The 57,671-nt window shown below is 44.9% G+C and carries 53 protein-coding genes, 1 other RNA gene and 2 pseudogenes (1 of these 56 running past the window's edge); 22 read left to right on the top strand and 34 right to left on the bottom strand.

Translation table 11 applies throughout. The features are described 5' to 3' along the window. Positions 1 to 187: the 5' end (the start) of an MBL fold metallo-hydrolase gene (locus tag QUB24_RS08055; RefSeq protein WP_333152247.1), read on the bottom strand. 593 nt of this gene lie to the left of the window's left edge; 187 of the gene's 780 nt are visible here — the first part of the coding sequence; it begins with the start codon at positions 185 to 187; its stop codon lies beyond the left edge, outside the window. 242 nt (positions 188 to 429) lie between these two features. Between QUB24_RS08055 and thiD the strand changes: the two genes are divergently transcribed. Next, the gene (gene thiD / locus QUB24_RS08050) at positions 430 to 1,239 is read left to right on the top strand and encodes a bifunctional hydroxymethylpyrimidine kinase/phosphomethylpyrimidine kinase (RefSeq protein ID WP_333152244.1); all 810 of its coding nucleotides are present in this window, start codon (positions 430 to 432) and stop codon (positions 1,237 to 1,239) included. Positions 1,240 to 1,344: 105 nt separating this feature from the next. Here the strand turns inward: thiD and dndE are convergent, their stop codons facing one another. Both dndE and dndD read right to left on the bottom strand, forming a co-directional pair. Then, positions 1,345 to 1,746, bottom strand: a complete 402-nt coding sequence (dndE, locus tag QUB24_RS08045) for a DNA sulfur modification protein DndE (RefSeq protein ID WP_015179042.1) — start codon at positions 1,744 to 1,746, stop codon at positions 1,345 to 1,347. A 264-nt stretch (positions 1,747 to 2,010) separates the two neighbouring features. Continuing rightward, positions 2,011 to 4,008: a DNA sulfur modification protein DndD gene (dndD, locus tag QUB24_RS08040; RefSeq protein ID WP_333152241.1), complete on the bottom strand. Its 1,998-nt coding sequence runs from the start codon at positions 4,006 to 4,008 to the stop codon at positions 2,011 to 2,013. An 11-nt stretch (positions 4,009 to 4,019) separates the two neighbouring features. Between dndD and QUB24_RS08035 the strand changes: the two genes are divergently transcribed. Beyond that, a complete protein-coding gene (locus QUB24_RS08035; protein WP_333152239.1) occupies positions 4,020 to 4,181 on the top strand; it encodes a hypothetical protein in 162 nt (53 codons plus the stop codon). Positions 4,182 to 4,241: 60 nt separating this feature from the next. On the opposite strand, the gene QUB24_RS08030 is transcribed toward QUB24_RS08035, so the two are convergent. The 4 genes from QUB24_RS08030 to dndB all read right to left on the bottom strand — a co-directional run bounded on the left by QUB24_RS08030 (position 4,242) and on the right by dndB (position 8,923). Beyond that, positions 4,242 to 4,805, bottom strand: coding sequence for a GxxExxY protein (locus tag QUB24_RS08030; protein WP_333152237.1), 564 nt, complete (start codon positions 4,803 to 4,805; stop codon positions 4,242 to 4,244). A 130-nt stretch (positions 4,806 to 4,935) separates the two neighbouring features. Next, the gene (dndC, locus tag QUB24_RS08025; RefSeq protein WP_333152234.1) at positions 4,936 to 6,654 is read right to left on the bottom strand and encodes a DNA phosphorothioation system sulfurtransferase DndC; all 1,719 of its coding nucleotides are present in this window, start codon (positions 6,652 to 6,654) and stop codon (positions 4,936 to 4,938) included. 22 nt (positions 6,655 to 6,676) lie between these two features. After that, the gene (locus QUB24_RS08020) at positions 6,677 to 7,645 is read right to left on the bottom strand and encodes an HNH endonuclease (protein WP_333152232.1); all 969 of its coding nucleotides are present in this window, start codon (positions 7,643 to 7,645) and stop codon (positions 6,677 to 6,679) included. Between the two features lie 165 nt (positions 7,646 to 7,810). Beyond that, positions 7,811 to 8,923, bottom strand: a complete 1,113-nt coding sequence (gene dndB, locus QUB24_RS08015; protein ID WP_333152230.1) for a DNA sulfur modification protein DndB — start codon at positions 8,921 to 8,923, stop codon at positions 7,811 to 7,813. Positions 8,924 to 9,413: 490 nt separating this feature from the next. On the opposite strand from dndB, the gene QUB24_RS08010 reads away from it, so the two are divergent. Further along, positions 9,414 to 11,006 (top strand): DGQHR domain-containing protein, encoded by a 1,593-nt coding sequence (locus tag QUB24_RS08010; RefSeq protein WP_333152228.1) that lies wholly within the window; start codon positions 9,414 to 9,416, stop codon positions 11,004 to 11,006. 62 nt (positions 11,007 to 11,068) lie between these two features. On the opposite strand, the gene QUB24_RS08005 is transcribed toward QUB24_RS08010, so the two are convergent. From QUB24_RS08005 to QUB24_RS07935, 15 genes are all read right to left on the bottom strand, one after another. After that, positions 11,069 to 11,260 (bottom strand): DUF6887 family protein, encoded by a 192-nt coding sequence (locus tag QUB24_RS08005; RefSeq protein WP_333152226.1) that lies wholly within the window; start codon positions 11,258 to 11,260, stop codon positions 11,069 to 11,071. 10 nt (positions 11,261 to 11,270) lie between these two features. Next, on the bottom strand, positions 11,271 to 11,459 hold the full coding sequence (locus QUB24_RS08000; protein WP_333077086.1) for a DUF6888 family protein: 189 nt from the start codon (positions 11,457 to 11,459) through the stop codon (positions 11,271 to 11,273). A gap of 185 nt (positions 11,460 to 11,644) precedes the next feature. Then, on the bottom strand, positions 11,645 to 11,881 hold the full coding sequence (locus tag QUB24_RS07995) for a hypothetical protein (protein ID WP_333152224.1): 237 nt from the start codon (positions 11,879 to 11,881) through the stop codon (positions 11,645 to 11,647). Between the two features lie 44 nt (positions 11,882 to 11,925). After that, positions 11,926 to 12,978 carry an endonuclease/exonuclease/phosphatase family protein gene (locus QUB24_RS07990; protein ID WP_333152222.1) on the bottom strand — a complete coding sequence of 351 codons (1,053 nt, stop codon included), beginning with the start codon at positions 12,976 to 12,978 and terminating at the stop codon, positions 11,926 to 11,928. Positions 12,979 to 12,988: 10 nt separating this feature from the next. After that, a complete protein-coding gene (locus QUB24_RS07985) occupies positions 12,989 to 13,459 on the bottom strand; it encodes a DNA phosphorothioation-associated protein 4 (RefSeq protein WP_333105229.1) in 471 nt (156 codons plus the stop codon). A 67-nt stretch (positions 13,460 to 13,526) separates the two neighbouring features. After that, positions 13,527 to 13,847: a nucleoside triphosphate pyrophosphohydrolase gene (locus tag QUB24_RS07980; RefSeq protein WP_333152220.1), complete on the bottom strand. Its 321-nt coding sequence runs from the start codon at positions 13,845 to 13,847 to the stop codon at positions 13,527 to 13,529. Positions 13,848 to 13,859: 12 nt separating this feature from the next. Beyond that, positions 13,860 to 14,516 carry a Uma2 family endonuclease gene (locus tag QUB24_RS07975; protein WP_333152218.1) on the bottom strand — a complete coding sequence of 219 codons (657 nt, stop codon included), beginning with the start codon at positions 14,514 to 14,516 and terminating at the stop codon, positions 13,860 to 13,862. Then, positions 14,506 to 16,572 carry an AAA family ATPase gene (locus tag QUB24_RS07970; protein WP_333152216.1) on the bottom strand — a complete coding sequence of 689 codons (2,067 nt, stop codon included), beginning with the start codon at positions 16,570 to 16,572 and terminating at the stop codon, positions 14,506 to 14,508. Before QUB24_RS07970 ends, QUB24_RS07975 begins: the two co-directional genes overlap by 11 nt. Next, the gene (locus tag QUB24_RS07965) at positions 16,569 to 16,844 is read right to left on the bottom strand and encodes a hypothetical protein (RefSeq protein ID WP_333152214.1); all 276 of its coding nucleotides are present in this window, start codon (positions 16,842 to 16,844) and stop codon (positions 16,569 to 16,571) included. The genes QUB24_RS07970 and QUB24_RS07965 overlap by 4 nt, the downstream gene beginning before the upstream one ends. Before the next feature lie 87 nt (positions 16,845 to 16,931). Next, entirely contained in the window at positions 16,932 to 18,278 is a 1,347-nt protein-coding gene (locus QUB24_RS07960) for a DNA phosphorothioation system restriction enzyme (RefSeq protein ID WP_333152382.1), read from the bottom strand. Between the two features lie 96 nt (positions 18,279 to 18,374). Continuing rightward, a complete protein-coding gene (locus QUB24_RS07955) occupies positions 18,375 to 18,944 on the bottom strand; it encodes a Uma2 family endonuclease (protein WP_333152212.1) in 570 nt (189 codons plus the stop codon). 24 nt (positions 18,945 to 18,968) lie between these two features. Beyond that, complete coding sequence (locus QUB24_RS07950; RefSeq protein WP_333152210.1) at positions 18,969 to 19,412, bottom strand: hypothetical protein; 444 nt, start codon at positions 19,410 to 19,412, stop codon at positions 18,969 to 18,971. A gap of 198 nt (positions 19,413 to 19,610) precedes the next feature. Beyond that, positions 19,611 to 19,991 (bottom strand): phasin-related domain-containing protein, encoded by a 381-nt coding sequence (locus QUB24_RS07945; RefSeq protein ID WP_333056143.1) that lies wholly within the window; start codon positions 19,989 to 19,991, stop codon positions 19,611 to 19,613. Positions 19,992 to 20,014: 23 nt separating this feature from the next. After that, positions 20,015 to 20,111: signal recognition particle sRNA small type (gene ffs, locus QUB24_RS07940), an RNA gene on the bottom strand. A 23-nt stretch (positions 20,112 to 20,134) separates the two neighbouring features. Continuing rightward, the gene (locus QUB24_RS07935; RefSeq protein WP_006632991.1) at positions 20,135 to 20,401 is read right to left on the bottom strand and encodes a YciI family protein; all 267 of its coding nucleotides are present in this window, start codon (positions 20,399 to 20,401) and stop codon (positions 20,135 to 20,137) included. Between the two features lie 120 nt (positions 20,402 to 20,521). Here QUB24_RS07935 and QUB24_RS07930 point away from each other — a divergent pair, with 120 nt between their 5' ends. Beyond that, positions 20,522 to 21,076: a 2'-5' RNA ligase family protein gene (locus tag QUB24_RS07930; RefSeq protein ID WP_333152208.1), complete on the top strand. Its 555-nt coding sequence runs from the start codon at positions 20,522 to 20,524 to the stop codon at positions 21,074 to 21,076. Between the two features lie 462 nt (positions 21,077 to 21,538). Here the strand turns inward: QUB24_RS07930 and QUB24_RS07925 are convergent, their stop codons facing one another. Then, complete coding sequence (locus QUB24_RS07925) at positions 21,539 to 22,243, bottom strand: ComF family protein (protein WP_333152206.1); 705 nt, start codon at positions 22,241 to 22,243, stop codon at positions 21,539 to 21,541. A gap of 72 nt (positions 22,244 to 22,315) precedes the next feature. Here QUB24_RS07925 and QUB24_RS07920 point away from each other — a divergent pair, with 72 nt between their 5' ends. The 3 genes from QUB24_RS07920 to QUB24_RS07910 all read left to right on the top strand — a co-directional run bounded on the left by QUB24_RS07920 (position 22,316) and on the right by QUB24_RS07910 (position 25,983). After that, positions 22,316 to 24,802, top strand: coding sequence for a putative PEP-binding protein (locus QUB24_RS07920; protein WP_333152204.1), 2,487 nt, complete (start codon positions 22,316 to 22,318; stop codon positions 24,800 to 24,802). Positions 24,803 to 25,264: 462 nt separating this feature from the next. Next, entirely contained in the window at positions 25,265 to 25,711 is a 447-nt protein-coding gene (locus tag QUB24_RS07915) for a hypothetical protein (protein WP_333152203.1), read from the top strand. Between the two features lie 116 nt (positions 25,712 to 25,827). Then, a complete protein-coding gene (locus tag QUB24_RS07910) occupies positions 25,828 to 25,983 on the top strand; it encodes a hypothetical protein (RefSeq protein WP_333152202.1) in 156 nt (51 codons plus the stop codon). On the opposite strand, the gene QUB24_RS07905 is transcribed toward QUB24_RS07910, so the two are convergent. The 3 genes from QUB24_RS07905 to QUB24_RS07895 form a co-directional block, all read right to left on the bottom strand. Continuing rightward, the gene (locus QUB24_RS07905) at positions 25,980 to 26,267 is read right to left on the bottom strand and encodes an RNA recognition motif domain-containing protein (RefSeq protein WP_015179076.1); all 288 of its coding nucleotides are present in this window, start codon (positions 26,265 to 26,267) and stop codon (positions 25,980 to 25,982) included. The two genes, QUB24_RS07910 and QUB24_RS07905, sit on opposite strands and share 4 nt — an antisense overlap. Positions 26,268 to 26,908: 641 nt before the next feature. After that, a complete protein-coding gene (locus QUB24_RS07900) occupies positions 26,909 to 28,474 on the bottom strand; it encodes a methyl-accepting chemotaxis protein (RefSeq protein WP_333152200.1) in 1,566 nt (521 codons plus the stop codon). Positions 28,475 to 29,759: 1,285 nt separating this feature from the next. Then, positions 29,760 to 29,978 carry a hypothetical protein gene (locus QUB24_RS07895; protein ID WP_333152197.1) on the bottom strand — a complete coding sequence of 73 codons (219 nt, stop codon included), beginning with the start codon at positions 29,976 to 29,978 and terminating at the stop codon, positions 29,760 to 29,762. 161 nt (positions 29,979 to 30,139) lie between these two features. Here QUB24_RS07895 and egtC point away from each other — a divergent pair, with 161 nt between their 5' ends. The 3 genes from egtC to egtD all read left to right on the top strand — a co-directional run bounded on the left by egtC (position 30,140) and on the right by egtD (position 33,634). Next, entirely contained in the window at positions 30,140 to 30,928 is a 789-nt protein-coding gene (gene egtC / locus QUB24_RS07890) for an ergothioneine biosynthesis protein EgtC (protein WP_333152194.1), read from the top strand. Then, positions 30,900 to 32,171 carry an ergothioneine biosynthesis protein EgtB gene (locus QUB24_RS07885; protein WP_333152192.1) on the top strand — a complete coding sequence of 424 codons (1,272 nt, stop codon included), beginning with the start codon at positions 30,900 to 30,902 and terminating at the stop codon, positions 32,169 to 32,171. Before egtC ends, QUB24_RS07885 begins: the two co-directional genes overlap by 29 nt. 407 nt (positions 32,172 to 32,578) lie before the next feature. Continuing rightward, positions 32,579 to 33,634, top strand: coding sequence for an L-histidine N(alpha)-methyltransferase (gene egtD, locus QUB24_RS07880; protein WP_333152190.1), 1,056 nt, complete (start codon positions 32,579 to 32,581; stop codon positions 33,632 to 33,634). A 288-nt stretch (positions 33,635 to 33,922) separates the two neighbouring features. Here egtD and QUB24_RS07875 read toward each other — a convergent pair whose 3' ends face one another. Together QUB24_RS07875 and QUB24_RS07870 are read right to left on the bottom strand one after the other, a co-directional pair. Further along, complete coding sequence (locus QUB24_RS07875) at positions 33,923 to 34,534, bottom strand: hypothetical protein (RefSeq protein ID WP_172191765.1); 612 nt, start codon at positions 34,532 to 34,534, stop codon at positions 33,923 to 33,925. 409 nt (positions 34,535 to 34,943) lie between these two features. Further along, a complete protein-coding gene (locus tag QUB24_RS07870; protein WP_333152188.1) occupies positions 34,944 to 35,264 on the bottom strand; it encodes an RNA-binding protein in 321 nt (106 codons plus the stop codon). Positions 35,265 to 35,373: 109 nt separating this feature from the next. Between QUB24_RS07870 and QUB24_RS07865 the strand changes: the two genes are divergently transcribed. Beyond that, positions 35,374 to 35,526, top strand: a complete 153-nt coding sequence (locus QUB24_RS07865) for a hypothetical protein (RefSeq protein ID WP_333152186.1) — start codon at positions 35,374 to 35,376, stop codon at positions 35,524 to 35,526. 322 nt (positions 35,527 to 35,848) lie between these two features. Here QUB24_RS07865 and QUB24_RS07860 read toward each other — a convergent pair whose 3' ends face one another. Both QUB24_RS07860 and QUB24_RS07855 read right to left on the bottom strand, forming a co-directional pair. Further along, the gene (locus QUB24_RS07860; RefSeq protein ID WP_333152184.1) at positions 35,849 to 37,201 is read right to left on the bottom strand and encodes a DUF4339 domain-containing protein; all 1,353 of its coding nucleotides are present in this window, start codon (positions 37,199 to 37,201) and stop codon (positions 35,849 to 35,851) included. Positions 37,202 to 37,340: 139 nt separating this feature from the next. Further along, positions 37,341 to 37,762, bottom strand: a pseudogene (locus tag QUB24_RS07855) (DNA-methyltransferase). A 326-nt stretch (positions 37,763 to 38,088) separates the two neighbouring features. Here QUB24_RS07855 and ribBA point away from each other — a divergent pair. The 10 genes and pseudogenes from ribBA (at position 38,089) to QUB24_RS07805 (ending at position 53,047) form a co-directional block, all read left to right on the top strand. Further along, positions 38,089 to 39,804 (top strand): bifunctional 3,4-dihydroxy-2-butanone-4-phosphate synthase/GTP cyclohydrolase II, encoded by a 1,716-nt coding sequence (gene ribBA, locus QUB24_RS07850; RefSeq protein WP_333152182.1) that lies wholly within the window; start codon positions 38,089 to 38,091, stop codon positions 39,802 to 39,804. A 28-nt stretch (positions 39,805 to 39,832) separates the two neighbouring features. Continuing rightward, on the top strand, positions 39,833 to 41,272 hold the full coding sequence (locus QUB24_RS07845) for a pentapeptide repeat-containing protein (protein ID WP_333152180.1): 1,440 nt from the start codon (positions 39,833 to 39,835) through the stop codon (positions 41,270 to 41,272). Positions 41,273 to 41,506: 234 nt separating this feature from the next. Then, positions 41,507 to 43,240 carry an ATP-binding protein gene (locus tag QUB24_RS07840; protein WP_333152178.1) on the top strand — a complete coding sequence of 578 codons (1,734 nt, stop codon included), beginning with the start codon at positions 41,507 to 41,509 and terminating at the stop codon, positions 43,238 to 43,240. An 878-nt stretch (positions 43,241 to 44,118) separates the two neighbouring features. After that, positions 44,119 to 45,123 (top strand): RNA polymerase sigma factor, RpoD/SigA family, encoded by a 1,005-nt coding sequence (locus tag QUB24_RS07835; RefSeq protein ID WP_333035894.1) that lies wholly within the window; start codon positions 44,119 to 44,121, stop codon positions 45,121 to 45,123. A 534-nt stretch (positions 45,124 to 45,657) separates the two neighbouring features. Further along, positions 45,658 to 46,155: a hypothetical protein gene (locus tag QUB24_RS07830; protein ID WP_333152176.1), complete on the top strand. Its 498-nt coding sequence runs from the start codon at positions 45,658 to 45,660 to the stop codon at positions 46,153 to 46,155. A 209-nt stretch (positions 46,156 to 46,364) separates the two neighbouring features. Further along, positions 46,365 to 46,622 (top strand): hypothetical protein, encoded by a 258-nt coding sequence (locus QUB24_RS07825; protein ID WP_333152174.1) that lies wholly within the window; start codon positions 46,365 to 46,367, stop codon positions 46,620 to 46,622. Between the two features lie 142 nt (positions 46,623 to 46,764). Next, positions 46,765 to 46,902, top strand: a pseudogene (locus QUB24_RS07820) (RRXRR domain-containing protein); the annotation flags it as partial. Positions 46,903 to 47,484: 582 nt separating this feature from the next. Beyond that, positions 47,485 to 49,197, top strand: a complete 1,713-nt coding sequence (gene ltrA, locus QUB24_RS07815) for a group II intron reverse transcriptase/maturase (protein ID WP_333152173.1) — start codon at positions 47,485 to 47,487, stop codon at positions 49,195 to 49,197. Then, complete coding sequence (iscB, locus tag QUB24_RS07810; RefSeq protein ID WP_333152171.1) at positions 49,184 to 50,437, top strand: RNA-guided endonuclease IscB; 1,254 nt, start codon at positions 49,184 to 49,186, stop codon at positions 50,435 to 50,437. The genes ltrA and iscB overlap by 14 nt, the downstream gene beginning before the upstream one ends. Before the next feature lie 72 nt (positions 50,438 to 50,509). Continuing rightward, a complete protein-coding gene (locus QUB24_RS07805; RefSeq protein ID WP_333152169.1) occupies positions 50,510 to 53,047 on the top strand; it encodes a CHASE4 domain-containing protein in 2,538 nt (845 codons plus the stop codon). 396 nt (positions 53,048 to 53,443) lie between these two features. On the opposite strand, the gene cobO is transcribed toward QUB24_RS07805, so the two are convergent. The 4 genes from cobO to QUB24_RS07785 form a co-directional block, all read right to left on the bottom strand. Continuing rightward, positions 53,444 to 54,079 (bottom strand): cob(I)yrinic acid a,c-diamide adenosyltransferase, encoded by a 636-nt coding sequence (cobO, locus tag QUB24_RS07800; RefSeq protein WP_333152166.1) that lies wholly within the window; start codon positions 54,077 to 54,079, stop codon positions 53,444 to 53,446. Between the two features lie 59 nt (positions 54,080 to 54,138). After that, a complete protein-coding gene (locus tag QUB24_RS07795) occupies positions 54,139 to 54,717 on the bottom strand; it encodes a Uma2 family endonuclease (protein ID WP_333152164.1) in 579 nt (192 codons plus the stop codon). A 105-nt stretch (positions 54,718 to 54,822) separates the two neighbouring features. Then, a complete protein-coding gene (locus QUB24_RS07790) occupies positions 54,823 to 55,401 on the bottom strand; it encodes a Uma2 family endonuclease (protein ID WP_333152162.1) in 579 nt (192 codons plus the stop codon). A gap of 159 nt (positions 55,402 to 55,560) precedes the next feature. Then, the gene (locus QUB24_RS07785; protein WP_333152160.1) at positions 55,561 to 56,178 is read right to left on the bottom strand and encodes a hypothetical protein; all 618 of its coding nucleotides are present in this window, start codon (positions 56,176 to 56,178) and stop codon (positions 55,561 to 55,563) included. Between the two features lie 117 nt (positions 56,179 to 56,295). On the opposite strand from QUB24_RS07785, the gene QUB24_RS07780 reads away from it, so the two are divergent. Further along, complete coding sequence (locus tag QUB24_RS07780) at positions 56,296 to 57,570, top strand: molybdopterin-binding protein (protein WP_333152158.1); 1,275 nt, start codon at positions 56,296 to 56,298, stop codon at positions 57,568 to 57,570. Positions 57,571 to 57,671 lie beyond the last annotated feature (101 nt).

Here is a 57,671-nt window from a genome sequence, read left to right as displayed (position 1 = left end):
AAATTAGGATGAGGTCGATCGGCGGTAAGCTGCTGGGAGTGAAGGCGACGGGGGTGTTGTGGTAGGCGGTGAACAGCCAGGGTTGACCGTAAAATACGAGGGGATCGATTAGCCAGGGATCGACGAGGATGGTTTGGCCTGCGATGTGGAAGATCCAAGAGTTCAGGTCGATTCGGGTGATTTTCACAGTTGTTTGCAATAATTCTTTACATTTGGTTTAATCATAGCTAATTTTGTTTGGGAATTTTAACCCCTTCGGAAGCACAGGCGGGACGCCCGTGCCACGGGGAAGCACAGGCGGGACGCCCGTGCCACGGGGAAGCACAGGCGGGACGCCCGTGCCACAGTTAACACAGGCGGGACGCCCGTGCCACAGATATGATTGGGATTTGTCTGGTTCAAGTTGGTGTTTATCTGGGGTGAAAGAGGATGATTAAATCTAGGATTCCTGTGGCTTTGACTGTGGCTGGTTCCGATAGTGGCGGTGGGGCTGGGATTCAGGCGGATTTGCGGACTTTTGCGTTTCACTGCGTGCACGGTACAAGTGCTTTGACTTGTGTGACGGCTCAAAATACTTTGGGGGTGACGCGGGTGGATGCTTTGTCTGCGGAGGCTGTGGCGGCTCAAATTGAGGCGGTGGTTGGGGATATTGGGGTGCAGGCTGTGAAAACTGGGATGCTGCTGAATCGGGAAATTATGGTGGCGGTGGCTTCACAGGTGGAAGCTTTGGGAATAGGGAATTTGGTTGTCGATCCGGTGATGGTTTCACGATCGGGTGATCGATTGATTGATGACGGGGCGATCGCATTTTTGCGCGATGTTTTGATTCCAATGGCTGCTGTCGTGACTCCGAATCGGTTTGAGGCGACTATTTTGAGCGGTTTGGAGATTCATTCTGTGGATGATATGCGATCGGCGGCGCAACAGATTTACCGTTTAGGCGCGAAAGCTGTTTTGGTGAAGGGCGGCGGGATGGCGGGAGATTTGCGGGGAATTGATGTTTGGTTTGATGGTGCGCGGTTGGATGTGTTGAAGACTGAAAATGTTGATACTGGGAATACTCACGGGACTGGTTGTACTTTGAGTGCTGCGATCGCCGCTAATTTAGCATTAGGTAAAGATTTATTGACGGCGGTGACATTGGCTAAGGATTATGTTACTACTGCTCTCAAATATGCTTTGGATATTGGGGAAGGTCAAGGGCCAGTAGGTCATTTTTTCCCGCTTTTACTGAAATAAGAAGTCATTGGTTATTGGTTATTTGTTATTTATTTGTTGCTCGCTTGGGTCTGCTAATAACAACTGTCAACTGTCAACTGTCAACTGTCAACTGTCAACTGTCAGTTAATTTCTTAATTTCTCAGGCGAAAGAGCGATCGCCACCAAGTCTTCAATTTTCTTAATATTCGGATCGCCCGCCAAATAACCAATCCCTCGGTGCAAGTGCAGGCGAAACTGTTTCGCTAGAGTTTCTTTTTCTGTGCCTAAATTATCTTGGTGACAGCGCTGCTTGAGGGCCATTATCAGGATATCAGCCATGTCGCCACCGAAGACATCCCAGCTTAATTCGACGTTGCTGTCGCTGGGAATTGGTACTGGGGATGGGATGCTGGGTTCGGCGAGCGATCGGCAAAATCCCCACCTGCATAGAATATTCCACTGATCGATTTTTGTCGATCGTTTCAGTTTTGATAGTTGGTCTTTGCCTGTTTGGGATAGGCGGATGCGATCGACTGGTGGTTCCATGAGTTTAAGATTGTTTGGTATATTTTAAAAAGTGTTAATGTGGGGGAAGCAAAGCCTCTAAATAACCCGAAATAATTAACATTTTTTTACACGGCGCGACTTGATTAAATCGGTTTTTTTTGGTATTGTGATTCTAGTAGGATTTATCCTTAATAATGGGATGGTGGCAAAAATAAAATTTTCGCCACCATCCCATTATGATATATACTACCGCAACTCCCCAGCAAAGTCAAGGGGGTTGCGGCTATTTTTTTGCGCGAATTTTTAGTCCCAAAAATAACCAGTTTCGACGGTGGTTTGGTGTTGGGCGGAGTCGTATTTGAGGAGGTAGCTGTGGGCGATCGCCTCTAATTCTTGGAGTTTTTCGTATTCTACTTTTCTAATTTCGGTGTCGGTAGAAAGCAGGATGACTTGGTGACTGGCTGAGGGGAAATAGCGTTCCACTAGGTTGTTTCGGTGGGAGGAGTCGAGGCGGCCCAAGGGAGTGTCGATCGCTACTGGCAACTGTCTCCCGGATACTCTGGCTAATCCCCACAAAAAAGCGATCGCCAGCAATTGTTTTTCCCCGGCTGAAAGTCGGTGTTTGGGTACCGGTTTGCCTTCTGGATCGTAAATGGAGAGGCTAAATGTTTGAGTGTCGATCGCAACTCTGTGCACGAGGTCGGTTTTGTGCAACAGGTAGCGGAAACAGTCGGTAATTTCTATTTCCAGTTTGTTGAGTTTTTTGAGGGTGAGTTTTTCTTTAAAGAGTTTCAGGGTAGCTTGGGCTTTGGCGATAGAAGCGATGACGTGTTGGCTGTTTCTGATGGTGATGAATTCGCTGCTGTAGCTTTCTAGTTCTTTTTGGTTTTTGGCTAATTCTCTCTCTAATTCATCGACGCGGCGGTTGGCGGATTCACAGGCGGCGGCTGCGATAGCGACTGCTTTTTGGGCTTTCCTGACTTCTTCTTCTAGTTTTTCGTAGGCTTCGGGGGAAGCTGCGGCTGCGAGTTCTCTGTCTGTGAAGTCAATTTCGGATTCGATGTTTTTGATTTCTTCTATGTGGTCGCGGGCTAGAATTTGCTGGGCTTTGATTTGGTAGCTAAGGAGGTTTTCTAGTTGCTGGATGCTGTTGTTGTCGGCGTTCATCCAGGGCGGAACGCCTGTTGCGGCTTGCTGTTCGAGTTCTTGGTTTTCTTGGCGGATGAAGTCTTGAATTTTATCTAGCTGTTGGGGATTTAAGGAGATTTCTGTGATATAGTTGAGAAGGCGATCGCTTCTTTGTTTTATAACATTTTGGGCAATCTTTGCTTGCTGCTGGCTGACTTCTGTTTCTGCTTGAATTTTAGCTTCGGTTAGCAAGGGCGAAATTAAGGCTAGTGGTAGCGTATTTGATGCTAATTCCATCATGGCTTGACGGGTTTTGTCTGCCTGATTTCGGTAGTCGTTTAGCTTGCTGTCTAGCTGACTGCGATCGGCGGCAATTTTCCCGCCTTCAGAAATAAACTTTTCTGATGCTTGTTTCTGATTTTTTTGAGCTTTATCTAATTCGTTTTTAAAGCTGGCTTGTTCTTGCTTAGCTAAGTCTATTTCATCAGTAATTTTCTTAAAAGTTTGTTCGATTTTCTCTAAAGCAGCCAAGTCTTTTTTGCCAGCAATTTCTTTCCGCTTGCGGCCGGCTAATATTTCTAAATCGACGGCGAGGCGTTCTGCTAATTCTAAACCTAAAAGAGATTTAATCGCCCCGACGACAAACTCTGGCGGTGTTTCGAGTTCTGCGAGTTCTTTTACTTGTTCGCCGTCAAACAGAAATAGGTTGGATATTCCTACGGGTAAAAGGGTTTCGATGTATTCGTCCCAGGTGTTAGTAATTGCTTTGTCCGACCACCAATCGCTGACAATCTCGCTGTAGATGAGAATACTTAAGTTGTCTTTAATATCTAATTTTTTCCAGTATCTAACTATTTTGAATTGAGTTAATTTGTCGTCTTGGACTTGTTCAAATGTTAGTTCGACGCGGGTATCTTCTAATGGGGGAGTGTGGCGGTTGACGCATTGATTGAGAAAGTCGCTGTAGCTTAAATTGCCTCTGGTGGAACATTGGGCGCGACCGCCGTAGAGGGCGAGGCGAATGGCGTCCATGAGGGTGGTTTTGCCGCCGCCATTCATGCCGCCAAATAAAATGACTGGGCAGGGATTTCCGTCTTTTTCGGGGCGGAGATTGATGGTTTGGGTGCCGGAATATGGGCCGAAGTTTTTGAGGACGAGTTCGAGGAATTGCATTATAAATGTAGATGTTGTTGGTTGGTGGGGCGGCGGTTAGCAGCGGATTTTGTAGCGGATTTAGCGGATGGGTGGTTGGTGGGGCGGCGGTTAGTGGCAGATTTGGTCGCGGATTTAGCGGATGGGTGGTTGGTGGGCGGCGGTTAGTGGCAGATTTGGTGATCTCCCACTAATCATCCGTTACATCCGTTACATCCGTTACAAAATCCGCTGCTAACCGCCCTCCTCCCTTGCTACCAATCAATTACACCGGTTGAATCTTCCTCTTCGTTTTGGGACTGAATGTTGGGAGGTAATGGGAGTTCGTCATCTGTTTCTTCATAGGTTCCTGCACTTCCTCTTGTCCAACCTCTGCCATTTGTTTTCGGCCGCCACAAGTATGGTTGAATGTGTTGTTGCCAACCTTGTACGGATTTTGGTGGGAGAATGCGGTGATATTCTAATTTACTGCGACCAAAGTTGATAAATAAACCTACTTTCGCTCCTGTCGATGCTAAGTAAGCTATGATTTGAGCTTGGTCTTTATCGGTCATTGGATAATTTACGGCTTTATCTTCTACTACAATACATTCATTTACCCAATGATCTAGATAGAGAATTCCCATCCAAACTTGACCGTCATAAATTTGTCTGGGATATTCCATTTCTGTTGTAATACTGGATTTCAGCATTTCTGCATCAAATGCTCTTTGGTAATGTTTTTCTCTTAAACCTTTTTGTGTCCTCCGGTGTACTCTCATTGCACAGCCGATGATGCTGTATGTAAGATCCTGATGGGGAATATTAGGGTCAAGCATGGTCGTAAAAATTGTGTAATTTAAACGATGGTGGTTTGTTAATGCTGCGGTTAGTTGAAAAACCATTATATGCGATCGCTCGGCGGGGTGGCTGTCAACAAGTTTGGGTTTAACCGCAGGCTAGCGCGTGCTAATCGCTAGGTTTTTCCTCTCGTGAATTTGGCGGTGAAAATTTAATATCCGCCCAAGATAGCTGCCTGCTTTGATTGCTGTTACTTTCGAGTTCTTCTTTAAGTTTGGCAATATCAACGGTATCGTTTTTGGCGGAACTGTTGGTTTGGGCGATCGCATCTTTGAATTGCTGAATGTTTTCCGTCGGATTTGCTTTAATATCTTCCACCGCTTTTTTTAAATTGCGTTGATAGTGGGCGTTGCCAATCGCTTCTTCCTTCGATCGCGAACTGGTTTCAAAGCATTTGTCCAAATCGGCGTAAATGCCTGTACGGCGGGGCTTCGTGTAGTATTGGCGTTCTGTATCGAGGAGTTTTGCCATCAATTCGAGGTGCATTTTGTCCTCGCTGCAAATCTCTTCGATCGCAGTCCATTCATCGCTACCGAGGAGTTTTCTTTCGGCGGCGGGACGGGAATCTTCAAAAGGTTCGCCCGTGACTTCTTCGTAAATCCGGGGCAAAGAGTCGTCAAATTCATGCTTTTCTTCCAGCCAAATTCGGCGGATTTCGCTAAGTTCTTCTGGGGTAATTAAGGTGATATCGCGCATTTCTAGGGGTGCGGTTTTGCGGATGTGGGTTTGTGCTTCCAAGACTCGTCTCAGCCAGTGTTCTCGCCAGAATTTGGTGTAGGGCCCTGGGATGGGTTCGACGGAGGTTGTGTCGTCGCCCATGTTGCGTTCAAACAGTTCTACTCTACCGTAGATGCGTCGGAAGTCTCTTTTTGGGCGATCGTCTTTTATATCTAATTCGTTGCGAATATCGAGAAGAGGCTGCATCCATTCTTTTTCCTCATCGTTTTGAATCATTGCCTCCATAGATTTATCTTGGCTTACCATTGTGCAAACCCAGCAGCCAAAGCGAGAACTGCCGCAGCTAGGGGTAGAAGTATCGACAACTAAAGGACATTCATTGTCGGCTGTTGCACCTCGATACATGGTAAATAAATCTTTGTTGCTATTTTCCCAAGGATTAGCCCACTGATTTAGATAAATCCAGACTTCATCAGTTCGCCAATCTTCTATCGGACTATAAATTAGGGAATTAGGCAGACTAGGACTCTGATAAAGCAGAGATTTAATGGAACTAGAATTATTATTTAGACGGTCACTCATGCGACCTATTTCATGTTTCTCCATTGAAACCGCGCGCTTAATACTTTCAGCTTTGCGAGTACCCAATATAAGAATTACTTCTCCATTGATTCTCACCATATCACGAACAAACCGATTAGAAGGAAGGATTTTCAGGCGTTCAGTACACCAGCGAAATCCATGTCTCGGTGCTGGGTAGCCTTTTCCCATCAAGTTTACCCAGAAAGTATCTTTTACATCTGGATAAAGCATATAAGGTTCTATTGGTAGCTGTTGCTCTATAGCAGCAGACTTCATCTGTTTTAATGACTGACGTACCCAAGTAGAAACTATCGGATTTTCTACAAGTGTATCTGTTGTGATTACATAGATTTTTTTCGTTCTTTTTTCAGGTGGCAATTCTGCTATTGCATACCAGATAAGCTGGACTACTGTAGTGCTGTCTTTTCCGCCGGAATATCCTAAAACCCAAGGTATATCATCTAAACAATATAACTCTTTAATTTCTTTACTTAATTTTTCTATTTCTGTCACTAACTCACTAACACTACGGGGTGGAAAGAGTGGTATTTGCATTGTTTCTGTCATGTCTTCAACCTCAGTTACTTCATTAAGCTCTAAATACATTCAGCCGATGCCATTCTAGCGATTCAAGTCTTGGTAAATCTTGGTCTGAAGTTGGCAGGAGAATAGTTTCACTATGAAAATCTTTCATACATCTGGCATTGGGGGATTCCTCTTCTAAGTCATCAGCGACCATAATTCTGTAATTATCATCTATAGCAAACCAACCCTGGTCAAAAGCCCAATGATGATTTTTACACAATGATATCCCATTATTAATTTGATTATCATAAAACTTTGAAAACGGCTTAATATGTGAGCCATCTACAATAGTTTGAGTGAGATTCCTGATGACTTTCAATCGACAAAATGCACACTTGTAATCATATGTATGTACTACTGCTTTCCTGAAAAAAGCATTTCTAACAGCAGATTTGGTTAAATAAAATTTCGGTTCTGCGTCAGTAATTACTGCTGAGTCTGATAGTTCTCTTTCTGTCTGAGTAACTTTTTCAAAGTCTTGATTAACTTGCAAAATATCTCCAATATCCTCCCTATTTAATGAAAACCATGTCGCAATCAGTGTATCTATTAATTCCGCTCTAGAATTTTGGTCTTGAAGTAAAGCGAATAATTCATTATCCCAACTACCGTATTCTACAGCTTCTCTTAGCTTGTTAGTGGTCTTAGGCTTTGAACCATTAAATCCCGACTTTAATGTTTTATGCCAGAAACCATCGCCTTCCAAATGCCAAAATGGATAGTGCAAACCACGATTGTGAGATTCAGAACCTAAGATATCCCAATATTTATTAAAGGTTTTAATTAAGTCGTCTGAAACATAAATTCGATTATCCCTAATTATTCCTTGAGCAATTAGATCGATGATTGATAATAGTAATATTGGCTTATGATGAGCTTGACCACGTTGGCGTGTATTACTGACATTAAGAGCGGCAAAACGTTGTCGATAGTATGCTAAATTCTTATTTACGGACTCTTCTCCTGTAGTCATTTTCTCCTCCCGCTATGATTAAATACAATCCGACCTAAAATTTAACACTTTTTTCAACAAAAAGTTAAGCACCGCAAAGCACAACCATAACGCAGAAACTAGATAATTTAAGCAGTGTCAGCAGACTAAAAAGTAATTTTCTAGCCTAAACAGGAGATAATTATATCACTGTCTGCGTGCATCTGCGGTTTCCAAACCCAACCTCACCTTCAAATAATCAGTCATCCAACTAACACTCGCCCTCGACTTAGAAATCCCGCCTTTCAACAAAATCCCACCCTCCCAATCAGGATTATAAATCGACCAATCAACCTGCTGCAAAAGGCTCAAACGTTCCTCCCAACTCTCAGGAAAAACCGACAGCAAAGCGGCCCCAACTTCCCCCAAACTCTCAAGCACAACACTGTGACAGTGTACGCAATCCCGGCGCATTTCCCCCGCTGCAACTTGCTTGTGCAGAACTAATTGCCAATCTGGAATAAAACTGCAAACCGCATTCCAATAACTAACCGCCAGTTGTATTTTTTGAGCAAGTTCTTCCTCTTTCTGTTCTTTTTTGGTGCGAGAACCAGAGGGTTTTGCCTGTTCGCTGCCGTGAATATTAGACAGCAAAGCCATGATAGCACGATCGATCGCACTCAGCGTAAACAATTTGTGCGATCGCCCGTTCAAACTCCCCCTCTCCATCTCAGTCAAACACCGGAAAACCTCAACCTGCTTAACAACCGCCTTCACCACAAAAGCGCGATCGTCCCGGTGGTTGTAAAGTAGACTGAGTGACGCCTCCAAAGGAACTTGAAAACCGTTCAAATCAGCAAACATCTGCTGCGATTTTTCCAACCCAACATCGAGAAACAAAATCAGCGCCACCGTCTCATATCCCAACTGCGGATTTTCCCTCAAAGCCATCTCAAAAGCCTCGCGCCGATGCTGTCCGTCATTAATAGTAAACTTAGCATCCATCGGCACCCGCAAGCGACCGATTTTCCGTTCCTCCGCCTCATTTCCCACTGCTTCAAAAGTAATATCCGCATCAATCGAAGCAGCAATAGCCCCACAAGTATAATTTGTAGGATTCTTAACAAAATACTCAGCAATTTCGGGAATCCTAGCTTTGTTAAGCGCGCGTTTCGCCCGCATAGACGGCGGCAAATCTTCTGATTCAAAGGGAAACAATTTCGGCAAAAAACGCACCGGACACATCGACACGTAATATTCGCGGCCAGCTTGAATGCCCCGAATTACCGGCAAAATGTATTCAAAAGAAGGAGTAGACATATTTTTTTGTTGGTTGCAGGTGCGAAGTATGAAGAAATCAGGGGCAAGTGCCATCGTCAATTCACTCGCTTCCCCGATATTCCGCCGGGGGTTGAAACCCCCGTCTCATAGCGAAAGTCGGTTAAAACCGACTAAACATAAACCTCGAAATCGATCCGTATTCAGTCCTCTTCAGAGGACTTTCGCTATGAGACAGGGGTTTCAACCCCTGGCGGGCCCCGATGGTGGCGCGTGAGACCCCTGTCGGGCCCGGATGGTGGCGGGTTTTCAACCCCTGGCGGACTCAGACTGTGGCGCGTGAGACCCAGACGCATCTGCATCAAGCCCGATCGCCCCTCTGCTATTGACAAATAAAACCTTCAATGATATATCAGGTGGGACTTAATTAGTATTTTAAGTATTTCACAATAATTTTTAAAAAACAAGAGTTGACATACAATTTAACCCATGATATTTTTGAAAAAATAGCCAAATTATATAAAAACCGCCGATGACCACCAACCCAGCGGATGACCTCGCTATAAAAATTTTAGAAAAAGAAAATAGCGACAGACAGGAAATCGCACTTTTATTAGATAATTATTTAGGAAAGGACGATCGCATTTTCGTCCAAAAAACCCAGATGGGAAACAGCGAAGCATACATCGGTTCAGTCACCCTAGAATGGTTAGACTCTCGCGTCCGTTTCGCTTCGCAAATGCCGCTTTTCCGCCAAAAATTCGACCTCCAAACCAACAACATCGTCCGCGACGACGAAACCATTGACGAAATTATCCAGCGTCCCTTAGATTGGTCGCGCCAAGCCGCCCTAACTCAATATTTAGCAGCCCGAAAATCGCACAAATTCCCCGCAGTTTTAGTAGTCGTCAGTCCCCCGTGGGTAGACAATCCTCTAGCCCAGGAATGGGATAAAAATGGCGTAGCAACCAAATCCGCGACGGAATTTACATCCTTTGATAAAAACGAGAACTTAGGGCTTTTGAATGTTTCTAAAGAACTCTCAATTTTTGCCTTAGACGGCCAGCATCGGCTGATGGGAGTTCAAGGTTTAATGAGTTTAATTAAAACCGGAATCCTGCAAAGATACAACAAAAATAAAAAACCTGTCGGCGCTGCAATTACTCTCGAAGATTTAGCAGAAGAGTATCAAATCGATCCCGAAACAGTGTATAAATTAGCTCACGAAAAAATCGGGATTGAGTTTATTCCGGCGGCGGTAGCGGGGGAAACGCGACAGCAAGCACAACGGCGCGTGCGATCGATCTTTGTGCACGTTAACCTAATGGCCGTAACACTGAGTCAGGGCCAGCTAGCGTTATTGAACGAGGATAACGGATTTGCGATCGCAGCCCGAAAAATTGCCGTCACCCATCCCTTATTAAAAGAACAAGAAGACAGAAACCCCCGCGTTAATTGGGACAGCGCCACAGTTGCAGCAAAATCAACTGTCTTAACCACATTGCAAGCGCTGCAAGATATGTCCGAACGGTATTTAGAATACAAATTCCCCCATTGGAAGCCGGAACGAAAAGGTTTAATTCCCATGCGTCCCGAAGATGAAGAACTCAAAGAGGGAATTGAAGAGTTTAAAAAATTGTTCGATCATTTAGCCACTTTGCCCAGCTATCAAAGAATTGAAAGTGGCGAAGAAACGGCAGAATTGCGCCGATTTAGTTTTGAAAAGCCAGGGGGCGAGGGAAATATTTTGTTCCGTCCAGTCGGTCAAATTGCTTTAGCTAATGCTTTGGGAATTCTAGTATTTAGAAAGAAACTTTCCCTGAAATCTATTTTCGACAAACTCCGCAGGTACGATGTCGATGAAGGATTTAGCCACATGGATAATCCTGAGTCGGCGTGGTACGGGATTTTGTACGATCCGAACAAAAAGCGAGTGCTAGTTTCAGGAAAGGATTTAGCGACGAAGTTAATTGTATATTTGGTGGGGGGAATTCAGGACGATATGGAGCGAGCTCATTTGCGGCAAGCGGTAGCGGAAGCGAGGACTTTTGAGGATAAAGCTATTAGTTTTAACGGCAGGTTTGTGCAGCCGCAAGAGGTAGGATTGCCGCCAGTGCTGAGCTAAGTTTCTATTGGATCGAGTATGATGAAATACAGGATACGGCAGTGCCGTATCCCTAGCTTCATTCAAGTGATGCGATTTCTTGTCGCTTCTAACTTGCGGCGAATTGCGGCTTGAACTTTCTCATCAAAATCTGGATCGCCGGGACTTGCAATAATCCTCAGCGGATGCTGATTGATTCTGTCTAAGTACGCCTGAAATGCGGCTCGATTTCCACGATGTTTAAGAAAATACTGTTTCAATTCAGTATTCGACATGGCGTTATAGTTAACTTGGCTCATCAGCAAACTCCCCATTGGGTAAAATTTGGAACTCAAGCTCTTCATCGTACCCAGCCAATATGTATACGTTACGAGTGCGATCGTCAACACAAATCAGATGTATAGGCTGAAGCATCGTGTAGGTCAGTTGATAACTGATGCGATATAAACTCTCTAGCTGGGCAGCAGTAGGCATTTGTCAATCACTCAACCTAATACTTATTTTAACATATAGCTCAAGGAAAGTTGTATATTTATATTATCATTTTTAGCAATTTTTGTCGCTATAACAATACTACAGAGCGCGATCGCAGCCAAGTTTACCTTCCCATTTAGATAGCTTGATATTGATCTGCAAACAGAACCTGGATGCTGGGTGGTTCAGACATCAATACCATCCCAAAGTTCTGCGATCGGGTGAACTTTGCCGTCTTCTACTTCCTGAAGCGCAATTCGGAGGCTGTTGAGGATATCTTCTTTAGATAGCTCTTCTTCGTCTTCTTGAAATAGTTGGCGCAGGGATTGCAAAATCAGGGTTTCAACGGGCAGGTTGAGTTGGCTAGCTTTCTCAAGAAGCTGCTGTTCTAAGCGATCGGGAAGGGTGAGGGTAATTTGCATGGGGTTTGCCTCTGGCTTTTAATAGTATAGACCAATTCTCACAATCAGGCTTCCTTTAACAAAATAAGTTCGGCTCCTACAGGCAAATGATCGGACTCCGTGGCCTCCAAAACCGAACTAGATTTAGCGCCCCAATGCTTTGAATACCAAATATAATCAATCCGGAAAACCGGATAATTTAATCTCCAATTCGACCTTTTTACCAAGAACTTAAGTTCCCAACCGTGAGGCCAGGTAAAACCAAACCCCCATCCCGATTTTCGGAAAGCATCTTGCATGACTTTCTGCACCTTGTCATAGTCTTGAGTTTCGTCTGTCATATTAAAATCGCCCGCGACTATTACTGGCAGAGTTTCTCGCTCAACTCGCTGCACTAAGTCTTGAATTTCAGGCGATCGTTTGTCATATTTGTAAACTGGAATTTTGATAAAACCCAATTTTTTAGACATCTTCAACCACGGCCCGGTAGCTTGCATATTATAAATCACTACTTCTTGTTCGTTAAATTTAATAATTGCCCGCTGCTGCGTTTCTGGATGGCCAGCTAAGTGCAGTATTTCGCTGGATACAATTGGATATTTACTGAGAATTCCTACAGGGTGAATGCCAATTTGATAGGGGTAGTCTGCTTTTAACCATGTAAAAACTCTTTGGGTATTTTCCGGAACGATTTCTTGTAAAAATATAATATCTGGTTTTTGCTGTTTAATCAGTTTTAGTAAAGTAGGTGACTGAGTTTTATGCCAACTGAGGTTATGAGATAAAACTTTGATGCTGGGCTGCGAATTTGTGATGTTTATTGGTTTGGGGCTAAAGTATTTAATGTGCAGCCAACTTATTAGGAGAATGCAGGCGATCGCAGAAATAACAGTGAACCATCTTTTTTTGATAATTAACAATCCGATGATGGGAAGCAGGAAAGTAGGGAAGAAAATTAAGGGGCTAAAAGTGCTAATTAAGGCAAGAATTCCTATTCTATCCCAAAAGATTAGTTTAAGAATGAAATAGCAGATAATAAATGCTGAGTAACTGTAAGCGAGAATTTTTGCAGCTTGCTTTAAGCATCTCTTGATTATATCTTTTGGGATGTGCTTCATTGGGAATCTATTAAAATAAAAACTTGCTTAAATCGAATTCTTCATTTGACCGATGCTGGTTGTCTCTTTCAGAAATCAAAACCAACAAAAGGCGATCGGTATAATCCGCCGCCCCCCGCAACTCTTCTCGCAAAATTTCCAGTCCACCATTAGCATATTCTTCAAAAATTTGCAAGCGTTCTGCTTCCAATTGTTCGTCGAGATGGGAGAGAATTTGAGGATTTTTGGTTTCGGCGATCGCAATTAATTTAATCGCCATATCGTAACCCCTGGATACAAAAATATCAACATCGATCGCACCCGGTTCTCGTTTAGAAATTTCTCCCAAAGGCGATCGTTTTTTCCGCTGTTTTCCCAAGGATGCGGCGAAGGCGATGACATCGGCGTAAGTCTGGAAAGGGCCAGTGTGGTTATCCGATAAAGTTAATGATTTGACTAACTCCGCTTTATCTTTAGCAATTCTAATTTTGTTAGCAGCCATTGCCATAATATCTAGTTTCTAACTATTATAAATCTCGCCAATATCCAACACTGGGCGCAGGGCCACTTCACAATGTCCGCAACAACATAATTTTTTGTGCAAAACCTCCTCTTGCTTCCCGCCGCTTCAGTTGTTCCGCCAAAAGTCGATCGCCCGAAATGCCAAAACTCGCCATCACCGCATCTATTACCTCATACAAATCCGCCAATTCCGCCACCAAATCTTCCTCCTGGGCTTCTGCCGCTTCCCCCGCTTCTTCAATCAATTTCTGCAGCAAAGCTTGACGGTATTCTGCCTCCGACAAAATTACAACCTCGCATTCATTCCCGCTTTGGCGAATAATTTCAGGAATGCGATCGCGCACCAACTTATGATAATCTTTTTCCACGTCAAACTCCTTTCAACCTTGACTAAAAGTTTGAATCAACCACCGATTAATTTCCCCATCATCTTCTGTTTGACTCCGATTCAAAGCTTCCTCAACTAACCGGATTTCCAGCCCCGGTAAAACCCGCGACTCTTGAATTCTCCCGCTACCTCCGCCATTAATCGCAAACGCAAAAACCTCCCGCGTGTTCGCACGTTCAACCCAATATTCACTAATTCCTGCATTTTCGTAAAGCAACCGCTTAGTGCCTAAATCATCGTTAAAAGAAGATGCCCCAATTTCTACTACCAAATTAGGCGGATCGTATTCATTCAAATCAACTGTTGAATTGCTATCATCAGGAGGCACTCTTAAATCTGAACCAATGTAGTAAGCTAAATCAGGTTGAAACTCGCCGATACCTGCTTTGCGAAAACTGGTGTTAGTAAACTGAACTACTCGGATATTTCTCAATGTTGCAAACAGAATAACTACACAGGCCATAATTGAATTTTGACGCCCGTGCAATGGCCCTACTGGTGACATTTCTACCCTCATGTGTTTTTGATAATAATAAAACTTACCCTTTTCCCATGCTGAATTCTCAGCAAAATTCAGAAACTCTTCCCACGTCGCCTTCACCCAAATATCCGTTTCCAAAACCTGCGTAATTGCCGAATTAGAAGTCATACTCCACCTCTACAATTTCTGTATATTCAAATTCATTTGGACTGCGCCTAACTAAAGGATAGCGCGTCCCGCCCAGTTCGATCGCATCTTCTTCACAATCAGCTTTCGGAGAATTGTACACCAGCACGTATTCCCTACCGGTGCAACTTTCCATTTCTTGAGCAACTTCTCCGCGCCACTGAGTTTTTGTTACCAAAACTACCAATTGATTTGCCAACTTCGGCAGCTTATTCGCGATTTGCTTGCGATAAATCTCGTCCAAACTCCCAAAGGGAGAATCCATCACAATTGGAAACGTACTGCTATCCGGGCCCATCAAAGTATTTTTTTGACTCCACTCCCGCACGCCCTCAATAATCCCGCCGATAAACGATAAACTGAGAATTTGATTTTCTCCCGTAGAAGCGGCAACCAATGATTCTTGTCCCGACGTATTTTCTACTAGCGTCAGTTCGTATTTATCGCTCAACTTGGGGATGTAAGGAGTAAAAGAAATTTGACTAAAAATATCTTGCACCCGCTTTTCTAACTGAGAACAAAACTGTTTCTCTAAGCGATCTCGCACTTCAGTTAGGCGAGCGATCGCATCCTGAGTCGCAGCAATCCGGCGCTGGGCTAATACTTGCCTTTGCTCATTCAGTTGCTGCTTATCGATTTGCTTGTCCAGATTCGCGATCGAAGCCTTCAAACTCTCAATCTGCTGCTGATTAGAGCCTGTTTCCCGGTGCAAATCGCCAATTTTTGCCTCAATTTCATCCAAGCGCTTTTGCAAGCGGCTGACATCCTCGTCAGGAAAATTTCGCAGCTTGTTGTGAATATCGTCTAACTGATTTTCCACCCGAGAAAGTTCGGTTCTGTCGCGGCTGATATTGCCTTGGTGTCGGTCAATTTCCTCCCAAAAATCAGCCACTTGTTTATTAATTTCATTTACCCGATCGCTAATCCGAATAGTTGTTTCTTCCACATCGCCAACACCCGCCTTATCCATCCAACCGCTAACCTGTTGGTGAGACTCCGAACCCTCCACTAATTCCGCACCGCAGATACACCGCTGCTGCGCTAATAACTCTTCCAAAAACGGCCGCTGAATCCCCGAAAGCAACGAGCCACATTCCCGCAAACCCCCGACTATTACTTCAAATTCCGCCGCTGCCTCTGACAGAAATACCCCATAACCCCGCATAGAGATTGAGCGTTTTAGAGCCTCTGTAGCTTGGGAAATTTGTTGCTTAAATAAACTTTTCTGGATTTCCAATTCGTCTCGCAACTTTTGTAAATCGGCCGCACCGCTAAGTTCCAGCAAATTACCATTAACTGCTTTTTTTAACTCTCCTTGGTTCGCCAATTCCCGCTCGATTTCTACTTGTCGGCTCGAAAGTTGCTCAGCTTCTTGCTCAAATTTTTGCTTATCTTTTAAAAGTTTCTTCGTTTCAGCATTGCCAATTATATTTAAATCTGTCTCCAGAGATTTTTTTGCTTCTCCTAAATGCCGGATCGATCTATTCAAGACTTCCACCCCCAGCAACTCCTTAGTAGCTTCCGCAATTTCTCCCTTCTTGTCATAGCGGACAATTTGCTCGATTCGCTCCCCATCAAAAAAGAAATATTTATGTAAACTTTCCGGCAAAATCCGCCCGATAATATCATCGGGATGCTGATCCGGCTTCAGCCAGAGACCGTTATCTTTTGCTACATTAAGAAACAATTCATCCTTGCCATGTTCTACAGTGTTTTCACTTTTATAAGCACGACGAATGCGTCTTGCTTGGTAGCGTGTGCTGTCGTGTTCAAACACAATTTCCGCCCAACAACCTATGGCTTTTCCCATTTCCGCCTCAGCCAGAGCGCGCTTGTTTACTAATTGTTCTTCTGCCGCAAAAGCCGCGCTAAATCTTCCGTAAAGTACCCACGTAAAGGCATTCATCAAGGCAGTTTTTCCGGCGCCATTATTACCGTGAATTACTGTAATATTTTGCATACCCCAAGCTAGTTTTATTTCTGGGCTTTTGCCGTAAAATTGACGAAAGTTGCACAGAGTAATTGAGATTAACTTCATACAATTGCTTCCTTAATAATTTTTAAAATGTCATCGTTAATGTGGCGGGGAGCTCTCATGTACAACTTATCTTTTTCAATTTCTAATACCCGCTCAATAATTTGTCGGACTTCGGGCGGCGCGCTAGTAATTGGTTGCTGTACGTCGCTGAATTCCTGATGAGTTTGATAAGCAGAACGATTTTCTGCTAAAAGACTTGTCGGTACGGATGCGATCGCACTATCTTCATATCTAAATGCCATAATCAGATTTTCATGCAGATTTTCAGTCATTTTTTTTTTCAAATATTAAAAGCTAGCAACTCAAACTGCGATCGAAGAATTCTCTATTCTCAAACATAAACCGAAGCTTAATAAATGTCAAATGTCTAATAGCCCGTAACGCCTCTGAATTTGCAGCAATTTCACTCTAGCTTCCCCAGCATTGTCAGCTAAATCGGCAAATTCCAAGAACCGCTTCAACTCTTTTCGCAGCAAATTGCGCTCGACTTCTAAGGTTTCCCGACCCAAATCTGGAGGCAAAACTATCATGTCAAATAAAGTTGCCCTTTCCTTCCCCGGATGTGGTCGCAAAATGCGTCCCCGGCGCTGAATAAACTGGCGCGGATTGCTGCTGCTTGCTAAAATTACAGCATTGCGAATTGCAGGGATATCCACGCCTTCATCCAAACATCGAATCGCGACTAAACCTTGCAATTCTCCACTCTCAAATTGCTGGCGCAATCGTTCTCTTTCTGCTAAAGGAGTTGCCGCAGTATAAGTGTTAACTCGGTAGCCTAATTCTGAACCCAATAACTTCGCGGTTTCTGTTAGTTGGCGGTTGTTATTTCGGCGCGCACCTCCTTCGATCGCACCGTCGCCGCAGTAAAATAAAGTGTGGGCTGTATCGAGACGGTGAATCATTAATTCTCGCAACGCTACTAATTTATTAGCCGCCGCTCCAATTAACCGAGCTCGCTGCATTAATAAAGTTGTTAAAGCATCGTTTTCTTCTACTTTTTCATCACCCCAAAGCGCCCAGCCAATCTTTTGAGTTAAGCGGGAATATTTGCGGGTTTCGGCTTCGGTCAATTCTACTAAAATTGGATAGTATAAATAATGTACTAATGCTTTTTGGCGGATGGCGTCGGCTAAGGTGAGTTCCGGCTGCAAAACCGGGCCGAAATAATCTAAAATAGCTTCGGTTCCTTGTTCGTCGAAATGCCTTTCTGGGGTAGCGGAAAGGGCGAGTCGCAGTCCAATATTGCGCGGCAAACTTTCTCCTAAACGGGGCGCGCCTAAGTTGTGAACTTCGTCTCCAATAATCAGGGTTTTTTCTGGGAAATAGCGCAGTTGCGATCGCAAACTATCTCCCATTAAGGTAGCATTGGTAGTGATGATTGTGAGAAATGCTCGCTCGCCTGATCGCACTTCATACAAACCCGCAGCCAGCTTATTTTGCCAACTGCGGGCGCTATCAAAAGCCAAAATAGGTTTTAAACCAAATTTCTCCGATTCGCGCGCCCACTGATTCACCAGGTGGCAGTAAGGGCAAATTACGAGCAGGACTTGCAGGTTAATTTTATTGTATAATTCAGTGGCGATCGCCAGCGCAGTAATCGTCTTGCCACTACCCGTCGCCATCTTCAGCGTACCACGTCCCTGATTCGCAAACCAATTAGCAACCGCCACTCGCTGATACTGTCGCAATTGCAGCGATGGCGGCATTTTCGGAAACCCAAATTGCGAATTATTAGCCGTTGAGCGATTCACCTTTAAATGTCGTTAGATGCAAAATTACCCTGACTCAACTGTAACTCATTTCTAATTAAAACTTAACAGCCCAAACAAATCATCCGCCGACAGTTGCAAATCCGACAGCACATCCAGAACTGGTAAAATATCTTCATTCTCTTTAATCTCAGGTTCCTGCTGCGGTTTAAAAACAATAACTAATCGTTCTTCCGGGTCAATCAGCCAACCCAATTTAGTCTTATTTTTAAGGCAAAACAGAATCTTATTAATCACGCGAGTTGAACTTTGATCCGGTGATAAAATCTCAATTATCCAATCGGGCGGAGTTTCAAACCTATTTTCAATTTCTCTCTTAGCATTCAGAGGAATACGATGCCACTCGAATACTGCGATATCTGGAACAATAGAACGTCCATCAAAAGAGCAGCGCAATTCAGCAAAAGCAAATGCTAACTTCTGCGGTTTTCCAACTCGATTAATCACAGATGGAAACTCGGATTGTAATGTACTGTGTTTTCCTTGGGGCATATCTTTTTGATAAATTTCACCATCAACATACTCGCTAGCCGGCTTAGTTTCTGGAAGCAACAAAAACTCTTCCAGAGAAATCTTTGACGGAGACTGAATTGACGTTACCATAAGCCATTAAACCCTCAAAAACTCTTAAAAATTCATATCGCTGTCAGTTTCCCAATCAGCACAACTCTCCGATTCCACACCAGTAGGGTGCATCGCACAAACCAACAAATTTCCCCCGTAAACTTGACCGTGATAGTTGCGACAACCGCGACAAGCCGGCTGCTGCGTCGGCGAAGGGTCTACATAAGTCACCATCGACAAATCTATCTCATCCAATTGCGGGTCGAAGTCGCGGCAAATTTCAATTATCGGTTCGATAAATTCATTAAATAAACCGTCAAATTCATTGAAATAACCGTCAATGTCGTTAATCAGATTATTTTGTACTTGTTCTGTAAACTCTTCCGACATTTTTGCCAAAACGTCGAGCATTTCGACAAACTCTTCGCCCACTTCGCTGAAAAACTGCTCTACTTCAGAAACAGCATTTTCCATTACTCCAAAAAAATCTTTAGACCAATCTTCCATGAATTTGACAGTTGGCTATTACAAAATATTTTACAGACAGGTGCAGCCAGCCTCATGCGAAGCGATCGCACCTATTTTCAATTCTATTACCTATTGCCGGATATCCGTCCACATTTGACAGGGCAGATATTCAAAAAGGGAACTCAAGAGTATTATCCTGAGTTCCCTTCATGGTTTGCTGAGCGAGCTTTTTGCTGCTTAATCCCGCTTCAGCCGCCGCAATTCCTCTTGTAAATTCTGCACTTGTTCGCGGAGCTTGTCTACGCCGCCTGTCTCTTTAGCATCTTTTGCCGAGACATCTTCTTCCTCAGAAACAATTTCAATCCGCCGAGGTTCAGCGGGTTTTTCGTTCCCAGCCGAGGCTACGGGGGGCTGCTGCTGAGCCTGTTGCACCATATCATCAACAAAGCGACGAGCTTCTTCCGTGGACATCTCGCCCCGTTTCACCAATTCGTCTGCCAGCTTTTGGGCTTCAGTGCGTAATTCAGTTAACTTGCTGCCAGCTTTTTCACCAGCGTAGGAAGCTAGCCCGACACCAAGGTACACTGCTTTTTGTAAAATATCTCCGAAACCAGGCATAGGAGCTACACCTCATAAAACTGGGTGAACCGGAGACCACGCCTATTACAAGCATCCCGTGTTGCTGCTACCTTCCGGTCCTGACAAGATTTGGGCGTTGGAATCGCGTGGGTCCAGTTCATTTATGAGTATAACACAGTTATTTATTCTTCAACCACACACCAGTGATAAATTTCATAAATAACGCAACCGTTCTTCACCAGCGGGTCTTCAGCGACGATCGCCTTCGCCTCATCCATCGAACCTGCCTCAAACAGCAACATACCGCCGCCCCGCCGCCCCCAGTAGCCAGTTTTCGCTCGGTGTCCTTTAGAAATCAACTCTCGGACATAAGCTCTGTGAGCTGGCACGTATTGGTCAAAGACAGGCTTTTCGACAATTCCTTGCTCAATTTTGACAAACCAAGGCATTTTTATTTGGGATTTTAGATTTTATATTTTAGATTGGGAATGGGCGATCGGCAATGGGATCTAGGGCAAATGCTCTATATTCCATTTTGCACCATCCTTTCTTAACTGCGATGTTATCCTATGAACCAGTCAAAACAGCGATTTTTTATTGCCCTAGTGCCGCCTCCCGATATTGAACAGCACATTACTGAGATTCAACAGTATTTTGCGGAACATTACAACAGCCGCGGTGCTTTGAATTCGCCGCCGCACATCACGCTGCAACCTCCTTTTCACTCGTTAGCGGAGGATGTTCCCAAATTAGAGGAAAGTTTGAACCAGTTTTCTGCAAATCGGCGGCCAATTCCCGTTACTCTATCCGGTTTTGCTGCTTTCGCGCCCCGCGTCATTTACGTTGATGTTGTCAAATCGCCCGAATTGCTGGAGATTCACTCATCTTTGATGAGTTATTTGGAGGCAAATTTGGGAATTGTCGATCGACTTTCTCAGACTCGCCCATTTGTACCGCACATGACAGTAGCGTTTCGCGATTTAACTAAAGAGAATTTTCAAACGGCTTGGTTGGAATTTGCAGGGCGATCGCTCCACTTTGAGTTTACCGCTCCGGCATTAACTTTACTGCTTCACGACGGCAGCCGGTGGAACATCAGCAACCAATTCCCACTTTCCGCCTAAACTCTCTCCCTTCTCTTTCTTCTCTTTCTTCTCTTTCTTCGCGTCCTTCGCGTCTTCGCGGTTCGTTTTTCCAAAAAAATCTTATTAGCAAATCCTGATAAATATCATTTCCTCACTACAAAACTGTTGAAAATTCAATACGGTTCAGATAAGACCGATCCCCCCTAGCCAAGAGGGCGGGCACTCTTAGCACCGCCCCTACAAAGGGGGGAAAAAGAAGTTGCTCTTGCGTCCCCCTTATTAAGGGGGATTTAGGGGGAGTTCCGGGGAATTAACATTGTTAACTGAACCGTATTGGTTTAAAATTAAAGGCAGTCACAACTTACCGAAAGCATCAAGGATACAAGCCCCGGATTCATCCGTGGTGGAGAAATAAAAAACCTGTATCCGATAAAATTGCCCCCCAATTTATCCGTGGGGTCAATGCTTCAATTCTAAAATCTAAAATCTAAAATCTAAAATCTAAAATCTAAAATCGATTGACCGATCGCTCTTATTCGGAGTTGCAAGTGCCACAGTTCCGTAAACCGAAATTCCCGAATGTTTCAATATTTGAATTGCCGACTTAACCGTAGTACCGCTAGTGTAAATATCATCAACTAACAGCACTCGATCGCGCGGGAGCCGACGACGAAAATCTTTCCCCAAACCTAAAGCATTTTTCATTTCCGCTTGTCGCTGCTGCGGCGTCAGAGCGAATAAAGCCTGAGTATTTTTCACCCGCTCCAAACCGTGCCGCTGCAAAGGCAAACCAGTCAGCTCGCAAAAACTTTCAGCCAAAAGTTCCGCCTGGTTAAAACCGCGCTCCTTCAGCTTTTCTTGATGCAGGGGAATCGGTACAACAGTTAAATTGTCTATAGCTAATTCGGGAAAACTCAGCCAAGCTTCCGCCAGCCAGCCGCCGAGAGGTTTGGCTAATTGCGGATTGCCGTCATATTTCAAAGCTGCGATCGCCCGTTTGAGAGCCCCGCCGTACTCACCCCACACAAAAACACGCTGCTGTGAATGCCAAAATCGACCCGGATCGCTTAATTGACATTGCTGAAGCTGCTTGTCACAGTAGGGACAAAACTCTCCGGCGGCAGGTCGCTGACAAAGAGGACAGTTAGACTTAAGAAATAGATTGAGAAAAGATTTGACTAATCCCGTCCATTGTCGCTTGTTCATCCTAAAATTGTCGTAAGTGATTAATGGGAAAAACTTTCAACTTCAATCAGTTTCCACCGACAGGCTCGCAGCGTGAAAAACCTCTACTGGTTAGACAAAATTCAACCTTCAGACCGAGATGCAGTGGGAGAAAAAGCATTTTACTTGAGCTGTTTGCTTCAGAAAAATCATCCTGTTGTACCGGGTTTTGTCGTACCTGCCACCACATTCTGGCAGTTTTTAGAGTCGATCGAGTGCCTAGAACCGCTGTTTGCTGACTGGCCACACTCTTCCCTGCACTTGAATGTAGATGAACCCAGACAACTGCAATCGATCGCCCGCAGCATCCGGCACCAAATCCTCGTCGGCAAACTGCCAGATTCGCTGCTCTCCACCCTAGAGTCTGCTGTTTCTCAACTCAACTCACAGTCAAACTTAAACTCCACAGCCTTAATTTTTCGCCCTTCCCTGACTTCCTGGAATCCGAAAACAGTCGGCATTCTGGAATCTCAGGCAGTACGGGCAGAACCCGAAGCCATTGGCGCCGGACTCAAACGAGCTTGGGCAGAAATGTTCAGAGCCCGAAGTCTATTTTACTGGCAGCGGTGCGGCCTGCGGGTACAGCAAATCAATCCCGCAGTTTTGGTGCAGCCACTTCAAGAAGCGATCGCCGCGGGCGAGGTGAAAACAAAGGCGGGTGCACAGTGGGAAATCCAAGCCACCAGCGGTTTGGGATTGTCCCTCGCTAGGGGAGAAACCATCCCCGATTACTATCAAGTGCAGCCAGAAACAAGCGCGGTTAAATTCCAGCGGATCGGTTACAAAACATTAGCCTACAATCTCAAAGTCGGCGATGGTGAACCGAAAAAAAAACTGCTACTGGGAAAGTTTGCTGCTTTCCCAATTCCCGATTATCCATTTATAATGCCTGACTTTGCTGACTGTTGCGTGCAAGTTTTAGCGCTGGGAGAGGAAGCACAAACAGAATACGTTTTAGAGGAATCGCAACTGCAAGAAATCATTGAATTGAGTAAAAAAGCGATCGCCGAATTTGACTCGGATTTAATTTTGGAGTGGACGCTAAACCAGACAGCAAACAGCGGCGAACAGCAGTTTTATTTCACTCAAGTGCGTCTTGTCAAAGGGGAAAAAGCCGCGCCGATAGAGGAAAATTCGATCGCCCTCCGGCAGCCAAACTCGATCGCCCCAGCCCGAACTCCTGCCATACTCAGAGGTGTGGCAGCAGCATCAGGAAAAGCCGAAGCAATTGCCCAAGTTATGACTAATTCCCACCCAGAAAACGCGGAATTCCTAGCCGGAGGCATTTTAGTAGCCCGGACAATCGAGCCGAATTGGCTGCCTTGGCTGAAGGTTGCTGCTGGGGTGGTTGCGGAACAAGGAGGTATGACAGGCCACGGCGCCATTTTAGCGAGAGAATTGGGAATTCCCGCCGTTGTGGGAGTGACCGGGGCCACGCGGGTGATCGCCTCGGGCGATTCGGTGTTGGTAGACGGCGATAGCGGAGAAGTTTTTGCCCTCGCCCAACACGATGCGATCGAGACAGGAGACAGCCGCCGACTTCGGGACACCGCAAAAAAGGCAGATATATACAGTACAGCAGCCAAAATGTCAATAGCCAAGCACCAATCTTCTACCTCTGATCGATCGTCCAATTCCGGGCCTAAATCTCGACAATCTGAGTCTACTCAATATGTTTGGGGCCCACCAACGGCGACTCAACTGCTAGTTAATGTCAGCCAAACAAGTTCGATTGACCGCCTCAAAAATCTGCCAATAGACGGCATCGGATTGCTGCGATCGGAATTAATGGCATTAGAAGCTTTGGACTGTGAAAACCCCAAAGTTTGGCTACAAGACGGCCGCCAATCGGAATTTGTCGATCGCATGGCGGATTGCCTCAGCTTATTTGCTGCTGCAGTTTCGCCGCGGCCAATCTTTTATCGCTCTCTCGATTTACGGGAGTCAGGCGCCCACGGCAGTTTCAGTTATACCTTTGAACCGGAATTATTTGATTGGGAACTGTGCGTACTTCAAAAAGTCTGCGAGTCAGGCTATACAAATGTTAATTTAATTTTGCCTTTCGTGCGCTCAGTTGACGAGTTTATCTACTGCCGCCAGCGCTTAGAAACAGTTTGGAAAAACCGCTCAACAGAGTTTCAGATGTGGATTATGGCGGAAGTTCCTTCGGTGTTATTTTTATTGCCAGATTACGTAAAAGCCGGAGTTCAAGGAATTTCCATCGGCACTAACGATTTAACCCAATTGCTGTTAGGAATTCACCGCCACTCCGACCAGGTAGCAGGTGCTTTCAACGGGCGCGATCGAGCAGTGATGAGGGCGATCGAACAATTAATCAAACAGGCCCGGGCCGCCGGCATTCCTTGCTCAATCTGCGGCGACGCTCCCGCATTGTATCCCGAGACAGTGGAATCCTTCGTGCGGTGGGGAATTTCGTCTATTTCGGTCAATGTCGATGCTGCAGAACAAACTTCCAGGGCGATCGTCCGCGCGGAACAGCGCCTGCTGCTAGAAGCCGCTCGATCGATAATTAACAATTAACCACTCCCGGACTCACTTGACCCCAGAAATCCGGTTTCTACTCCAAATTATAGCTTTGGCAAGCAGCCACCAGCTCAGAAATCGGATTTCTAGACAACCCGTGCGTCCAGGAATATTAACAACTACAGAAGTTCGGTTTCTGAGTATATCTACCAACCGCGCCCGACGGTTAGGAAATTCTTAATTTCTCAAACCCTGGCTTTTATTCCTTTTATTCCTTCTTCCCTCTTCCCTCTTCCTTCTTCCCTCTTCCTTCCACTAACATCGGATTTTAAAGCTAGGATAGAAATATAACCAATTCTTGACCACGAATTTCAAAGGTGGTACCCGCCACCTGATTTATCCGTGGAATCAATCGAAAATCTAAAATCGAAAATCCTTGCGTCCCCCGCATTTATCCGTGGGGTCAATCCAAAATCGAAAATCTAAAATCTAAAATCGAATGACCCGGAGGTACAAACCGTGAAATCAAAAATTATTGCAACCGCAGCAATACTTGCCGCCCTGGCCTTTCTGCATCCTCACCCAGCATTATCTCAACCTGCAACTGACGGTGGCAAAAAACCCGGATTCTGGCAACCTCAAGCGCAGGTTGACAATACTCGCAACATTACCCTCAGACTGTTAAATGAAACTGGATTAAACCTAGAATACGGTCAATCAGGTGGCAGCTTGTCATCCTTGCCCGTCGGAACCAGCAAAAACATCCTTGTTCGTATCAGCAATCGCACCGGCGATATTGCCAATATTCCGATTAATGCCAGCGGAGGAACCGCAACTTTGAAATACGACTATAACGTTGACTCGCAGACAAACATTGTGACGATTCGCATCACCAGATCAGACCCCCGCACTAGGCAAGACCGATCAGTTTATATTGATGAAAAAGGGCGAGTTTACTCTTTCTAAGACTAACGCTCATCAACCCGGTTTCTCATGATAAATTTTGCTTTTAGCAGCGAGGTATCGCGGCAGAAATCGGGTTTTTAGACTAGCGTGCATAAATTCTGTCTTTCTCAAAAAGAATGAATCAAGTGCAGCCCATCAAGAAGCGATATTTTTGTGCAGCGGATTTGACATTTCATCCCCAAAATCAACTGCTGCTTGCAATTCGGCGCTACTGGCGCACTGGTGCATCAGGTGGGTTTCGAGAGGATGTCAACCGCCGCATCGCAGACTAATATCCGTCGTTTCTCTTGATACCTGCGCCTCGATTTCCCTCTTCTTTCGGTTTAGCTTTGTTCACTCGCAAGGGGCGTCCCATCCACTCTGCGCCGTCTAATTCGGCAATTGCAGCGTCTTCTTGGGCATCCTCCATCATCTCAACAAATGCAAAACCGCGCATCCGACCGGTTTCCCTGTCGGTAGGCAAGACAACTCGCTTGACTGTGCCGTATTCTGCAAATACTGCTTTCAGGTCTTCTTCGGTGGCGCGGTAAGACAGATTTCCAATGTAGATAGTCATGTCGATCGAACTGAACTTGTTGTGCTATACATAATAACCTGTTAATTTAACTGTCAAGTGCTCTCTAGCATACAAGTGGGCGATCGACTCTGACTAAAAGGGTTTACCACACTGACTAACCCTTGGTACTGGCTGCAATAGTTAGCTTGATCAAAAGTCATCTCCTCACTCACCCTGCGGATGAGGATATGAGTTTTGGGGCGGGGAGGAATCCCACCCCTGAACAATACTTGATTTGAATCAGATCAGTGATGGGTGGGCGAGGAATCACCAAGCATCTTCGGAAACAAAGCGACTAACAAGGTATAATATATTAGGTTGCTCTGGGCCACGATCGTTGATATAGCGGTTTTCAACTTTCGTGAAGGACTTGCCAGTTAATTACCAATTCCCCACTTGTTCAATTCTTTAATTCTTTTATCTAAAATCTAAATCTCTACCTCACTCACTTGAGAATTTCTATACACATCTAGACTGCCCTTTGAGGAAACCTACTTCACATCTCCCCAGCCCTTGCCTAAACGGGGAGATGTCACTTTCAATCCTTGGGCAAAATTTGGAATTGCAAATTGGAAATGAGGAATGGGACAAATTTTCTCTCCATCTCCTTAATCCCCAGTTTAGGATATTACTTTTCTCAATTAAACTAAGGATGTGAGATTTAAAGCAGCTTTGTTAAGTGTTTGAGTACCAATTCGACTTTGGGTAATACCGCTGGCTGTTTCCGTTGCTCCTTTATTCAGAACATTCATCGCCTCTACCACTTGCTCAATAGCGATCGCCTGCTGTTTGGTATTCAGATAAATTTGCTGACTGCTGACAACAACACTGTTAATAGCATTAGCAACATTGTTAAAATTATCCGCCGTACCTTCAGTCAATTTTAGGCTATTATCTAAAGTTTTCTTGCCCTCATCTGTTACCATCACTGTTTTATTAATGGAATTCTTAATACCGTTTATCAAATCACTAATCTGATCCGACGATTTTTTGCTTTGATCTGCCAGTCTGCGAATTTCCGTCGCCACCACCCCAAACCCCTTTCCTTGTTCTCCGGTGCGTACTGCTTCCACTGTAGCGTTAATTGCCAGCATATTAGTTTGATTAGCCAAATCGCTGACTAAATTGGTAATATTAGCAATCTGATTGGTTTGCTGGCTCAAATGTAAAACTTGATCGGCGATCGCTCCGACTTTTTCCGTCAAACTCAACATTCCCTGCTGGGTTTTATTTACTATTTTACTGCCTTCTGCTGCCATATTTAAGACATTACTGGCATTTTCAAGGGCTGATTCGGCTTGCATAGCTGATTGCCTCGATGATGCGCCCAATTCATCCATTGTGGTAGTTGTTTGATTAACAGAAGCAGCTTGTTGTACAGCAATACGTTCCTGTTGCTCAATTGTAGCAGCAATCTCGGTAGAAGAACTGACAATCATATTAATAATACCTTTCAGCGCTTTATCTAAAGGTTTGGCGATCGCTATGCTTAAAGCTATGCCTAAAATAATCGCTATTAGCGGTCCCACGGTCATTCCCAAAAATACAGCACCTTGCGTCTTTTTACTATCATTTTGCGCTGTTTTATAAGCGTATTCTGCTTGCTTTTTGTTGGATTCAACAACTGCTAAAGTGGCTTTTTCCGAATTGATAAATTTAACACGAATCACCTTAGCTTGCTGACTAAGTTGATTCAAAAGGTTGCTAGCTGTGTTTGCTCTTGCCATTTCTGGCGAATTACTTTTACCCTGCTTAAGTAGTTTGATCTGCACACTTAAAGGATTCAAAATTCCCTGTTTCTCGAATTCTTGATTAAGTCGCAGCAGTTCTTGATCTTCCTGCTGCCACTCCTCCCAATACTTAAGCATTTGTTTATAGAGTGCGTCTTCCTCTGAGATACGTGGAATGACTTCGTATGCTTTAAAACCATCTTTAATCTGCTGCCAAGCCTTGTCCATTCTGTTTAATGCTTCTTGCCTTTCTGCTGGAGTGAGTGCAGAATTAATTAACGCTCTCTCGGATGACTCAATTTGGGTTTGTCCCTCGTTAATTTTCAATAATGCTTCAATACTAGGCAAGTTATTTTGACCGAGAGTCTCTATGTGTTGACTGAGATTAAATGTTGAGTTCCATCCTACCCACGCAACGAAAAATACTAACAGTCCCATCATCAGAAATGCACTGATCAGTCTGGTTTGTAAATTCATTTTTCTCAACATACTATTTCTTTTCCTTCTACTACAGTTATCCTCGCTGCAATCATGAACATATCTTGTATATTATAGCTTTTCTCAGCTAGATGAAATACCTCTTATGATTTTACATTGGAGATTTTATATTCTAAAATTAGGAATTAATTGATGAGTAACTCCTGCTTCTTAAAGTAGCTATCGATTTTGGGTAACGACGTAGTTGTGAGCCCGATGAGGTATCATATTGCTGACTCATTCTTAACGTTAAAATCTAAAATATAAGATAAATTAACTATAATTCGCTTAAGAGTCACAGCATCCCCAGAAGTGGAGAGGCTGCCACATACATTGATATCACTTTTGTTAACCAAGCATCGAATACATCATACATTACTAGCAATGAAATCTTATTATCTTGAGTTTACACAAGAAATTATCGATGTCGATAGTTGGCGAAGCAATATCACAAAAATTCATAGCTAACTGTTTTTTGGGACTTCTCAGTTTTGTAAAAAAATTTGTAAAAAAAATACTTAAACAGGCTCCTGAAACCAAAAATATTGCTCAGCGAGCTAATTTATGCGCTCCTGGAAAATTAAGGCAGAACAACTGATAATTTTAGCGCGATTGAAAATAAAAATGATTCAAATTTTGAATAACTTAATTCTTAACTCTATCAAGAAAAGGTTGAATGGCGATAAAAAAAACGAACCAACTTGTACAAATTTTTATCACAAGCACTATATAAAGTTCAATATTTTTTTCCGACTTAATACTAAAAAAATGATATAATTACATTTGATACTTTTACGAGCTGGCAACCTACAGAAACTAGGAAAAAATACTTTGGTAGTGATGGATAAGGGTCATAGAAATAGGCCAAATAAGTAAATAAAGTAATCCCAAAAAATGGCGAAATTAATATCCTTGTCGCCCGCTTTGCCCGATTTATCATAAGTCTAAGAAGTTATGGTCAAAACTTAAAAATATTTTCAGTTTTATCAACACAACAAATTATTAATGATTAGGAAAGGCTATAGAGTTTGCATTCCGTCAACTTTCTACGCAAAATATTGGGAACAGCTTTACACACTGCTGTTATTCTACTTCATCAATCTGAGAAAGGTTATACGGGAATCGCTTGTGTCTGTGCAGACTTTCTAGCGGGGACTGAGAAATTCAGTCTAGCCCTGTGTGGAAATCCCGTAAGGGAAAAACGCGGAAAGCCAAACTGTGAAGTTTGGAAGCCCACGCCATAACTGTAATCAGTTTGGCGTTGGGAGGATGTTACTGCTTTTCCTTAGTCGATCGAGATTGACTGAGGCCCCGTGCTTTTACCGTTGGTGGGTTCGGCTGGGGGAGTAGTGTAGGAAGTTGAACCGGCTTGATCGTCGATCCAGCTTTTAACGGGATCTTCGTGAAGGTTGAGTCGAAGCAGGCCAGATAAAAATCCGCCCGCGAAGGCGATCGGCTGTTCGATCAATTCTTTCGCCATTGGGATGAGTTCGTCGATGAACATTCAAGAGTCTCCTTGTGTTGCAGGGGTTCTACCTTAACTGTATCGTTTGTACTGCGATGCTGGCAGCGGGCTACAAAAAACCTTCCAGCGCTGAAGATGCGCGATCGGGCAATTTTCCGGCTCATGACTTACAATGCTAATCACATTGCTGCAAAAATTTTATGTGCCGTTTGCTGGGCTACCTAGGGGAGCCGATTTTACTTGATGCTATTCTGTACAAGCCGGAACATTCCCTAATTGTGCAGAGTTACGATCCCCGCGAAATGACTTCTGGCCTACTCAATGCTGACGGTTTTGGTATTGGTTGGTATCACCCGCACCTCGATACTGACCCGTTTACCTATAAAAATGTACAGCCAATTTGGAGCGACATTAACCTTCCGAGTATCAGTAGATACGTTGAATCTGGATGCGCGATCGGATATGTTCGCAGTGCAACTTCAGGACAAGCTGTAGATTTGAGCAACTGTCAGCCGTTTCAGAACGATCGCCTGCTGTTCGTACACAACGGCTTCGTGAAGAATTTTCGGCAAACTCTTTACAGACCAATTCGCGATCGGCTCAGCGATACGCTGTATCAATCAATTAACGGTACTACAGATTCTGAGCATATCTTCGGCTTGTTTGTCAATGAATTGACCGCCGGAAATCTGACCATACAAGCAGCTTTGCAAAACACGCTGACAATTTTGGCAGAGCTAGCAAACTTTCACCAAGTAGAATTTTCAGCTAATATAATTATCAGCGACGGACACCAGCTCGTTGCCTCTCGCTTTGCTTCCCAAAAAACCCCTCCTTCCCTCTATTGGCTGCGAGACGATTTAAATTTCCCGAATTCTGTCATTATTGCTTCTGAACCTTTATTTGCTGGCAATTGGCACTCGTGCCCAGTCCAGAGCATTATCAGTACCGGAGTAGAGCGTGATATCGAAATCTATCCAATCTTGTAGAGAGGCAATTTATCGCGATTTGCAGCAGTGTCGCAGCGGCACTTTCAAGCTATTTGCAGACATCGATTATGATACTTTTTGCCGTCAAGCTCATCCTGATTTCAGTCCAGTTGGCTGGCACTTAGGTCACATTGCTTATACTGAGGATTTGTGGCTGTTGCAGCGATGTGCTGGGTTGGAACCTGTGTTTCCTCAGTATCACCAACTTTTTGCTGCTGATATTTTGCCGAAAAAACAACGGGTTTTTCTGCCCGCGTTACCTGAAGTTGAATTATATCTGGACGCGGTGAGAAAAAAGGTGTTAGATTATTTGGAAGTAGCGCCGATCGACGAGCAAGAACGTCTCTGGCGGTTTATTATTCAGCACGAAAGCCAGCACTGCGAAACTGTTGCTTTCGTGTTGCAAATGCAAAGGAAGAAGGAAGAAGGAAGAAGGAAGAAGGAAGAAGGAATATTAATGCCCAATGCCCAATGCCCAATGCCCAATGCCCAATGCCCAATTACCGATTCGGCGATTGAAATTCCGGCCGGAGAATTTTACATGGGAAGCGATGCTGCTGAGGCTTTGGATAATGAGCGATCGCGCCACCTGTGTTATTTAGAAGCATACTCGATCGATCGCTATCCCGTCACTTGCCGTCAATACCGAGATTTCATGGAATCCGGCGGCTATCAAAACCATGATTGGTGGTCAGCGGGCGGCTGGAAATGGCTGCAAGGTGAAGCCGTCTCTCAACCGCTTTACTGGTCAGAAAATCAAGCTTTCAACAACCATCCAGTCTGCGGCGTGAGTTGGTACGAAGCCGAAGCTTACTGCAACTTTATCGGCAAGCGTTTACCATCGGAAGCCGAATGGGAAAAAGCGGCAAGTTGGGAGGCCACAAATCAAACATATCGCATCTATCCTTGGGGAGAAGAACCGCCAAACGGCAGGCTGTGCAATCACGGCAATAATATTGCCAATACCTCCCCAGTTGATGCTTTTCCCAAAGGAGCAAGTGCGATCGGCTGCTGGGATATGTTGGGCAATGTTTGGGAGTGGACTGCTTCAACTTTTGACGCCTATCCGGGATTTGAAAGTTATCCTTACAGGGGATATTCTCAAGTTTATTTTGATGGAGAACACCGGGTTTTGAAAGGGGGGAGTTGGGCGACTTTTCCGCAGGCACTGCGATCGAGTTTTCGGAATTGGTACTATCCGGGCGTGCGGCAAATTATTGCTGGTTTTCGCTGCGCTAAGTAGTTCGCTATTTCATTATAATTATCGAGTGCACGGCTCCGTGCGCTCCTTGGTTCTTAGTGAAGACTAAAGTCCTCAATACACTCGCTCGGACTAAAGTCCTCCCTACTAACTTATAACGGTTCTTTTACGGATACCATATAAAAGGATTGATGGGGAATTAGGGACAAATTTGTTTGCGAAATGCTAAAGCTTTGATCGGGTAAAAATATTAAATAAAAAAACTTTTGTGAAGTTTTTTATAATTTTAGTTGATAATTTTTAAGTTTTATTTAAGTTTTAATTGTGGATGCGAGATCCATCTGGTGAGATAATACAGAACCGAGAGCGACATGAAAAACCTCACTTGAGCGCGATATTTGGCAACGCGACTGCGTGGTATACCCATATGTGCATCTAAAAATTACTTTATGAAATCCCCAAGACTGTCCGACACGACCAACTCAGCCTCAACCAAAGAAAACCGGCTGCACTTAGAGCGGCTGGTGAGCGCTGCGGCGCCGACACCCGCAGAAATCAATGCTGGCAGCGATGCAGTTAGCGGGTTGACTCAAACCCCCAAATCCCTGCCTCCAAAGTATTTCTACGACGATCGCGGCTCGAACCTGTTTGAGTTGATTTGCCAGTTGCCGGAATACTACCTGACACGTACTGAGACGGCAATTTTGCAGGGGTGCGCGGGGGCGATCGCCAATTTAACGGGCCCCTGCGAAATCGTCGAACTCGGCAGCGGCAGTTCCACCAAAACTCGGATTCTCCTTGATGCTTACAGTCAACTGGAATATCCCCTGCACTATTTGCCGATCGACATCAGTCCTACTATCCTAGAAAGCAGCGCTTGTCAACTGTTGGCAGATTATCCGTCGCTCCACATTCACGGACTTGTCAGCACATACGAATTAGCCTTAGCGAAAATTGCACCGTCGCCGTTGCCAACCCGAATGATTTGCTTTCTCGGCAGTACCCTCGGCAATCTCAACGCTCAAGAATGCGATTTATTCTTCTCGCAAATAGTCGGTGCATTGCAGCCGGGAGAGTATTTTTTGCTGGGAATTGACTTGGACAAATCTAAGGATATTTTAGAGCCTGCATACGATGACAGTCAAGGAGTAACGGCAGCATTTAACTTGAATATGCTGCGACATTTAAATCGAAAATATGAGGGAAATTTTGATTTAGCACAGTTCGAGCATTGGGCTTTTTACAATCAAGAGGAATGTCAAATAGAAATGCACTTGAAAAGTAAAAAAGCGCAAACAGTGCAGTTGCGTTCTCTCAATTTAACGGTTGAATTTGCAGCGGGAGAAACTATCCGCAGCGAAATATCGCGCAAGTTTAATCTCAATACTGTAAAAAAAGAACTGTCGCAGCGTGGTTTAATGCCAGTGCAAGTTTGGACAGATCCAAATCAGTGGTTTGGCTTGATGCTTTGTCAGATGTCAGTTGTTAATTCCGCCTGGGAATGAATTCCCAGGCTAATAGCTAAAGTCCTCGCTATGAGGACTAAGGAGTTTAACAGGAATTACGCACTCTAGATGGTGTTGCAAGGCTTTGAGATTCTTCAGTTCCTTCGCAATGCTCAGGACTCAGAAGGACATAGTTACGTTGTTAATGCGTAAGTCCTATCTCAGTCCTCATAGCGAGGACTTTAGCTTTGAGGCAGGGAATTCATTCCCTGCCGGATTGTGGGTTTAACGTTTAACAAGTCAAATCAGGACTAAAGTCCTGACTACAAACAAATTACCAATTACCAATTAACAAATCGGCCGCTGTCCGGGTTTGACGGCGTGAATGTACTCGCTGCCCGACGTTGGCCATCCCCGCTTATAATAAGCTTCCTCCGGCTTCCCCCAGCCCAACTGCAACAAAATTTCTAGAAAATCCAACTTTTCCCACTTCGAGAGACTAGCCCATTCTGTGCGCTGGGCTATAGCCTCTACATCAACCGGCTCGATTGATCGAAAATCCTTCCCGCTGTTAATGCTTAAATACAAATCCATCCCCGCAGTTACCTGCTGCCAGAATTCCAACATAGCAATCTTAGCTGCCTTCAACGTAATCAAATCAACCGGTAGAGCTATTAATTCGTCATCCACTGCCGGATAGCGTAGAGTATTGCCTTTAACCGCCATTTCCCGCCAGACAATCCCAGAAACTTGATGTTCCCGCTGGTATTCGTGCACGGCAGCCTTAAAATTTTGATAGGCAGTGAACTTCTGAACTCCCTCAGATTTGAGAAAGCGGTCAATGACGGGGTTGCCTGTAGCAGGAGTTTCAGTCAAATTGAGACGCCGCCCATGCAAGCAGGCTTGGCGCTCTTCTTCGAGGATTTTAATGAGTTCCGCCGTGCTGTAGACCTTGGACATCTTTATTGAGGCAAAATCAAGATATTGGCTGATATTCGGCTGGTTTTCTCGACTAATCTTCGGTAAAGGTAGTTTTGCTGTTCTAGGCAATATTCAGTTTTGCCGTTATTCTAACTTTTCTTGCTGCTTAATTCTAGTTTGATAGTTTACAGGCGTCGAGCAGCCAAATCCCGACAGCCTCTTAAAAAAAGCAGTTAAGAGGGTATCGAATCACGAACTAGACTCGGAACTGCACCGCCGACGTACCTCGCGGGATTTTTCGCCAAAAACAAAGCCCCCTCGAAGGAGGGGGCAAAACTGATTTAGAGGTTTGGGAGTTTTATTTGATGGGTCGATCGAACAACCCGAAAAAAAAGCAGCATTCGCACCGGCCGTCAACTAGCAAAACTCAATTTTTCAGTCTCAAAGTTTAGTAGCGTCCGCGTGAAGAGCGCTCGCTGTCGCCCCAGCCGCCGCCGCCGCCCGAGGAGCGTCTGTTGTTGTTGTTTTCGCGAGGTTTGGCTTTGTTGACTTTCAAGTCACGGCCCATCCACTCAGCACCGTCTAAAGCTGCGATGGCTGCTGCTTCTTCTGCCTCGCTTGCCATTTCCACAAAAGCAAAACCCCGCATCCTGCCTGTTTCCCGGTCCATTGGCACTTGGACGCGGCTTACAGTACCGTACTCGGCAAATACTTCGTTGAGGTCGTCTGATGTTACCTCATATGAAAGATTACCCACGTAAATCGACATAAAATCTCCAGAATCATTAGGGTGCAGAGACTTAGATTCGGAGAGACGCTTGTAAATAAACACCAACAAACTACGCAACCGAATTTAATTCTTGGAAAACCACTATAACATGAAGCCAGCAGAATCAGCAATTGGCTGTCATAATTTTCAATGTTGGGTGCCGTCGGGCAATCGCCAACAGAAAGTATTCGTGATAACTGACATCTTACACTCTTGGCGTCCTCCGCTTGGTTTCTTGCTGCGCGATCGACCTGATATCTGAGATTTTTAGTCCCTGTTACCAGGTTGATTGGGTCTGATTGAGAACAGCGCCTGAGATTCAGTTATAACCGACAAAGTTCATCGACTACCTTAGACATTGACTTGAATATTCGGTTAGTGAAAAAACCTGACGGTCAATTGAGTACAGTTAGACCGCAGGCTTCTTTTTCCTTTTTTTCAAAGGCTTTTTATAGTGAGGTAGTTCCACCCCCACTTGCTAATATACTATCAGATTATTTCCAGATTATCAAGGGATATAGCGCTACTTTCTGGGCAGTGCGATCGTCTTAAGCGCCGATCGACGTGCGGTGACTTGTACTGTCTTATTTTTGAGTGAGGTACGACGCTAATTCTGGAATTTCACCGGCGCGCTGCCACTCGGCTTCCCCGCGCCGCACTTTGGTTCGGGCTGTGATTTCCTCAACCTCCCATAATTGCAATTTGGTATAGGGCCCTTTGGCTTCACCGCTGCGAAAGACGTACCATTGAGCAACTTCAGGAGTTGGCTGGGTCGATCGTCTTACTGACTTCATCCGATTCATTCCAGTTGTGGTTTTGAGCTGGTTGAGCTCTTGTTCTACCGGATTGGGAGGCGCTGAATTAGAATTGGGCGATCGCTTTTTTTTAGCCTCCGGCTTACCTCTAGCAATTTCTACTTCGCGCGGCCACCCCCAGAAATGCCACACCGCCACCCACACTAGCGCCACGGCAGATCCTAAAATATCTTCTTGTGTTTCTGACCATTCTTTCGACTCTCCAAACAGCAGAAAACCGATCGCACCGAGTACGATCGCTATGAGGTTTAGGTAAATTAGGTTGCTAGTGTCGTTAGCTGCTAAGTGCCAACTGGTTGTGTGCCGAACAAAAGATTGGCTGGTTGCTGTTTTGTTGTGTTTCCAAGCTTTTCGGGCTTGAAGGCGACTGTAACCAGGAGAGTCAGCGGGCCACCAAGTCGCGGCCCAATTAACTAGATGCGCTGACCAATACTGCAAAGCTGCATATCCCACTATCCCGCTTAGCAGTACGCAAATAACTAACAGAAAGGTTGTCAGCGGCAGTAGCTGTATTGGCACGATTTCTGCCGTCGCAACAGTTAGCAGAAAAAACGGAGTACCAGTTAATACTGGAACTAACAAAAGTTCAAGTATCTTTAGAAGGTATGCATAGAAAATCCCTAAGAATTTAAGAAGAATTTTAAGCAGTTTTGCAAAGCGGAAGTGATACAGGTAAGCAGAGGCGATCGCACTTCCTAGAATTACAGCAACGAGCGCGCCCGAAAAGCTTCTGATCGGCAGCATAAAAAGGGCAGTCGGCGGAATTCCCATCAAAATCGCAGCAGGTAGCGTCAGAAATGCGATAATACCTTCCCTCCAGTGGTGCCAAGCTGATACAGTCGGCGGTTGCTGATTGTGTCGGCGAATTTCCACCCACTCTGCAAGCTTGGTTAACCCCCAGTGATAGAAAGCAAATAACCAGATTTGGCAAAACCAAGCAAGTACGATCGGGAATTCCCAGTCAGAGTTCCTGATGGTGTACCAGTACGTCCTGCTAAATCCGTAGGAATAGTAGTAAGCATTGGGCCACAGTAAAGAAACAATCAGCCAAAAGCTAATACTTAAGGCAAACCCTCTGGCGCACGATCTAGGATCGGGGAGGAATTTCGGCCAATTATTCATGGTTGGGATAATTTGACGGGATATCAATATTGTCCCATTGCGCCGATCGTTCTGGGCTGTGCGATCTTAAGCGCCGATCGCTTGAGACCGATCGCCCGATCTGGGACTATTTAAATTAAGTTGCTGCAATTTACCAACTTTAGAATAAAGATAACTGTGCTTCTGTGAGTTCCTTGTCCCTCAAAAAATCATCTATTCTACTAGCGACAATCTGACAGTAATCAGCCCTAATTTCAAATCCAATAACTTGTCGCTGCAAACCCATATCCACAATTGCTGTAGTCTCGGAATCCATAAACGGATCTAAAACAATGTCGTTTAAATTGATGCCGACTTGATGATGCGATCGACAACAGCAACAGGAAATTGAGCGGGGTGAGGCGTGCGTTCTTTTGAAGCTCGGTTTTTCCCCGACGTAACTTTTGGGAACTGCCAAACATCCGTCGGATTTTTGCCTTTTAAGTTTACTTTAATCTTGCCGTTCTTTTTCTGATTCGGATATTTCACATTTGGGTCGCGCACTTCATCCAAATTAAATGTATACTTGTCTTGATTTTTCACATACCAGAGAAACTTTTCATTGCGGGGTGAAAAGAACTTGCAGCCCGCAACTCCCGCGCCTTAGTTCCAGACAACTTTTTGAATCAGATAAATTAGGCAATTAGGAGCTTGGAAGTACGGTTTACCTAAAATATTCGCGATCTCAGTCAAGCTCATGAAATATTGGGGAGAGATTTTGTTGACAAGATGCAATAATTATAGTAAGTGACTTGAGAAATATTGTCAAACTCATCTGGATTGGCCGATCGCCCTGCCGGATACAAAAGGTTACAATCACAAATAGATTCTATTTCCATAACATTACTGTTTATAGATTGAACTGCTCAGTGACAAATAACAACACCTCAACTCAATCCTTTCAATTTGACTCAATTGACAGCGCCCTCGTAGACCTCAAAGCAGGTCGCCCCCTGGTAGTAGTCGATGACGAAAATCGCGAAAACGAAGGCGATGTGATATGTGCCGCCCAATTCGCCACCCCCGACAACATCAATTTTATGGCCGTGAACGCGCGGGGTTTGATTTGTCTGGCATTGAGTGGCGAAAGGCTCGATCGCCTGGAACTGCCCCTCATGGTCAGCAAAAACACTGACAACAACCAAACTGCCTTCACCGTCAGCATCGATGCAGTCAACGGCGTCAGTACCGGTATCTCCGCCGAAGACCGGGCACGCACCATCCAAGTCGCCATCCACCCGGACACCAAACCTCAAGACTTGCGCCGTCCCGGTCACATTTTCCCCCTGCGGGCGATCGACGGTGGCGTGCTCAAACGCGCCGGTCACACCGAGGCCTCGGTTGACCTCGCCAGACTCGCGGGCCTGTATCCTGCCGGCGTGATCTGCGAAATTCAAAACCCCGACGGTTCGATGGCGAGGTTGCCCGAATTAATCGAGTACGCCAAAACCCACAACCTTAAAATAATCAGTATTGCTGACTTAATTAGCTACCGACTCAAGCACGATCGATTCGTCCGCCGCGAAACCGTCGCCAAATTGCCCACTCAATTCGGCGAGTTTATGATTTACGCCTACCGCGACACCCAAGACAACTCAGAACACGTTGCTATTGTCAAGGGCGACCCGGCAGAATTTAAAGACAAACCCGTGATGGTGCGGGTGCATTCCGAATGCCTGACCGGCGATGCTTTGGGTTCCCTGCGCTGCGACTGCCGGATGCAACTGCAAGCGGCACTGAAAATGATCGAAAATGTCGGTTCTGGCGTCATCGTTTACTTGCGCCAAGAAGGTCGGGGCATTGGATTGGTAAATAAACTAAAAGCTTACTCGCTGCAAGATTTGGGATTCGATACAGTCGAAGCCAACGAACGGTTGGGATTTCCCGCCGACTTGCGGAACTACGGCGTCGGAGCACAAATGCTCAACGATTTGGGAGTTCAAAAAATTCGGTTGATTACCAACAACCCGCGCAAAATTGCAGGGTTGAAAGGTTACGGCATTGAAGTAGCCGATCGCGTCCCCTTACTAATTGAAGCCACAGATTACAACTCAATCTATCTGGCAACAAAAGCCGAAAAACTCGGTCATATGCTACTGCAAACTTATTTAGTAACAGTGGCGATTCAGTGGAACGAAAAAGCAGAAGGAAAAGAGGAAGATTCTGCCATTCAAAATCGGTACGAACACCTCGAAAAACTGCGGCATTTGGCGGCTAACCAGCACTTGCTGCTGCAAGAAGAAGCGCGGCCGGTGGGAATAGCCCTTTTCGGAGAAGGCTCCCTCATCGTTCACCTCGGCTTCGATCAACCCGGACTCGCAGCCCCCGACTGGTACTCGGATGTAAACCATCCTTACGTCAAGGCGATCGGCAAAATTCTGGGTGAAATCAGCACAGAGCCGAATTTGCAAACATTAGAAGTAATGGTTTCCTCCGGTGGAGATCCGCTCAAAACCCTGCAAGTCCAGCTCGATCGCGAAACCTTCCCCCTCGAACAAGTTGCGTCCGTGTGCGCCAAGCTTCAACCTCAAAAAATTTATAGTTTTGCTCCTATTCCCGATTCAGCCATCGGAATGTCAAGCTAGGTTCAGCATTAAAGAGAGCGAATTTGACATGGAAATGAACGTTGGTGACTTTCTGCACCGGCTCGACCTCAGGGGACAAGCGCTTAAAGGCACCAACCTCGGCGGTGCGGAACTCCGGGGAGCAAACCTCAGAGGCACCGACCTCCGAGAAACCAACCTCAGCAACGCTATTCTCAGGTATGCAGACCTGATCGAAGCCGACCTTACCGGGGCCAATCTCAGCGGGGCGGATTTAGGTGAATCATTTCTCAATTTAGCTAACCTCACTAGAGCGGATTTGACTGGTGCTGTCCTCCGAGAAGCTACTCTCGTAGGAGCCGAACTCACGGGCGCCAACCTCAAACAAGCAAGTTTGATCAAGGCTAATTTAGTAGGAGCAAATCTCCACGAAGCCAACTTAACCAGAGCCAACCTTAGCGGTGCCGATTTGCGAGGTTCTCAGTTAAGCGGTGCCATTTTAGACAAGGCCGTATACAACAACCGGACTATCTTTCCCGAAGATATTGATCCGGGTGCAATGGGAGCATTTTTGCTAGCTCCCAATGCTTCGCTCCCTGGCTTAAATCTGGCTAGGGTTGATTTGACCGAAGCCGATTTAAAAGGAGCCGATTTGCGGCGGACAAATTTATACAAAGCTATTTTATTTGGCGCCAAACTCGATCGGGCAAACTTAGCAGGAGCCAACCTCAGCGCAGCGGACTTGAGGGAAGCTAGTTTGAGCAGCACGATTTTGGAGAAAGCTGTTTACAGCAACAAGACTTTGTTTTCAGAAGGTATCGACCCCAGTCTGGGCGGAGCTTATTTAATTGCTCCCAATGTATCGCTGCAAGGGGTAAATTTAACCGGAGCCGACTTAAACGGGTCAGATTTAAGCGGAGCTAATTTGAGCGCTTCTAACTTAACTTCGGTCAATCTCAAAAATGTAGACCTCAGCAGAGCTAGCTTAAAAAAAGCTTACCTCAAAGGTGCAAACTTGGAGCAAACAGATTTGAGAGGAGCCGATTTAAGCGGCGCAATTTTACACCAAGTAAACTTGAGTTCTGCTGACCTTCGGGGTGTAGACTTAACAAGGGCTGACCTCAGCGGCGCTAATTTAAGCGATGCCGATTTGAGGGAGACAGATTTCACGGGAGCTACTTTGCTGTTCGCTAACTTGAGCGGGGCCGACTTGAGAGGTGTAGACTTGACAAAAGCTAACCTCAGCGGCGCTAAGTTAAACGAAGCTGATCTCCGAAAAGCAGATTTGATGAGAGTAAATTTGGAGGGAGCAGATTTAACTGAGGCCGACTTGAGCGATGCTCATTTATTCCGAGTTAATCTCAGAGGTGCTAACCTGAAAGGTACTAACCTCAAAGGCGCAAGTTTAAAAGGGGTATTTTTGACTGACGCTTATTTGAGCGAAACGGATTTGACCGATCTAGAGCTGAGTCCGAGTTTTTTTGAATTGCCGCTAGAATCGGAATGGTAATTATATCAATTCCGGTTGCACCGTCCGTGATTGTTGACTGTTGACTGTTGACTGTTGAAGGAGGGGTGGAAAAACAGAATGGTTGAGTGTTAACTGTTGACTCGATTTTATGATTCCAATGCAACCGGAAACGATATTAGTTGACTGTTAACAATCAAACATCTACAATCAAAACTCGCCCCGCGAAAATAGCTCGATTATTAACAATCGAAAATCTAAAATCTAAAATCTAAAATGGATCGACCGTTAGGCTCTGTTATTCAAGGTTCCCTGAGCAAGGGATTAGAAGTGCGACTGCACGCCGATGTTTCGGTGGAAGATATGAGGGTGGGGAAATTTCTAGTAGTGCGGGGGGTGCGATCGCACTTTTTCTGTATGCTCACCGACGTGTCTCTCGGAACTTCTAGCGCCCGCATTTTATCGAATCCTCCCAATCCCGACGACGATTTTCTGCTCGCAGTGCTAGCCGGTAGCAGCACCTACGGTACGATCGAACTGTCGCCGATGTTGATGTTGACTGCTGAACGAGAAAAACAGCAGGCAATTTTCGACCCGAGGAAAAACGGCCCAGTTCGCGAGAACAAGCTGGCTTTAGGAAATTTGGCTTCTTTTGAGTCACAAAGCGGTGCGGATATTGAGTTGCTGCCGGTTAAAACTATTCCCAGCCACTTTTCCCAGGTGTTTGATGCCAAAGAAACGGATTTTCGGGCTGTTTTTGGCTGGGAAGATGACCCCTATCGCCGCAATTTTGCGATCGGCAAACCGATTGACATGGACGTTGCTGTGTGCTTGGATTTAGACCGGTTTGTGGAACGCAGCAACGGAGTTTTTGGCAAGTCGGGAACGGGAAAATCTTTTCTGACGCGCTTGCTATTGTCGGGAATTATTCGCAAGCAGGCTGCTGTTAATTTAATTTTTGATATGCACTCGGAGTACGGGTGGGAAGCTGTTTCGGAAGGGAAACAGTTCAGCACTGTTAAAGGTTTGCGGCAGTTGTTTCCCGATAAAATGCAGATTTATACCCTCGATCCAGAATCGACAAAACGCCGGGGAGTCCGCGACGCTCAAGAGTTGTTTTTGAGTTTCGATCAAATTGAAGTGGAAGATATCTCCCTCGTACAGAGAGAGTTGAATTTGTCGGAAGCTAGTATCGAAAATGCGATCATTTTGCGAAACGAGTTGGGTAGCGGTTGGATCAACAAGTTGCTGGAAATGAGCAATGAAGATATTCAAATGTTTTGCGAAGAAAAGCGCGGGAATAAATCTTCGATTATGGCTTTGCAGCGGAAATTAGAGCGGTTGAAAGAGTTGAAATATATTCGCCAACGCTGTCCGAAAAATTATGTAACTGAAGTTTTGCAGTGTTTGGATAGTGGAAAAAATGTAGTGATTGAGTTCGGTTCCCACTCGGATTTGCTGTCATATATGTTAGCAGCAAATGTGATTACTCGCCGCATTCACGAATCTTACGTGGGGAAAGCTGAAAAGTTTTTGATGAGCAAAAATCCGTGCGACAAGCCGCAGCCGTTGGTGATTACCATTGAAGAAGCTCACCGCTTTCTCGATCCGGCGATCGTGCGATCGACTATTTTCGGTACGATCGCCCGCGAAATGCGAAAATACTTTGTCACCCTGCTAATTGTAGACCAGCGCCCGTCAGGAATCGACGCGGAAGTCATGTCGCAAGTCGGAACGCGGATCACAGCTTTGCTAAACGATGATAAAGACATCGATGCTATTTTTACCGGCGTTTCGGGAGGGCAGAGTTTGCGATCGGTTTTGGCAAAACTCGACTCCAAACAGCAAGCATTAGTTTTGGGGCACGCCGTACCCATGCCCGTAGTCGTGCAAACTCGCCCCTATGACGAGCAATTCTACAGAGAAATCGGGGATATTGACTGGCAAGAAATGCCCGATGAACAAGTATTTGCCGAGGCAGAATCTGCTAAAATGGATTTGGGATTTTAGATTGATAACTGCTAGATTCATTACAGAACTTAGGCAAATTTTCCTGTAAATTAGTCTTTGCGAACAATTGACGATCGCTGTCAATGACAGAAATATCAGATTTTTGCCTCAGTTATAAACGAAAAAGTGCGATCGAACGTCCCAAAAATTAGGCCCCAGCTTTCCGTCAGAAGCTTTTCCCCTTTCACCCCCTCACCCCTCATCCCTAACTGCCCAAAATTTGCATAAGCTTAAAGATGATGGAGATGATGGAGCCTAGGGGCACAATGAAAGTCAAACAGGGCAACAGCCAGCCTTTATACACCTTGTCATTACTCGTAGCAGAATTGGATTAGCATATTTAAATAAAAATGTCAATAAATATTTTAAACAGTTACTGGCATCTAATACGGCGATCGAGTTCGGTTATCTCGCATCCCACCATCTAGGCAGCGAGAAAATTTCAAGCGATGATGGAACAGAGAGCAAAACAAAGCCCTCGAATTGCATGAGTCTGTTTGCATGAGTATTGTGAAGTTGAGTGGCAGTTAAAACTAACAGGGAATTCAAAACCTTAAGGAAAAATGTAGAATCTTGACCTTAAGACAGAGGTTTTTACTCTTTACGATCCTCAAAATTGGGAATAATATTGAGAAAACTAAACTCTTGCTTCACTTCGCCTTAAACTAGCCGTTAAAGCTAGCGAGCTACCGAAAATCGACCGCGATTACTGGAAAATCAAGCACAAAAGTAATCCCAAACAAAAAGCTTCTACCGATCGTCACCGATAAACAAGAGGGGAAACATCCCCTTTGTCGCAGTCTTTATCCCACTTGTAAAAGTGGGACAGGGTATCACCAACTTTTTATCTGTTGTTACAAGGAGTGCAATACTCACCCATGTCCACCACAACCCCCAAAAACAAAACAGTGAAAGCCGATCGCATGGGCAGCCGGCCATACTCCTCAACGGATACGGTTCGTACCTATCTGCACGAGATCGGTCGCGTACCCCTGCTAACCCGAGAAGAAGAAATTGTTTTCGGGAAGCAGGTGCAGCAAATGATGAAATTAATCGAAGCAAAACAAGCACTTGCTAAAGAATGGCAGCGGGATCTGACGAATCAAGAGTGGGCTGCCGAAATGGAGTTGACCGAACCTGAACTTAGCCGGATCTTACACATAGGGCGGCGGGCCAAGCAAAAGATGATTGAAGCCAATTTGCGGCTAGTAGTGGCGATCGCCAAAAAATACCAGAAACGCAATATGGAATTCTTGGATTTAATCCAAGAAGGCACCCTCGGTTTAGAACGAGGAGTCGAAAAATTTGACCCGATGCGGGGATACAAATTTTCCACATACGCCTACTGGTGGATTCGGCAAGCAATTACCCGCGCGATCGCCCAACACGCCCGCACAATTCGATTGCCCATTCACATCACCGAAAAACTCAACAAAATCAAAAAAGTGCAGCGGGAACTCACCCAGCAGTTGGGCCGGTCTCCCTCCCCCGGAGAAATTGCCGCCGCTTTGGAACTGCACCCTTCCCAAATTCGGGAATACCTGCTGATGGCAAGACATCCAGTTTCTTTGGACTTGCGGGTAGGAGACAACCAAGATACCGAACTGCAAGAACTCTTAGAAGACGAAACGGCATCTCCAGACAACTACATTACCTCGGAATTACTGCGGCAAGACCTCAATACTTTGATATCAGAACTTACCCCCCAGCAGCGAGATGTAATAATTCTGCGCTTCGGTTTGGAAGACGGCACCGAAATGTCTCTGGCGAAAGTCGGAGAACGGTTAAATCTCAGCCGGGAACGGGTGCGGCAGCTAGAACATCAAGCCCTTGCCCACCTGCGCCGCCGCCAATCTCAAGTCCGAGAATATTTGGCGAGTTAGTCACTAAAAAAGTTGAGATTTTCCCCAAAATCTCAACTTTTTTTTTCGTGTTGGCGCTGCTGGGAAGGATAATTTTATACCAGTTAAAAAAAAGAATGGAACTGGAAGCCCGTGATCCAAACCCTTATGGAATAGGTCACGCCAAATTATTCAACTCTTTAATCTAAAATCTAAAATCTAAAATGGTATCATTTGACCGAAAGCATCCAGGATACAAGCCCCCGGATTCATTCGTCCAGAAATAAAAAACCTGTATCCGAGAAACTTGCCCCCCGAATTTATCCGTGAGGTCAATGGTTCAATTCTTTAATCTAAAATCTAAAATCTAAAATCGATTGACGGGTCGATCGCCCGATCGGGGCGGAGGCAAAATTTGTCAAAACTAATCTTAGATTTAACTTCAGGAACCGGGCGGGCGATTGTTCATTCAAGTTAATAGCCAATATTAAGCCAAATACCCGGTTTCTCTACAATCTTTGTGAAACTGGTACAAGAGGCGCTTGGAACCAGCTATTTTAAATTTTGGGGTCTGGAGTGGTTTTGACTTATTTGATATTGACAGGAAGTTTAGAAGCGATCGCGATCGTGCTTGCTCTCTCGCCCGGTAACTTCAGCATCGCATTCCCCGCACACCGGGCACACGACTCGGACATCAAATCCGGCGTTTTTAGCTCGCAATCCCCGCCAACTCCTGGGCCAGATACAGCTAGCACAGGTTTAGCAGATGGCATTTACCTCTACGGCCAGTCGAGCCAGCCAGAGGAACTTAAACAAGAATATTTTGTATTTGAAATGCGGCAGAGTAAGGTAGTCGGGGCTTTTTACCTGCCTCGGTCTGCTTTTTACTGTTTTTACGGCACGGGCGAGCTAACTCAGTTAAATTTAACAGTAGTGGACACTTACGACGGCAGTCGCTCTCCCTACTCCGTAAACCTGCAACAGTATTACCCAATTTCCATCATCAGCGAGAACGATCAGCGCATCTTGGGTATTTGTAAAGAATCTCACAAAGAGCAGGTGTGGCAAAAGTAGGAAACACGCGCTGCGCCACCAGTCAATCGATTTTAGATTTTAGATTTGAGATTTGAGATTTTAGAATTGAAGAAAGCAACCCCATTGATACATCGGGGGCCCCCGGACTAAATTGCTTTCGGTCAGGGTTCAGGAAACAGTAGTAAAATTGCTCTGGAGTTGAGAATTATCGATTTGAGATTGGAGATTTGAGATTTGAGATTTTAGAATTGAAGAAAGCAACCCCACTGATAAATCGGGCGCCCCCGAACCAAATTGCTTTCGGTCAGGGTTCAGGAAACAGTAGTAAAATTGCTCCTGAGTTGAGAATTGCGGACGGACACCACACACATGGCAAGGTCAATCACCCGACACCGATGTCCCTACGCGACCCGCAAGCTACGGAGTACCGATACGGTGTGGGCACAGAAATTGCCGAGTTGACCAGTCTAAGTGGTTCGCCCACTACGTTTAAGGTAAGCGTTTAAGTACCTACCAGAAAATGCGTGCTAGTTTTCTGCTCTAGAATTCAAAAGTTAAACAGGTGTAAGGGTTAAGCCAGTGCTTTTGAAATAGTTACCGACCTTAAACATTGACGAAGCAAACATTACCCCGCAAGGGAGGACTTAAATGTCTAATTTTGTTTTTGTACTTGATACCCAAAAAAGACCGCTCAATCCAATCCGCCCAGGAATGGCTCGCAAATTGCTAACCACTGGCAAAGCTGCTGTTTTCAGGAGGTATCCATTCACGATAATTGCGCGACGTAGTTAAGCTACGTGTTCTGAGTGGAGAGCCTTCTCTCCCAACGGATTTCGTCCCGTTGTCCCCACGTAAAAGGGTCACGCTACCCCGGTCACGTTAGTAGTAAATAATGAACCTAATGGAATGCAGACCACGAAAGTAGCCTAATCTAACAGCCTCGCGTTGGAAAGGAGCAAGGGGAAGCACGAAAGGGTTAATCACCAGTAACCATCGTTTGTACATTTCGTGATGAATAAAGAGTGAAATCAGGCTGAAACACTCTCACCAAAAGGTAAGGGGGTAGAACTAGAGTTGATGATTCTCTAGTTCGACGAAATATAATCCCACCGGAGTAGAGATGGAACCCGACCCGTGACGAATCTCAAACACATAGAACTGCGGAAAGCCCTATAGGTTCTCAGTACAGGTCGAAGTCTGAGTAAGCCAACCGTAAGGAAAGCAGAATACCTAGAGGGTAAAGGATGCCAGAAAAAGCGAATGCTGTGGGTAATGCCGCAGATAGGAGTTCAAGATTTGCTCCAACTGAATGTTGCCAAATTCTGGCAGGTGTTTAACGATAAACCAACGTAAGGAAATCAAACTTCTGTGAAAGATAGATTCGGTAACGAAATCGGAACAGACGCATTACCTGAGAAATGGGCAGACCTTAATTGGAAAGCTGCTACAAAGGTGGTGAGAAATCTCAGACAGAGAATTTATCGTGCGACTCAGAGGAATGAGTGGAATAAGGTCAGGAGCCTTACTTCACTTATGTTAAAAAGTAAGTCCAACCTGCTACTTGCAGTTAGACGGGTCACTCAAACTAACCAAGGGAAGAAAACAGCAGGAGTGGATAACCAACTTGCTCTCAACCCTCAGATGAGAATCCAACTAATACACGAAATCCTGAAGCTGAACCCTTGGAAAGCAAAACCTGCTAAAAGGATATACATTCCAAAAGCAAATGGTAAAAAGCGTCCTTTGGGGATACCAACTCTCAAAGATAGAGTGATGCAAGCAGTGGTCAAAAACGCACTGGAGCCGAGTTGGGAAGCCTTATTTGAAGCCAACAGCTATGGTTTTCGACCAGGGCGAAGCTCTCACGATGCAATAGAACAAGTTCATACCCGATTACGAAAGGGAGGCGATGAATGGATTCTAGACGCAGATATTAAAGGAGCATTTGACCACATTAGCCACGAATACGTACTCAATGCTATTGGAGAAATTCCTAGCAAAGAACTAATCAAACAGTGGCTAAAAGCAGGTTACGTGGAGGCTAACAAGTTTAACCCAACAGAAACAGGCACTCCCCAAGGCGGTATCATTAGCCCACTTCTGGCTAACATCGCCCTAGACGGACTGGAAGGAGAAGTATTATCCAACCACCAGAAAGTCAAACAGAGCAAGAGTGGGGAATACAAAGGCAAAACCTACTACACAAACAGGTATTATCCTAGATTTGGGTACATCAGATATGCCGATGATTTCCTTGTCACAGCCGAAACAAAGGAAGACTTGGAAGCTATTTTGCCTGAAATCAAGGAATGGCTGAAAAAGCGAGGACTAGAACTGAACGAAGAAAAAACCAACATCGTCAATAAGCGAGATGGGTTCAACTTCCTCGGTTTTACAATCCGAAGCTACTCAGATGGAACCACGCTCTGCAAACCTCAAAAGGATAAGATGATTGCCAAACTCAGAGAAATTAGAGGATGGCTCAAAAGACACAAAACGGTAAAACCGGAAGAAGTCATCAAACATTTAAACCCTATACTAAGAGGATGGGCGAACTATTACAGGCACTGCTCCAGCAAGGAAATCTTCGCTACATTCAACCATAGAATGGTACAAATGCTATGGCAATGGTGTAAAAGACGACACCACCAGAAACATCTCAAATGGGTAAAGAACAAATACTTTACCGTACTGGGAAATGACCACTGGACATTCTTTGCCGACACTAAGGATAGAACAGGAAAAAGAAAGAGACTTTATCTCAAGGATGTAAGTGACATCCCAATCCTGAGACATACAAAGGTTGAAGGCGCAGCTAGTCCAGATGACTCAACCAAAGTAGATTACTGGAAGAAACGCCAATCCTCACTGGGTAGTAGCGTATGGGCTAAAGGCTCGAAGCTCTACAAAGTGGCTCAATTCCAGCACTGGAGATGCACTGAATGCGGAGACTACCTGCTAAACGGAGAACAAATCCACACTCACCACATAACTGAAGTGACAAATGAAGGCACAGATGAAATCGACAATCTTATACACCTTCACCAAATTTGTCACAGGAAAGTTCATGGTACTAAATAACCTCGGAGTCCAAGAATGCCAGAGCCGGATGATGCGAAAGTGTCACGTCCGGTTCGTTGGGGAGGGGGATGCGGCGACGTATGCCCTCTTACCCGACCTCAAGGTAGAGATAACAGCACCCCAGGAACCAATCACTCTTAAATTAGACCCTGGCTCCCAAACCACGGGAATCGCATTAGTCCAAGGAGAAAACGTAATCTTTGGCGCAGAACTAACCCACAGGGGGCAAGCTATCAAAGCTGGTCTGGAGTCTCGCCGTTCATTGCGTAGAGGCAGAAGAAATCGTCATACCCGCTACCGAAAAGCTAGATTATTAAATAGAACTCGCCCGAAAGGGTGGCTGACTCCAAGCTTACAACATCGTGTCGAAACAACCCTAACATGGGTAACTAGATTGATAAAGGTTGCGCCAATTTCTTCTGTTGTTCAAGAACTTGTCCGGTTCGACCTCCAGCAAATAGAAAACCCGGAAATTAGCGGAGTGGAGTATCAGCAAGGTGTTTTATGTGGCTACGAGATCCGCGAATATTTACTCAATAAATGGGAGAGAAAGTGCGCGTATTGTGGAGTTGTTGATACACCTCTACAAGTAGAGCAAATTCATCCCAAAGCCAAGGGCGGATCTGATCGTATTTCTAATCTTTGCCTTGCTTGCGAAAAATGTAATATCAAGAAAGGAACTCAGAATATTGAGCAGTTTCTCTCGAAAAAACCAGAGGTTTTGAAACAGATTCTGTCTCAAGCAAAACGTCCTTTGAAAGATGCAACAGCGGTTAATTCTACTCGTTGGGCGTTATTTAACCGACTCTGTATGACTGGCTTACCAGTTTCTACTGGCAGTGGCGGTTTAACAAAGTTCAATCGCACTCGATTAAATTTAGCTAAAACTCACTGGCTAGATGCAGCTTGTGTCGGCAGAATTGAATCGTTGAAAGTTTTAATAAACAAGCCATTGTTAATTAAAGCGACTGGACATGGGACACGCCAAATGTGTCGTACCGACAAATTGGGTTTCCCGTCCCGCTATGTTCCCAGGTTTAAGTTTGTTAAAGGTTTTCAAACGGGAGATATCGTCAAGGCGGTTGTAACGTCTGGTAAAAAGGTTGGTATATACGTTGGACGTGTTGCCGTAAGAACCAGTGGTTCCTTCAATATTTCCGCCTCGGGATTGGTGTCAGGAATTAGTCACAAATATTGTTCACTTGTTCATAGAAAGGATGGTTATTCATATGCGGCCTAAACCTTGCCCCCCTTTTCCTCTCGCCACTGACCTGAGTACAGGTACAGTGGGAGTCTCCAAGGGGGAATACAGATGAAACTGCGTCGGAAAACACTATCGATAATTGGCATTACCATCGCTGGACTGACTAGCATTCTGTATGTCGCCTCCTCAAGCATCCTCTTGGGCAGCCTGATCAAAGCAGAGGAACAAGAAGCCACACAGGTGGTCAAGGGAGTGCTCAGCGTGTTCGGGCAAACCGCAGATGACTTCAACTCTCGTTTTGCCGACTGGTCGGCCTGGGACGACACCTACGATTTTATCCAAAACCGCAACTCAGAATTCATTGCCTCCAATTTAATTCCAGAAGGGCTCTCTAATGTAAGAGTTAATATAGCCGTATTTGTCAATACTTCTGGCCAAATAGTTTACGGTACAGGTTTAGACAGCGAAAAGCTGAAATTAACGCCTGTTCCAGAAGCATTAAAACAGCATATTTCTCTCAGCGACCCGCTGTTGCAACACCCGAACCCCAAAAGCAGCATCGCTGGTATCTTGCTGCTACCGTCAGGGCCAATACTGATTACTTCCCGGCCAATTCTCACGACTAAAAGCACCGGCCCGATCCGAGGTACGGTGATATTCGGGCGCAATTTGGATGCTGCGGGGATTGCGAAGGTTTCTAAAATTACTCGCTTGCCGCTAATCGTACACAGCGTGAATGAGGCTCGGTTGCCTGCAGACTTTCAGAAAGCGCGGGAGAAACTGTCGGAAAAAAAACCGATTTTGGTGCGTCCTTTAAGCGAAGAGTCGATCGCGGGTTACGCTTTGATCAGGGATATTTACAACCAACCTGCGCTGCTATTGCGGGTGGATATCCCCAGAGAAATATACCGGCAAGGTCAGATTAGTTTGCTGTACCTGCTGGTGTCTGTAGCGTTAGCGGGAATTGGGTTGATCGGCTGCACTCTGCTACTGCTAGAGCGTCTTGTACTGTCTCGGTTGAGCGGTTTGGCGAAAGCGGTCAACCAAGTCAGCAGCAGCCAAGACCTCTCGGTGCGACTGCCAGTGACGGGCGAAGATGAGTTATCCGACCTTGCCCATACTATCAACGGAATGTTGAGTGCGATCGCCCAAGCCGACAGCGAACAACTTGAGGAAAAAGCCCGCTACAGAGCCGTCGTTGAGCAAGCTACAGATTGCATTTTCCTGTGGGACGCTCAAACCAAACGTCTTTTGGAAGCCAATACAGCGTTTAGAGAGTTGCTCGATTACAGTCTTGATGTGATTTCGCAACTGACTATTTACGATATCATCGCTTACTCTAAAGACCTAATTGACAACAATATCGAGTTGCTGCTGACGGACAAACAATTCAGAATTGGCGAAGTTCTCTACCGCCGCCGAGACGGTTCCTGCGTGGATGTAGAAGTGAGCGGGAGCGTGATTTCCTACGGCGGCCGCGAGATTATTTGCACTGTTGTCCGCGACATTACCGAGCGCAAGCAAGCCGAAGCCGAACTGCGAGCCTCGGAAGAACGGTACAGACTTTTGTTTAAAAATAACCCCCATCCGATGTGGGTTTACGATTTAGAAACTCTGGAATTTATAGCCGTCAATCAGGCAGCAGTCGAACATTACGGCTACACTCGCGACGAATTTCTCAAGATGACCGTTGCGGACATTCGTCCCCCCCAAGAGATGCCGAGATTGATAGAAAATATCTCTCCAGTAGATGCCGGTATTGAGTTTGCAGGTGTGTGGCAGCACCAGAAAAAAGACGGAACAATTATTGATGTAGAAATTACTTCTTATGCCATGCTATTTGATAGCAGAAATGCTGAATTAGTGCTTGCTCACGACGTGACCGACCGCTTGAAAGCCGAGGCCGAACTCTACAAGGCAAAGGAAGCCGCAGAAGCAGCTAGTTTGGCTAAAAGTCAGTTTTTGGCTAACATGAGCCACGAACTGCGAACTCCTCTGAATGCGATTATCGGTTACAGCGAGATTCTGCAAGAAGAGGCTTTAGATTTGGGCGAAGAAAATTTTGTGTCTGATTTGGAGAGAATTCACAATTCAGGCCAGCTTTTACTTTCCTTAATTAATGATATTCTGGACTTGTCGAAGATTGAAGCCGGTCATGCGGAAGTGGAATTAGAAACTTTTGACGTGTCCGAGGCAGTTCAAGATGTAGCCAGAACTGTTGAACCGCTATTTTTGCGGAACACTAATCGCCTGAATGTGGAATGTCCTAATAATATTGGCGAATTGTATTCCGATCAAATTAAGTTTACTCAAATTTTGTTTAATTTGCTCAGTAATGCAGCTAAGTTTACTCATAAAGGGACAATTACACTCAGCGTTGAAAGAATTAAAAATGACGAGAATAGTTGGGATTCGGAACAGTTAATTATTAAGTGTACGGATACGGGGATTGGGATTACTCCTGAACAGCTACAAAAGTTATTTCAACCTTTTACGCAAGCTGATGCTTCGACTACCCGCAAGTACGGAGGTACTGGTTTGGGTTTGGCAATAGCGCAGAAATACTCTCAGATGCTGGGGGGAGAAATTACTGTCAATAGCGAGTTTGGGAAGGGGTCAACTTTTACTCTGATGTTGCCAGCATAGCTCGATTTTAGATTTTAGATTTTAGATTTTAGATTTGGTAAAAAGTCCTGACTAGAAACAACATACATACGGTTTGTAGTCAGGGCTTCATATCCTGTCCGATCGAGTTACCGCGATTAAAAGGGCGGGTTTTTGAGATTGTCAATTATTGGCAGATATTTTTCGTGAACCCGCCCCTACCGTATTAGGGGTAATCGACCGGACATAATATCAGTCCACTCCCAATCAGCTTTTAGGTAATTAAGTAGGTAGGCAAGATTAAACCGAATAATGTAACACTATGTAAACAGGTTTAAGTTAGCCAGTAGAGAGCATTTGGAGACTTTGCCCTCGTTTACATAGGGGCGTTTTTTGGCGCCGACTTACTTAGGACTAAACTCTTGAAGACCAACAACTTTAATACTCAATACCTGCTTGAGCTTTAATGCCTTGTTCTCGGAATGGATGCTTAACTAAAGTCATTTCTGTCACCAAGTCTGCCCGTTCGATTAGCCCTGGGGGGGCGCCTCTGCCTGTTAAAATAATGTGGGTTTCTTCGGGTTTTTGGTCTAACCCGGAAAGCACTTGCTCGACTTGCAAATAACCTAGTTTTAATGCTATATTGACTTCATCTAGAAGAACTAATTTAAATTCGGGATTGCAGATAAAAGTTAGGGATTTTTCCCAGGCTTTTTGAGCTGTTTCGATATCTCGATCGCGGTCTTGCGTGTCCCAGGTAAAGCCTTCTCCCATTGCGTGAAATTCTAGCTGTTTTTCCCAGAGTTGAAAAACGGCTTTTTCTGCTGGTTCCCAAGCTCCCTTGATAAATTGTACTATGGCGACGCGGTATCCGTGACCGAGCGATCGCACAACCATTCCCAAAGCGGCCGTGGTTTTGCCTTTACCGTTACCCGTATTGACTATAATTAAACCTTTTTCTTTGGAGGAGTTAGCGATTCGCTGTGATTGCACTTCTTGGCGGCGCTGCATTTTCTGTTTGTGTTGTTGGGCTGTTAAGCCAGTGGTTGCAGTAGTTTCTGTATTGGTTTCCATTAGATTTTTTTAAACCGCAGATGAACGCAAATAAACGCTGATAGATGCAAGATGTCTAGTTATTGCCACAGTGTTTTCAAGTTTAGCACGAAACCGGGCAAAACATCTTCTCCTGAAAGTTCTGTTGGACATTCCAAAACTTCTATTTCTTGTCCTTGGCGATAGATTTCGACTCGGCGCGTTTTGCGGTTGATTAACCAGCCTAATTTTACTTGATTATTCATGTATTCTTGCATTTTGTCTTGAGTATCTTTGAGGCTGTCTGTCGGCGACATTAACTCTAAGACAAAATCCGGGGCAATGGGAGGAAATTTTTGTTTTTGTTCGGGAGTGAGTGCATCCCATCTTGATTTTTCAATCCAAGAGACATCGGGAGAACGGTTTGCACCGCTGGGCAGTTTGAAGCAAGTTGAAGAATCGAAACAAATTCCCAGTTGAGTTTGTCGGTTCCAAATTCCAAAATCAGTAGCTATTTCAAAATTGTAATTTCCGGTTTCTCCTCCTGTGGGTGGCATGACGATTATTTCTCCTTTGGCGTTGCGTTCAAATTTGACATCGGGGTTTTCGCGGCACAGTTGATAAAATTGGTCGTCGGTTATTTGGGCGATCGAGTTGAAGTTAATGGTAACTGCTATCATGGTATTTTAGAGGCTGCATTTGGAGTATTTTAATGGCACATGAATGCTGAGCGATGCAGGTAGTCTGTTCGCCCCGAAAATATTGTTGTTAAAGCCAATTTTGCCTTACGCCCAGACTAGCTGCAAATTTAGCACGAAACCGGGCAAAACATCCTCTCCTGAAAGTTCTGTTGGACATTCCAAAACTTCTATTTCTTGTCCTTGGCGAGAGATTTCGACTCGCCGGGTTTTGCGGTTGATTAACCAGCCTAGTTTTACTTGGTTATTCATGTATTCTTGCATTTTGTCTTGAGTATCTTTGAGGCTGTCTGTTGGCGACATTAACTCTAAGACAAAATCCGGGGCAATGGGAGGAAATTTTTGTTTTTGTTCGGGAGTGAGTGCATCCCATCTTGATTTTTCAATCCAAGAGACATCGGGAGAACGGTTTGCACCGCTGGGCTGTTTGAAGCAAGTTGAAGAATCGAAACAAATTCCCAGTTGAGTTTGTCGATTCCACATCACAAAATCCGCATTAATTTCTGAATTGTAATTTCCGGTTTCTCCTCCTGTGGGTGGCATGATGATTATTTCTCCCTTGGCGTTGCGTTCAAATTTGACATCGGGGTTTTCGCGGCACAGTTGATAAAATTGGTCGTCGGTTAGTTTAACTATGGAGTTGAGGTTGATTGTAACTGCTATCATGGTATTTTATCAGGATGCGTTGGAACTTTTAAGCCAGATTATGTATATGAATGCGGCTCAAGGCCGAGCGATGCAGATGCTGTAAATCTTATTAAGAGTTAAGAGGATTTAATGGATATATTTTTATGCACTTTTGCTCATTATATCACATCATTATAACTAGCTATTAATAGTTTTGTCAAACGCTTTTTTGAGGAAACACTTACAGACATACCAATAATAAAATGCAATGTTGATTTCGCTAAACAGTTTAGGTACTCCCTCTAGTAAACTGGAGAATATTTTGTTTTTTAAATGCAGGGCATCTACGCCGATCGCAAAAAACAACAAGCCTACACCCGCTAACAATATTTGGTAGGGAGTTAACTGTAGTTCTCGCCGAAAAAACCATCCGTAGGAGGACAAAACAACGGCGTACAAAAGACTTACTCCTAGCTTAGGAATTCCCCCTGCTACCATATATATATGAATTCTGTAAATTTCATTTAGTAAAAATCCACCTGTTAACAAAGCCGAAAACAGAATAAATCGATTTTCTGAAGTGCGCGGTTGAATACTTTGAGCTAATTTATAGGTAAAAGTACAAACAATGACGGGTACAGAACATAAAATCTGGAAAGTCCGAGTTAACAAGGCGACATTGGGATGGGAATAAGAATAAGGCGGAAAGAATAAATCGCTGACTTTTAACCCGGAAAGTTGAGTAAAAACTATCAGGATAGCCACCACAAATAAGGATAAACAATTGAGCCTAACAACCAAACGAGAAATAGTCATAAGCAATTAACACCAGAAATTAGGTTTACTGCCCACATCAAAAAAAATTATATCACCAATATCTCTGGATATTTTGCTAAACTTAATCATGAGTGTTATCAAAACAAGGAGACAGTCATGCTGTCAGTGAAAGAAGCAGAATCGATCGTTCTAAATTTGGCGCAACCCCTCGACAGTCAGCGGGATGTAGAAACTGTAGACTTGCTGGCAGCATCGGGGCGCATTTTGGCTGCACCCGTCACTGGTTCCCTGGATTTTCCTTATTGGGATAATTCAGCAATGGATGGGTACGCGGTGCGGTTTGCGGATGTGGAAAACTGTAGCGCCGAAAAACCAGTGGTACTCGAAGTAGTTGAAGAGATTCCAGCCGGATATCAGCCTCAAAATACCGTCCAATCCGGGCAAGCGGCGCGAATTTTTACGGGTGGGGTGATGCCTGCGGGTGCTGATACGGTGGTAATACAGGAAGAAACGAGGCGTGAGGGCGATCGTATTTTTATCTTAGTTCCTCCTGAAAAACCGCAAGCATTTGTCAGACACAAAGGCGCTTTTTATCAAGCAGGAACAACTTTGCTAACTCCCGGTACAGTTATCAACGCCCCAGAAATGGCAGTGTTAGCAACTGCCCAGTGCATTCAAGTTCCTGTTTATCGGCCGCTGCGGGTGGCAATTTTTTCTACAGGTGACGAATTGGTATCGCCTGACGAACCTTTGACACCGGGTAAACTGGTAGACTCGAATCAGTATGCTTTGACAGTTTTGTTGGCACAAATGGGATTTGAACCAATTCGATTGGGGATTGTTCCTGATAATGAAGATGCGTTAAACAAGGCGATATCCGGGGCTGTGGCGACGGCGGATGTGGTGCTTTCTACGGGCGGCGTCTCGGTAGGAGACTACGATTATGTCGAGAAAATTTTGGCGGATTTGGGAGGAAAAGTTCACATTAGTTCTGTGGCGATTAAGCCGGGGAAACCTTTAACGGTTGCTGAGTTTAAACGAGGTGAAAAAAATGATGATTCTCCGAGTTTGAGTTCGGATTGTCTCTATTTTGGTTTGCCGGGAAATCCGGTTTCGGCTTTAGTCTGCTGTTGGCGGTTTGTTGTGCCTGCTTTGAGAAAGATGTCTGGGCTTGGCCCGGATGCTTGGGGGCCGGAGTTTCTCAAAGCTAGGTGTAATGCTGAATTGCGATCGCACGGTCAGCGCGAAACTTATGTTTGGGGTAAACTACATTTAGTTGCGGGAGTCTGGGAATTTGAACCTGCTAGCGGCAGCCAAAATTCAGCGAATTTAATTAACCTCGCCAATACGAGTGGTTTAGCAGTTTTGTCACCAGGGGACACCTGGATTGTACCGGGCGAATTCGTTGAAGTTTTAAAAGTTAGTCATTAGTCATTAGTTATTAGTCATTAGTCATCAATACTTCGGACAGTTTTTAAGCAGCGAGAGTACCATAGGATAGGACTGACGGAAGGTTAGGGTGATTTAAAATT

The sequence above is a fragment of the Microcoleus sp. B9-D4 genome (genome assembly GCF_036705105.1).
Lineage (GTDB): Bacteria > Cyanobacteriota > Cyanobacteriia > Cyanobacteriales > Microcoleaceae > Microcoleus.
Note: the sequence above shows the minus strand (reverse complement) of the source record. Positions and strands in the feature narration are given on the sequence as shown.

Excerpts from the sequence above, each read along its gene's own strand:
- thiD (WP_333152244.1), top strand. The coding sequence starts at position 430 with ATGATTAAATCTAGGATTCCTGTGGCTTTGACTGTGGCTGGTTCCGAT.
- dndE (WP_015179042.1), bottom strand. The coding sequence starts at position 1,746 with ATGGAACCACCAGTCGATCGCATCCGCCTATCCCAAACAGGCAAAGAC.
- dndD (WP_333152241.1), bottom strand. The coding sequence starts at position 4,008 with ATGCAATTCCTCGAACTCGTCCTCAAAAACTTCGGCCCATATTCCGGC.
- QUB24_RS08035 (WP_333152239.1), top strand. The coding sequence starts at position 4,020 with ATGTTGTTGGTTGGTGGGGCGGCGGTTAGCAGCGGATTTTGTAGCGGA.
- QUB24_RS08030 (WP_333152237.1), bottom strand. The coding sequence starts at position 4,805 with ATGCTTGACCCTAATATTCCCCATCAGGATCTTACATACAGCATCATC.
- dndC (WP_333152234.1), bottom strand. The coding sequence starts at position 6,654 with ATGACAGAAACAATGCAAATACCACTCTTTCCACCCCGTAGTGTTAGT.
- QUB24_RS08020 (WP_333152232.1), bottom strand. The coding sequence starts at position 7,645 with ATGACTACAGGAGAAGAGTCCGTAAATAAGAATTTAGCATACTATCGA.
- dndB (WP_333152230.1), bottom strand. The coding sequence starts at position 8,923 with ATGTCTACTCCTTCTTTTGAATACATTTTGCCGGTAATTCGGGGCATT.
- QUB24_RS08010 (WP_333152228.1), top strand. The coding sequence starts at position 9,414 with ATGACCACCAACCCAGCGGATGACCTCGCTATAAAAATTTTAGAAAAA.
- QUB24_RS08005 (WP_333152226.1), bottom strand. The coding sequence starts at position 11,260 with ATGTCGAATACTGAATTGAAACAGTATTTTCTTAAACATCGTGGAAAT.
- QUB24_RS08000 (WP_333077086.1), bottom strand. The coding sequence starts at position 11,459 with ATGCCTACTGCTGCCCAGCTAGAGAGTTTATATCGCATCAGTTATCAA.
- QUB24_RS07995 (WP_333152224.1), bottom strand. The coding sequence starts at position 11,881 with ATGCAAATTACCCTCACCCTTCCCGATCGCTTAGAACAGCAGCTTCTT.
- QUB24_RS07990 (WP_333152222.1), bottom strand. The coding sequence starts at position 12,978 with ATGAAGCACATCCCAAAAGATATAATCAAGAGATGCTTAAAGCAAGCT.
- QUB24_RS07985 (WP_333105229.1), bottom strand. The coding sequence starts at position 13,459 with ATGGCTGCTAACAAAATTAGAATTGCTAAAGATAAAGCGGAGTTAGTC.
- QUB24_RS07975 (WP_333152218.1), bottom strand. The coding sequence starts at position 14,516 with ATGACTTCTAATTCGGCAATTACGCAGGTTTTGGAAACGGATATTTGG.
- QUB24_RS07970 (WP_333152216.1), bottom strand. The coding sequence starts at position 16,572 with ATGAAGTTAATCTCAATTACTCTGTGCAACTTTCGTCAATTTTACGGC.
- QUB24_RS07965 (WP_333152214.1), bottom strand. The coding sequence starts at position 16,844 with ATGACTGAAAATCTGCATGAAAATCTGATTATGGCATTTAGATATGAA.
- QUB24_RS07960 (WP_333152382.1), bottom strand. The coding sequence starts at position 18,278 with ATGCCGCCATCGCTGCAATTGCGACAGTATCAGCGAGTGGCGGTTGCT.
- QUB24_RS07955 (WP_333152212.1), bottom strand. The coding sequence starts at position 18,944 with ATGGTAACGTCAATTCAGTCTCCGTCAAAGATTTCTCTGGAAGAGTTT.
- QUB24_RS07950 (WP_333152210.1), bottom strand. The coding sequence starts at position 19,412 with ATGGAAGATTGGTCTAAAGATTTTTTTGGAGTAATGGAAAATGCTGTT.
- QUB24_RS07945 (WP_333056143.1), bottom strand. The coding sequence starts at position 19,991 with ATGCCTGGTTTCGGAGATATTTTACAAAAAGCAGTGTACCTTGGTGTC.
- QUB24_RS07935 (WP_006632991.1), bottom strand. The coding sequence starts at position 20,401 with ATGCCTTGGTTTGTCAAAATTGAGCAAGGAATTGTCGAAAAGCCTGTC.
- QUB24_RS07930 (WP_333152208.1), top strand. The coding sequence starts at position 20,522 with ATGAACCAGTCAAAACAGCGATTTTTTATTGCCCTAGTGCCGCCTCCC.
- QUB24_RS07925 (WP_333152206.1), bottom strand. The coding sequence starts at position 22,243 with ATGAACAAGCGACAATGGACGGGATTAGTCAAATCTTTTCTCAATCTA.
- QUB24_RS07910 (WP_333152202.1), top strand. The coding sequence starts at position 25,828 with ATGAATCAAGTGCAGCCCATCAAGAAGCGATATTTTTGTGCAGCGGAT.
- QUB24_RS07905 (WP_015179076.1), bottom strand. The coding sequence starts at position 26,267 with ATGACTATCTACATTGGAAATCTGTCTTACCGCGCCACCGAAGAAGAC.
- QUB24_RS07900 (WP_333152200.1), bottom strand. The coding sequence starts at position 28,474 with ATGAATTTACAAACCAGACTGATCAGTGCATTTCTGATGATGGGACTG.
- QUB24_RS07895 (WP_333152197.1), bottom strand. The coding sequence starts at position 29,978 with ATGTTCATCGACGAACTCATCCCAATGGCGAAAGAATTGATCGAACAG.
- egtC (WP_333152194.1), top strand. The coding sequence starts at position 30,140 with ATGTGCCGTTTGCTGGGCTACCTAGGGGAGCCGATTTTACTTGATGCT.
- egtD (WP_333152190.1), top strand. The coding sequence starts at position 32,579 with ATGAAATCCCCAAGACTGTCCGACACGACCAACTCAGCCTCAACCAAA.
- QUB24_RS07875 (WP_172191765.1), bottom strand. The coding sequence starts at position 34,534 with ATGTCCAAGGTCTACAGCACGGCGGAACTCATTAAAATCCTCGAAGAA.
- QUB24_RS07870 (WP_333152188.1), bottom strand. The coding sequence starts at position 35,264 with ATGTCGATTTACGTGGGTAATCTTTCATATGAGGTAACATCAGACGAC.
- QUB24_RS07865 (WP_333152186.1), top strand. The coding sequence starts at position 35,374 with ATGAAGCCAGCAGAATCAGCAATTGGCTGTCATAATTTTCAATGTTGG.
- QUB24_RS07860 (WP_333152184.1), bottom strand. The coding sequence starts at position 37,201 with ATGAATAATTGGCCGAAATTCCTCCCCGATCCTAGATCGTGCGCCAGA.
- QUB24_RS07845 (WP_333152180.1), top strand. The coding sequence starts at position 39,833 with ATGGAAATGAACGTTGGTGACTTTCTGCACCGGCTCGACCTCAGGGGA.
- QUB24_RS07840 (WP_333152178.1), top strand. The coding sequence starts at position 41,507 with ATGGATCGACCGTTAGGCTCTGTTATTCAAGGTTCCCTGAGCAAGGGA.
- QUB24_RS07835 (WP_333035894.1), top strand. The coding sequence starts at position 44,119 with ATGTCCACCACAACCCCCAAAAACAAAACAGTGAAAGCCGATCGCATG.
- iscB (WP_333152171.1), top strand. The coding sequence starts at position 49,184 with ATGGTACTAAATAACCTCGGAGTCCAAGAATGCCAGAGCCGGATGATG.
- QUB24_RS07805 (WP_333152169.1), top strand. The coding sequence starts at position 50,510 with ATGAAACTGCGTCGGAAAACACTATCGATAATTGGCATTACCATCGCT.
- cobO (WP_333152166.1), bottom strand. The coding sequence starts at position 54,079 with ATGGAAACCAATACAGAAACTACTGCAACCACTGGCTTAACAGCCCAA.
- QUB24_RS07795 (WP_333152164.1), bottom strand. The coding sequence starts at position 54,717 with ATGATAGCAGTTACCATTAACTTCAACTCGATCGCCCAAATAACCGAC.
- QUB24_RS07790 (WP_333152162.1), bottom strand. The coding sequence starts at position 55,401 with ATGATAGCAGTTACAATCAACCTCAACTCCATAGTTAAACTAACCGAC.
- QUB24_RS07785 (WP_333152160.1), bottom strand. The coding sequence starts at position 56,178 with ATGACTATTTCTCGTTTGGTTGTTAGGCTCAATTGTTTATCCTTATTT.
- QUB24_RS07780 (WP_333152158.1), top strand. The coding sequence starts at position 56,296 with ATGCTGTCAGTGAAAGAAGCAGAATCGATCGTTCTAAATTTGGCGCAA.